This is a genomic window from Ruegeria sp. BC6, from assembly GCF_056539185.1.
In genome coordinates this window covers 1-56979 of record NZ_JBQFUM010000004.1, presented here as the reverse complement: position 1 = coordinate 56979, position 56979 = coordinate 1, and the positions used below count along the sequence as shown (strand labels likewise).

At 63.1% G+C, this 56979-nt stretch carries 52 protein-coding genes and 1 pseudogene (1 of these 53 only partly in view); 24 read left to right on the top strand and 29 right to left on the bottom strand.

Annotation, left to right across the window (positions count from 1 at the left end; translation table 11 throughout):
* From ACR0MM_RS12985 to nadC, 7 genes are all read left to right on the top strand, one after another.
* Positions 1-50: the 3' portion of an ABC transporter permease subunit gene (locus ACR0MM_RS12985; protein ID WP_093963282.1), read on the top strand. 832 nt of this gene lie to the left of the window's left edge; only the last 50 of its 882 coding nucleotides appear in the window; its start codon lies beyond the left edge, outside the window; its stop codon occupies positions 48-50.
* Between the two features lie 36 nt (positions 51-86).
* Positions 87-971, top strand: coding sequence for an ABC transporter permease subunit (locus ACR0MM_RS12980; RefSeq protein ID WP_170341801.1), 885 nt, complete (start codon positions 87-89; stop codon positions 969-971).
* 10 nt (positions 972-981) lie between these two features.
* Positions 982-2022: an ABC transporter ATP-binding protein gene (locus tag ACR0MM_RS12975; protein ID WP_170365752.1), complete on the top strand. Its 1041-nt coding sequence runs from the start codon at positions 982-984 to the stop codon at positions 2020-2022.
* Positions 2022-3032, top strand: coding sequence for an endonuclease/exonuclease/phosphatase family protein (locus tag ACR0MM_RS12970; RefSeq protein ID WP_480696936.1), 1011 nt, complete (start codon positions 2022-2024; stop codon positions 3030-3032). The genes ACR0MM_RS12975 and ACR0MM_RS12970 overlap by 1 nt, the downstream gene beginning before the upstream one ends.
* 143 nt (positions 3033-3175) lie before the next feature.
* Positions 3176-4228 (top strand): quinolinate synthase NadA, encoded by a 1053-nt coding sequence (nadA, locus tag ACR0MM_RS12965; RefSeq protein WP_480696565.1) that lies wholly within the window; start codon positions 3176-3178, stop codon positions 4226-4228.
* An 8-nt stretch (positions 4229-4236) separates the two neighbouring features.
* Positions 4237-5829: an L-aspartate oxidase gene (locus ACR0MM_RS12960; RefSeq protein ID WP_480696563.1), complete on the top strand. Its 1593-nt coding sequence runs from the start codon at positions 4237-4239 to the stop codon at positions 5827-5829.
* Positions 5802-6650: a carboxylating nicotinate-nucleotide diphosphorylase gene (nadC, locus tag ACR0MM_RS12955; RefSeq protein WP_480696561.1), complete on the top strand. Its 849-nt coding sequence runs from the start codon at positions 5802-5804 to the stop codon at positions 6648-6650. Before ACR0MM_RS12960 ends, nadC begins: the two co-directional genes overlap by 28 nt.
* 7 nt (positions 6651-6657) lie before the next feature.
* Here nadC and ACR0MM_RS12950 read toward each other — a convergent pair whose 3' ends face one another.
* From ACR0MM_RS12950 to ACR0MM_RS12870, 17 genes are all read right to left on the bottom strand, one after another.
* Complete coding sequence (locus ACR0MM_RS12950; protein WP_480696559.1) at positions 6658-7476, bottom strand: M90 family metallopeptidase; 819 nt, start codon at positions 7474-7476, stop codon at positions 6658-6660.
* Positions 7477-7517: 41 nt separating this feature from the next.
* Positions 7518-9362: an amidohydrolase gene (locus ACR0MM_RS12945; RefSeq protein WP_480696557.1), complete on the bottom strand. Its 1845-nt coding sequence runs from the start codon at positions 9360-9362 to the stop codon at positions 7518-7520.
* Positions 9363-9458: 96 nt separating this feature from the next.
* Positions 9459-10190, bottom strand: coding sequence for an amino acid ABC transporter ATP-binding protein (locus ACR0MM_RS12940; RefSeq protein WP_480696555.1), 732 nt, complete (start codon positions 10188-10190; stop codon positions 9459-9461).
* Complete coding sequence (locus tag ACR0MM_RS12935; RefSeq protein ID WP_170541513.1) at positions 10190-11023, bottom strand: amino acid ABC transporter permease; 834 nt, start codon at positions 11021-11023, stop codon at positions 10190-10192. Before ACR0MM_RS12935 ends, ACR0MM_RS12940 begins: the two co-directional genes overlap by 1 nt.
* A gap of 1 nt (position 11024) precedes the next feature.
* Positions 11025-11840, bottom strand: a complete 816-nt coding sequence (locus ACR0MM_RS12930; RefSeq protein ID WP_170421190.1) for an ABC transporter substrate-binding protein — start codon at positions 11838-11840, stop codon at positions 11025-11027.
* A 105-nt stretch (positions 11841-11945) separates the two neighbouring features.
* Positions 11946-13361, bottom strand: a complete 1416-nt coding sequence (locus tag ACR0MM_RS12925) for an FAD-binding oxidoreductase (RefSeq protein WP_170541518.1) — start codon at positions 13359-13361, stop codon at positions 11946-11948.
* A gap of 105 nt (positions 13362-13466) precedes the next feature.
* The gene (locus ACR0MM_RS12920) at positions 13467-13724 is read right to left on the bottom strand and encodes a DUF4242 domain-containing protein (RefSeq protein WP_093963294.1); all 258 of its coding nucleotides are present in this window, start codon (positions 13722-13724) and stop codon (positions 13467-13469) included.
* Positions 13725-13754: 30 nt separating this feature from the next.
* On the bottom strand, positions 13755-17315 hold the full coding sequence (locus tag ACR0MM_RS12915; protein WP_480696553.1) for an AAA family ATPase: 3561 nt from the start codon (positions 17313-17315) through the stop codon (positions 13755-13757).
* An 88-nt stretch (positions 17316-17403) separates the two neighbouring features.
* On the bottom strand, positions 17404-19140 hold the full coding sequence (locus ACR0MM_RS12910) for a SulP family inorganic anion transporter (RefSeq protein ID WP_170367461.1): 1737 nt from the start codon (positions 19138-19140) through the stop codon (positions 17404-17406).
* Between the two features lie 65 nt (positions 19141-19205).
* Entirely contained in the window at positions 19206-20888 is a 1683-nt protein-coding gene (locus ACR0MM_RS12905) for a bifunctional protein tyrosine phosphatase family protein/NAD(P)/FAD-dependent oxidoreductase (protein WP_480634248.1), read from the bottom strand.
* Between the two features lie 15 nt (positions 20889-20903).
* Complete coding sequence (locus ACR0MM_RS12900; RefSeq protein WP_170367462.1) at positions 20904-21788, bottom strand: MBL fold metallo-hydrolase; 885 nt, start codon at positions 21786-21788, stop codon at positions 20904-20906.
* 85 nt (positions 21789-21873) lie between these two features.
* Positions 21874-22311 (bottom strand): DUF6691 family protein, encoded by a 438-nt coding sequence (locus tag ACR0MM_RS12895; protein ID WP_170341628.1) that lies wholly within the window; start codon positions 22309-22311, stop codon positions 21874-21876.
* A gap of 4 nt (positions 22312-22315) precedes the next feature.
* Positions 22316-22747, bottom strand: a complete 432-nt coding sequence (locus tag ACR0MM_RS12890) for a YeeE/YedE family protein (RefSeq protein WP_170341626.1) — start codon at positions 22745-22747, stop codon at positions 22316-22318.
* A gap of 1 nt (position 22748) precedes the next feature.
* Entirely contained in the window at positions 22749-22964 is a 216-nt protein-coding gene (locus ACR0MM_RS12885; RefSeq protein WP_170341624.1) for a YgaP family membrane protein, read from the bottom strand.
* A gap of 96 nt (positions 22965-23060) precedes the next feature.
* Complete coding sequence (locus ACR0MM_RS12880) at positions 23061-23726, bottom strand: Crp/Fnr family transcriptional regulator (RefSeq protein WP_170341623.1); 666 nt, start codon at positions 23724-23726, stop codon at positions 23061-23063.
* Positions 23727-23903: 177 nt separating this feature from the next.
* Positions 23904-24290 carry a Cu(I)-responsive transcriptional regulator gene (cueR, locus tag ACR0MM_RS12875; RefSeq protein WP_093963300.1) on the bottom strand — a complete coding sequence of 129 codons (387 nt, stop codon included), beginning with the start codon at positions 24288-24290 and terminating at the stop codon, positions 23904-23906.
* Positions 24291-24303: 13 nt separating this feature from the next.
* The gene (locus ACR0MM_RS12870) at positions 24304-26814 is read right to left on the bottom strand and encodes a heavy metal translocating P-type ATPase (protein ID WP_480696550.1); all 2511 of its coding nucleotides are present in this window, start codon (positions 26812-26814) and stop codon (positions 24304-24306) included.
* Between the two features lie 249 nt (positions 26815-27063).
* On the opposite strand from ACR0MM_RS12870, the gene ACR0MM_RS12865 reads away from it, so the two are divergent.
* A complete protein-coding gene (locus tag ACR0MM_RS12865) occupies positions 27064-27336 on the top strand; it encodes a hypothetical protein (RefSeq protein ID WP_480696548.1) in 273 nt (90 codons plus the stop codon).
* A 4-nt stretch (positions 27337-27340) separates the two neighbouring features.
* On the opposite strand, the gene ACR0MM_RS12860 is transcribed toward ACR0MM_RS12865, so the two are convergent.
* Positions 27341-28003, bottom strand: a complete 663-nt coding sequence (locus ACR0MM_RS12860; protein WP_093963303.1) for a L,D-transpeptidase — start codon at positions 28001-28003, stop codon at positions 27341-27343.
* Between the two features lie 303 nt (positions 28004-28306).
* Between ACR0MM_RS12860 and ACR0MM_RS12855 the strand changes: the two genes are divergently transcribed.
* The 6 genes from ACR0MM_RS12855 (at position 28307) to phoB (ending at position 34328) form a co-directional block, all read left to right on the top strand.
* Positions 28307-29344, top strand: coding sequence for a substrate-binding domain-containing protein (locus tag ACR0MM_RS12855; RefSeq protein WP_093963304.1), 1038 nt, complete (start codon positions 28307-28309; stop codon positions 29342-29344).
* A gap of 66 nt (positions 29345-29410) precedes the next feature.
* A complete protein-coding gene (gene pstC / locus ACR0MM_RS12850) occupies positions 29411-30787 on the top strand; it encodes a phosphate ABC transporter permease subunit PstC (RefSeq protein ID WP_244952436.1) in 1377 nt (458 codons plus the stop codon).
* A gap of 11 nt (positions 30788-30798) precedes the next feature.
* Entirely contained in the window at positions 30799-32103 is a 1305-nt protein-coding gene (gene pstA, locus ACR0MM_RS12845) for a phosphate ABC transporter permease PstA (RefSeq protein ID WP_170341613.1), read from the top strand.
* 19 nt (positions 32104-32122) lie between these two features.
* Complete coding sequence (pstB, locus tag ACR0MM_RS12840) at positions 32123-32920, top strand: phosphate ABC transporter ATP-binding protein PstB (RefSeq protein WP_170341609.1); 798 nt, start codon at positions 32123-32125, stop codon at positions 32918-32920.
* Positions 32917-33645: a phosphate signaling complex protein PhoU gene (gene phoU, locus ACR0MM_RS12835; protein WP_254433987.1), complete on the top strand. Its 729-nt coding sequence runs from the start codon at positions 32917-32919 to the stop codon at positions 33643-33645. The genes pstB and phoU overlap by 4 nt, the downstream gene beginning before the upstream one ends.
* Positions 33645-34328, top strand: coding sequence for a phosphate regulon transcriptional regulator PhoB (gene phoB, locus ACR0MM_RS12830; protein ID WP_093963307.1), 684 nt, complete (start codon positions 33645-33647; stop codon positions 34326-34328). The genes phoU and phoB overlap by 1 nt, the downstream gene beginning before the upstream one ends.
* Here phoB and ACR0MM_RS12825 read toward each other — a convergent pair.
* The 3 genes from ACR0MM_RS12825 to ACR0MM_RS12815 form a co-directional block, all read right to left on the bottom strand.
* Entirely contained in the window at positions 34313-35596 is a 1284-nt protein-coding gene (locus ACR0MM_RS12825) for an O-antigen ligase domain-containing protein (protein WP_480696545.1), read from the bottom strand. The genes phoB and ACR0MM_RS12825 overlap by 16 nt on opposite strands.
* On the bottom strand, positions 35593-37074 hold the full coding sequence (locus ACR0MM_RS12820; RefSeq protein ID WP_480696543.1) for a GumC family protein: 1482 nt from the start codon (positions 37072-37074) through the stop codon (positions 35593-35595). The genes ACR0MM_RS12825 and ACR0MM_RS12820 overlap by 4 nt, the downstream gene beginning before the upstream one ends.
* 115 nt (positions 37075-37189) lie before the next feature.
* On the bottom strand, positions 37190-37804 hold the full coding sequence (locus ACR0MM_RS12815; protein ID WP_170372612.1) for a response regulator transcription factor: 615 nt from the start codon (positions 37802-37804) through the stop codon (positions 37190-37192).
* 253 nt (positions 37805-38057) lie between these two features.
* Here ACR0MM_RS12815 and ACR0MM_RS12810 point away from each other — a divergent pair, with 253 nt between their 5' ends.
* From ACR0MM_RS12810 to ACR0MM_RS12795, 4 genes are all read left to right on the top strand, one after another.
* The gene (locus tag ACR0MM_RS12810) at positions 38058-39431 is read left to right on the top strand and encodes a sugar transferase (protein WP_480696541.1); all 1374 of its coding nucleotides are present in this window, start codon (positions 38058-38060) and stop codon (positions 39429-39431) included.
* Positions 39432-39452: 21 nt separating this feature from the next.
* The gene (locus ACR0MM_RS12805) at positions 39453-40340 is read left to right on the top strand and encodes a UTP--glucose-1-phosphate uridylyltransferase (RefSeq protein WP_480696539.1); all 888 of its coding nucleotides are present in this window, start codon (positions 39453-39455) and stop codon (positions 40338-40340) included.
* Between the two features lie 100 nt (positions 40341-40440).
* A complete protein-coding gene (locus tag ACR0MM_RS12800) occupies positions 40441-40941 on the top strand; it encodes a putative pterin-binding protein (RefSeq protein WP_480696537.1) in 501 nt (166 codons plus the stop codon).
* A 49-nt stretch (positions 40942-40990) separates the two neighbouring features.
* A complete protein-coding gene (locus tag ACR0MM_RS12795) occupies positions 40991-43561 on the top strand; it encodes a hybrid sensor histidine kinase/response regulator (protein WP_480696535.1) in 2571 nt (856 codons plus the stop codon).
* Here the strand turns inward: ACR0MM_RS12795 and ACR0MM_RS12790 are convergent.
* Positions 43551-44780, bottom strand: coding sequence for a polysaccharide biosynthesis/export family protein (locus tag ACR0MM_RS12790; RefSeq protein ID WP_480696533.1), 1230 nt, complete (start codon positions 44778-44780; stop codon positions 43551-43553). The genes ACR0MM_RS12795 and ACR0MM_RS12790 overlap by 11 nt on opposite strands.
* 195 nt (positions 44781-44975) lie before the next feature.
* Here ACR0MM_RS12790 and ACR0MM_RS12785 point away from each other — a divergent pair, with 195 nt between their 5' ends.
* Genes ACR0MM_RS12785 through ACR0MM_RS12770 form a run of 4 tightly spaced genes read left to right on the top strand, consistent with a single transcriptional unit; the run spans position 44976 to position 49136 of the window.
* Positions 44976-46214, top strand: coding sequence for an oligosaccharide flippase family protein (locus ACR0MM_RS12785; RefSeq protein WP_480696531.1), 1239 nt, complete (start codon positions 44976-44978; stop codon positions 46212-46214).
* Entirely contained in the window at positions 46211-47131 is a 921-nt protein-coding gene (locus tag ACR0MM_RS12780) for a glycosyltransferase family 2 protein (protein WP_480696529.1), read from the top strand. Before ACR0MM_RS12785 ends, ACR0MM_RS12780 begins: the two co-directional genes overlap by 4 nt.
* Positions 47132-47151: 20 nt before the next feature.
* Positions 47152-48138: a glycosyltransferase family 2 protein gene (locus ACR0MM_RS12775; protein ID WP_480696527.1), complete on the top strand. Its 987-nt coding sequence runs from the start codon at positions 47152-47154 to the stop codon at positions 48136-48138.
* A 14-nt stretch (positions 48139-48152) separates the two neighbouring features.
* The gene (locus ACR0MM_RS12770; protein WP_480696525.1) at positions 48153-49136 is read left to right on the top strand and encodes a glycosyltransferase family 4 protein; all 984 of its coding nucleotides are present in this window, start codon (positions 48153-48155) and stop codon (positions 49134-49136) included.
* Positions 49137-49153: 17 nt separating this feature from the next.
* Here the strand turns inward: ACR0MM_RS12770 and ACR0MM_RS12765 are convergent, their stop codons facing one another.
* The 6 genes from ACR0MM_RS12765 to ACR0MM_RS12740 all read right to left on the bottom strand — a co-directional run bounded on the left by ACR0MM_RS12765 (position 49154) and on the right by ACR0MM_RS12740 (position 55024).
* Positions 49154-49576 carry a GNAT family N-acetyltransferase gene (locus ACR0MM_RS12765; RefSeq protein ID WP_170529897.1) on the bottom strand — a complete coding sequence of 141 codons (423 nt, stop codon included), beginning with the start codon at positions 49574-49576 and terminating at the stop codon, positions 49154-49156.
* A 44-nt stretch (positions 49577-49620) separates the two neighbouring features.
* On the bottom strand, positions 49621-50898 hold the full coding sequence (locus tag ACR0MM_RS12760; RefSeq protein ID WP_480696523.1) for an amylo-alpha-1,6-glucosidase: 1278 nt from the start codon (positions 50896-50898) through the stop codon (positions 49621-49623).
* Between the two features lie 10 nt (positions 50899-50908).
* Positions 50909-51949: an ABC transporter ATP-binding protein gene (locus tag ACR0MM_RS12755; RefSeq protein ID WP_170391516.1), complete on the bottom strand. Its 1041-nt coding sequence runs from the start codon at positions 51947-51949 to the stop codon at positions 50909-50911.
* A 21-nt stretch (positions 51950-51970) separates the two neighbouring features.
* Positions 51971-52810 carry a carbohydrate ABC transporter permease gene (locus tag ACR0MM_RS12750; RefSeq protein ID WP_170341552.1) on the bottom strand — a complete coding sequence of 280 codons (840 nt, stop codon included), beginning with the start codon at positions 52808-52810 and terminating at the stop codon, positions 51971-51973.
* Positions 52807-53652: a carbohydrate ABC transporter permease gene (locus ACR0MM_RS12745; RefSeq protein ID WP_005976918.1), complete on the bottom strand. Its 846-nt coding sequence runs from the start codon at positions 53650-53652 to the stop codon at positions 52807-52809. The genes ACR0MM_RS12750 and ACR0MM_RS12745 overlap by 4 nt, the downstream gene beginning before the upstream one ends.
* A gap of 103 nt (positions 53653-53755) precedes the next feature.
* Positions 53756-55024: an ABC transporter substrate-binding protein gene (locus ACR0MM_RS12740; protein WP_480696520.1), complete on the bottom strand. Its 1269-nt coding sequence runs from the start codon at positions 55022-55024 to the stop codon at positions 53756-53758.
* 246 nt (positions 55025-55270) lie between these two features.
* Between ACR0MM_RS12740 and ACR0MM_RS12735 the strand changes: the two genes are divergently transcribed.
* Positions 55271-56284, top strand: coding sequence for a LacI family DNA-binding transcriptional regulator (locus ACR0MM_RS12735; RefSeq protein ID WP_170435748.1), 1014 nt, complete (start codon positions 55271-55273; stop codon positions 56282-56284).
* Between the two features lie 4 nt (positions 56285-56288).
* Here the strand turns inward: ACR0MM_RS12735 and ACR0MM_RS12730 are convergent, their stop codons facing one another.
* Positions 56289-56654 (bottom strand): winged helix-turn-helix transcriptional regulator, encoded by a 366-nt coding sequence (locus ACR0MM_RS12730; RefSeq protein WP_170359492.1) that lies wholly within the window; start codon positions 56652-56654, stop codon positions 56289-56291.
* A 128-nt stretch (positions 56655-56782) separates the two neighbouring features.
* Here ACR0MM_RS12730 and ACR0MM_RS12725 point away from each other — a divergent pair.
* Positions 56783-56979: pseudogene (locus ACR0MM_RS12725) on the top strand (NAD(P)H-dependent oxidoreductase); the annotation flags it as partial.

The following is a 56979-nucleotide window of genomic DNA, read 5'->3' as shown; positions in this document are numbered from 1 at the left end:
TGACGGTGTTCCAGTTCCGGCTGGTCGAGCGCCGCATCCACTACACGTAAGGAGGGCAGACAATGACCGAAGCACATACCCCTGCGATGGCGTCCGCCACTTCACCCACCCAAACACGAAAGCGCGGCATCCGACTGTCCACGATCCTTGATCACACGATCCTGATCGTCGGATCGTTGTTCATGATGCTGCCGCTGCTGATGATCTTCCAGATGACGACCGTTCCGGATGTCGAGGTCATCAAGACCGGACCCAGCCTGACGATCGGGGACGAACTTGGCCCCAACTTCCAGAAGGCAATGTTCGAGGCCTCGGGCTTTTCCGGCCAGAACACGGGCATGAACATGCTCAAAAACTCGTTCATCCTGGGCATCGGTTTTGCCCTCGGCAAGATCATCATCGGCATGATGGCGGCCTATGCGATCGTCTATTTCCGGCTGCGCTTCGCCACGCTGGCTTTCTGGGTGATCTTCACCACGTTGTTGCTGCCGCTGGAGGTGCGCATTCTGCCCTCGTACGAAGTGGTGCAGAAGCTGGGGATGCTGAACACCTATCAGGGCCTCATCATCCCGCTGATCGCCTCGGCCACCGCCACGTTCTTCTTCAGGCAGTTCTTCCGCTCGGTTCCAGAAGAGTTGGTCGAGGCCGCGCGGATCGACGGCGCCGGCCCGGTGAAATTCTTCATCGACATCCTGGTGCCGCTGTCGCGTACGATGATTGCGGCGATGTTCATCATCATGTTCGTGTTCGGGTGGAACCAGTATTTGTGGCCCACGATGATCACCACCGAAGAGGACATGTTCACCCTGGTGCGCGGGATCAAGCAGATCACGCAGGTGCTGGAGGGCAACCGCATTCCCGAATACGGCCGGGCCAACCTGCTGGCGATAATCGCCATCATCCCCCCGGTCATGGTCGTCATCTTTTTCCAAAGCTGGTTCGTCAAGGGCCTGACGGAATCCGACAAGTAAGGCAGAATCAATGGCTCAGGTATCCCTGAAGAACATCCGAAAAATCTATCCCAACGGCGCCGAGGCGCTGACCCCGTCCAGTTTCGACATCGGTGATGGCGAATTCGTGGTTCTTGTCGGCCCGTCGGGCTGCGGCAAGTCCACTCTGCTGCGCATGGTGGCCGGCCTGGAAGAAATCACCGAAGGCGAACTGACGATCAATGGCCGCGTCATGAATGACGTTGACCCGGCCGATCGCGACATCGCCATGGTGTTCCAGAACTATGCGCTGTACCCGCATATGACCGTGCGCAAGAACATCGCCTATGGTCTGAAAAATCGAAAGACGCCCAAGGACGAAATCGAGCGCAAGGTGGCCGAAGCCGCTTCGATGCTGAACCTGAACGAGTTTCTGGATCGCAAGCCCTCGCAGCTGTCGGGCGGTCAGCGCCAGCGGGTCGCCATGGGGCGGGCCATCGTCCGCGACCCGGCGCTATTCCTGTTCGACGAGCCGCTGTCGAACCTCGATGCCAAGCTGCGCAACCAGATGCGGATCGAGATCAAGGCGCTGCAGCGGCGTCTGGGGGTGACCTCGATCTACGTCACCCATGACCAGGTCGAGGCGATGACCATGGCCGACCGCATCATCGTGATGAACGCGGGCCGGATCGAACAGATCGGCACCCCGGCCGAGATCTATCACCGCCCGGCCTCGACCTTCGTGGCCAGCTTCATGGGCGCTCCGCCGATGAACCTGATCGGCGCACGTCTGGAGGGCGGCCGCGTGATGATCAACGGCGACACGGTGCTTGCCACGGCCGAAGGGTCTGGCGCGGTGACTGTAGGTGTGCGACCCGAAGATGTACTGATCGGGGCGGAGGGCTCGATCGCCTTTCACGTCGACATCATCGAAGAGCTTGGCGCGCACCGCCTGTTGCACGGGCGTCTGGCAGATCAGGAGTTCACGATCCACGTGGGCAAGGATGTCGAAGCCGCGCCCGGAGAAACGCGGATCTCACTCAAGCCCGACGCGATCAGCCTGTTCCACCCGGAAACCGGAAAAGCCCTGTGATCACGAACATCGTGTCGTCTTTGCCGCCGGTCTCGGATGATGTCCGAGACCGCATATTGGCGGCGCCGCGAACGGCCGAGGCGCACCGCGCCCTGATGGCGCAGACACCGGCGATGAACGCGGTGCAACTGGGCGGAAACGCAACCCGGGACGTTCTGGGTGCACGTTTCTCGGCTGCGGCTTGGAATGTGGAACGCTGCCTGTTCCCCGAAGAAAGCGCAGCCCACCTGGCGGCTGTGACCCCGGACATCGTTCTGCTGTCCGAGGTGGACCACGGTATGTCCCGCACCGGTCAACGTCACACGACGGCAGAAATGGCCGACAAGCTGGGTATGGCCTACGCCTTTGGAGTTGAGTTCCACGAACTGGATCTGGGCGGTCCGACCGAGCGGGCCTTTTGCAAGGATGATTTCAACACCCTCGGGTGGCACGGGAACGCGATTCTGTCCTCGGTTCCGTTCAAACGCGTGGCTATGATCCGTCTTGACGACCATGGCCACTGGTTTGCGGCCGAGTCCGGGGCGTCGGATCCGCAACAACCGCGGCTGGGTGGCCGAATGGCGATTGCAGCAGAAGTCGCGACCGAGAACGGGCCTGTATGCGTGGTCTCCACCCATCTGGAAAGCAATGCTGCGGCGGCGCATCGCCATATGCAGTTTCAGCTTCTGCTGGATGCGCTCGATGAGTTTGCGCCCGGGGTGCCGGTGCTGATCGGTGGCGATCTGAATACCGGCAACCACCTGCCACCGGATTTCGACTGGCGCCGGGAAACCCTGTTTGCTTTGGCGGAGCAGCGCGGCTTTTCCTGGGAGTTCACGACCGAAGGCCACACCACCCGGCCCAGCCTGATCACGCCGCACCCGGACCGGGTGATGAAGCTGGACTGGTTCGCCGGCAAGGGGCTGATCTGCCGCGACCGGGGTCTGCTTTCGTCGCTGACCGCTGACGCCAAGCCGCTCTCGGATCATGACTGTGTCTGGTGCACGGTTGAGGTGCCTGACGCCGGGTGACTCCGGCCTGTCCGCGATATTTGGTCACGTGGCCCAACGTCCCGATGAATTTCGGGGCGTTTTTTCGCGGTTCGACTGTGGAAAACGGTTTGGAAACCCCATAAGAACGAGGCCACCTATTCAACAGGCGGAAAACCAGTCCAGTGTTTGACCTCCCCGCGCAGCGCGCGCATCTTGCCGAGAAATTCGATCTGACTCCGTCGCCCGAGCTGGCCGCCAGCCTGAGCGACATCTACGACCGCATGTCGCGTGTCGTCACGCCAGCGGATTGGGCGATCTACGCGCCCTATGTCAAGGCGATCAACGAACTGAAAGCCGAACGCAACGCGGTGATCCTGGGCCACAATTACATGACGCCCGAGATCTATCACGGCATTTCCGATTTCGTCGGCGACAGCTTGCAACTGGCCATCAAGGCGACCGAGGTCGAGGCCGACGTGATCGTGCAATGCGGCGTACATTTTATGGCCGAGACCTCGAAGATCCTCAGCCCGGAAAAGACGGTTCTGATGCCAGACATGGAGGCCGGCTGTTCGCTGGCCGAGTCGATCACTGCCGAAGGCATCGCCGAGATGCGCCGCCGCTATCCCGGCGCGCCGGTCGTGTCCTATGTGAACACCACGGCCGAGGTGAAGGCGGCATCCGACATCTGCTGCACCTCGTCCAACGCGGCGCAGATCGTGGCGGCGATGGACAGCGACACGGTCATCATGACCCCCGACCAGTACCTGGCGCAGAATGTGGCGCGCGACGTGCCGCAGAAGAACGTGGTCTGGTGGGAAGGCTCGTGCATCGTGCACGAACAGTATACGGCGCAGGACCTGCGCGAGTTCCGCGAATGGAACCCGGGCACCCGCCTGATCGCGCATCCTGAATGCCCGCCCGACGTGGTGGCCGAGGCCGATTTCTCGGGGTCTACCAGCGGCATCATCAAATACGTCACCGACGAACAGCCCGAAAAGGCGATGCTGATCACCGAGTGTTCGATGGCGTCGAACATCGCCGACGCGCTGCCGCAGGTCGATTTCGTCGGCCCCTGCAACATGTGCCCCTACATGAAGAAGATCACGCTGGAAAAGGTGCTGTATGCGCTGGACACCATGACCGGTCAGGTCGAGGTTGACCCCGACGTGGCGGAAAAAGCGCGCCTTTCGGTTCAGCGGATGATCGACCTGTCGCGCAAGCTGGGAATTTGATCGGGGCGATGCAGACGGTCTCGACCCCTCGGGTGGTCATCATCGGCGGCGGGCTGGCCGCGGTCTATACCGCGCTCAAGCTCGACCCGCACCCGGTGGTGATGATCTCGCCCGAGCCGCTGGGCTCGGGTGCCAGTTCGGCCTGGGCACAGGGCGGGGTGGCGGCCGCGATGGACCCGTCCGACAGCCCCGAAGCCCATGCCCGCGACACGATGCGCGCCGGTGCAGGGTCGGTCCTGCAGGAAGTGGCCGAGTTCGTCACCCGCGCGGCGCGGGATCACATTCTGGACCTTTCCGATCTGGGCACTGGGTTCGACCGGGACGCCGATGGCGGGTTCATCCAGTCGCAGGAGGCCGCCCATTCGGTGGCCCGCGTGGTGCGTGTCAAAGGCGACCAGGCCGGTGCCGAGATCATGCGCGCCCTGATCGCCGAGCTGCGGCGGCGTGCTTCGGTCCAGGTGATCGAAGGGGCGCTGGCGGTGGGGCTGGAAAGCGACGGGGCCAAGGTCTCGGGCGTATATCTGGCGCCGACCGATGCGCCGGGGGCCGAACCGGTGCTGCTGCGCGGGGCGGCGCATGTATTGGCCACGGGCGGGTCGGCGGGGCTCTATGCCCGCACCACCAACCCGGCACGGATCCGCGGGCAGGGGATCGGCATGGCCGCGCGGGCCGGAGCTCGGATCGCCGATGCCGAGTTCATTCAGTTTCACCCCACCGCGATCGACGTGGGCGAAGACCCGATGCCGCTGGCCACCGAGGCCCTGCGCGGCGAGGGCGCCGTACTGATCAACCGCCACGACGAACGGTTCATGCAAGGCATCCACCCCGATGCCGAGCTGGCCCCACGTGATGTCGTGGCGCGCGCCGTCTATCTGGAAACCAAGGCCGGCAACCGGCCCGCGCTGGATACGCGCGCAGCGATCGGCGCGGCGATCCGCAGTCAGTTTCCGGCGGTGACCGAGGCCTGCCTGCGCAACGGTGTCGACCCCGTGACCCAACCGATCCCGGTGGCGGCGGCGGCGCATTACCACATGGGCGGCGTGGCCACCGACCTGAACGGCCGCAGTTCGCTGGCCGGGCTCTGGGCCTGTGGCGAAGCGGCCTCGACCGGGTTGCACGGGGCGAACCGGCTGGCCTCGAACGGTCTGCTTGAGGCGCTGGTCTTTGCCCGCGCCTGCGCCCGTGACATTGCGGGCACCCTGACGGTGGCCGACGCGCCCGAGGTGCGGCTGCGCCTGCCATCGGGCGGCACCGAGCCCGACCCCCAAGCCGTAGCCGAACTGCGCCAAGTCATGACCGATGGCGTGGGCGTGGTCCGCGACGCCGACGGGCTGCGCCGCGCCTTGGGCCGGATCGCCGAGTTGGAGTCGCTGCACGGGCAGTCGCACCTGTTCCGCAACATGACCGCAACCGCCACGCTGATCGCGGCAGCAGCGCTGATGCGCACCGAAAGCCGCGGCGCGCACTATCGGTCGGATTGTCCGGATACGGCCGAAAGGCCGGGGCGGCGGTCTGATCTGACATTGGACGAGGCCGTGGCGCTGCGGTCGAAAATCTTCAAGGAAACCGCAACATGCATCATGCCACTGTCCCCGACCTGATCCTCGAACCGATGGTCCGCGCCGCGCTGACCGAGGATCTGGGCACGTGTGGCGACATCACCACCCGCACCGTGATCCCGGCGGGCGTGACCTATGCCGCGCGGCTGAACGCGCGCGAGGATGCGGTTGTGTCGGGCATGCAGGTGGCGGCCCTGGCGTTCCGGCTTGTGGATCCGACGCTGAAGATCACGCCGCTTGTGGCCGACGGGGACCGTTGCACCAAGGGCCAGACCCTCATGGAGATCACCGGCAGCGCGGCCTCGATCCTGTCTGGCGAACGCGTGGCGCTGAACTTTGCCGGTCGTCTGACCGGGGTGGCGACCCTGACCGCCAGGCTGGTGGCGCAGACCGCCGGGACCAGGGCGCGCATCACCTGCACCCGCAAGACCACGCCGGGCCTGCGGATCGTCGAGAAACTGGCCGTGTTGCATGGCGGCGGGTTCAACCACCGCCATTCGCTGTCCGACGCGATCCTGATCAAGGACAACCACATCGCCGCCGCCGGCGGCGTGCGAGCGGTGCTGGGGGCGGTCAAGGCGCGTGCTTCGCACATGATGAAGGTTGAGATCGAAGTGGACCGACTGGACCAGCTGGCCGAGGTTCTGGAAACCGGCGGCGCCGATGTGGTGCTGCTGGACAACATGACACCGGACATGCTGGCCGAGGCCGTGGCGATGGTGGGCGGACATCTGGTGACCGAGGCGTCAGGCAATGTCACCGTGGCCACGGTGGCCGAGATCGCGGCCACCGGGGTCGACTACATCTCGTCCGGGGCGCTGACCCATTCCTATCGGACAGTCGATCTGGGTCTGGATTTCTGATCACGGATCAGGACGGTTTCGGCCATTCGATTGGATCCAGCCGGAAGTATTTGGACAGCTGTCCGTAGAACTCGGGCGCGGTATCCCTAAGGGCCTCGGGACGTTCAAAGAACAGCTCGACAGTGACGGCAAAGAACTCCTCGTGTCCGGTGGCGCCATAGGGGTCGATCACCGTGCGCCGGCCCGTCTCGACCGCGTGCAGATGCGCGTCATACGCGGCCAGAAAAACACGCTCCCACTCGGCATAGCTTTGACCCTTGGCCAGTACGGGCACACCGTTGGTGCCTCCGGACAGATCATCCAACTGATGCGCGAATTCATGAAACACGACGTTGTGTCCGTCATGATCGTTTGCCGCGCCCTGCCGGCTGTGCGCCCAGGACAGGATCACCGGCCCCCGATCCCAGCTTTCGCCGGTACGGATGATCTCTTGTTCGGTCACGACATAGCCACTGTGCCGCTGTTGGCGGGACTTGAAGGCGTTTGGGTAGATCAGGACCGTCGTCAGATTGTCGTACCATTGGTCCGAGTTGACGACCAGAAGGCAGGCCTGTGCGGCAATCGACAGACGCATATCGTCCGTGACCTCCAGACCGTCGCAGCCGATGAAATCGACCTGATTCAGGAACAGGTTGATCTTGCCTTCCAAAGTGGCACGCAGCTTGGCAGGCAGCCGCTCGAGGATCGGTACCATCGCATGGATGGTCCGCCGCTCGTCATCGCTCAGCGGTGTTTGCAGCAGCGCGGCCCTGGCCCTGGACTTCGACCAGAAATACCAGGCCACCAGACCGGCGATTGTCGCAACAAGGGTCAGAAAAAGCACCATGTGGCGACGGTATCTCTATTGCCCCACCTCGGAAAGCGGATTCACTCGGTCGAGGGCTGCGTGAAGTGTGCCAGCCAAGGCCGTTCGACATCCATGCCCTGATACAGTGCATGCAGCAGCAGATGTGCCGTCACCGGATCAGGGGCAAGGGGGCGTCGGTCCAGTCGCCCCTCCTTGACCGCCGTATCGGCGTCGAAGATCACCGCATCCTCTTTGATGGTGGTCACCACACGAAGCTGGGCAAGCGTTTCGGGGTCAACCGCGGTCGGGTCATCCGAAAGGATCACGAAATCGGCCAGTTTGCCCACCTCGATCGATCCCTTCTGGTCTTCCTCGAAATGCTGCCATGCCGGCCAGATCGTCATCGCCTTGAGCGCCGTCATCACATCGACCCGTTGATGCGGGCCCAGGATGTCGCCAGATCGGGTGCGCCGGGTGACCGTCGCGGCCAGAACCCGCATGCTGTCGGGAAACGCCACGGGCGCGTCGTGATGCGTACCGAACATCATGCCGCGTTCTGTCACCCAGCCGGTGGGCGAGATGTTGTCGGCATTGACCGGCCCGACCGTGTGGTCGCGGTGCCAATCGCCCCAGTAGAAGGTGTGCATCGGAAACAGCGAGGGGAACACGCCCAATCGTTTGAGGCTGGCCACCTGATCCTCGCGCAGGAACTGACCGTGCACCAGAACCGGCCGGTTGCCCGGATCGCCATAGGTCAGCTGCGCCTCGTCGATGGCAGCGATCAGCATGTCCGTGGCCCCCTCGCCATTGGAATGGGTCAGGATTTGATGGCCGTTCTCGAAACACCAGTTCACCGCATCCTGCAACTGTTCGCGCGTGATGGCGGCGTATCCGGCATAGCCGGGCGGGTAATCCCCGACCGGATCGTAGTAGGGCCGATCCCGCAACGCGGTAAACCCTTGCGGCGAACCGTCGATTGTCAGCTTGCACCCGCCGACTCGCACCCCGTCGGCATAGGTGCGCGAGGCGTCCGACTCGATGAAGTCGCGCGATTCCAGAACGTCGGGAAAGGCCACGACGTCGATGGGAAGGTCGCCGTCCGCGGCCACCCGGCGCAGGGCTTGAACCGCCGCGCCCGAGGTGCGCCCCTCTTGCGCGGTGGTGTAGCCAAAGCGCGCCCACATCCGGCTGCCGGCGCGCGCGAAAGTCTGCAGCCCGTCTTCGCCGACACTGCCAAGCAGGGGCACCAAGGCGCCGAAAAATGCGTATTCCTCCAACACGCCGTTCGGCTCGCCGGCCTCGTCCTTTCGGATCACACCTCCGGGCGGGTTCTCGGTTTCTGCGGTGATCCCGGCCAGTTCAAGTGCCTTGGAATTGCCCACCCCCAGATGGCCCGATTGGTGGATGATCATGATCGGAACGTCGCGCGATACCGCGTCCAGTTCGGAACGGGTAGGGTGGCGCAGTTCGGCCAGTTGTGCGTTGTCATAGCCAAAGCCGATGATCATCCCCATCGCTTTGACCGTGTCACCATTGGCCTCGGTCCACGCGGACAACGCCGCCTGCAGGCTGGCAATGTCGGTGACCTTGCCATCCGGTGGGGCCAGCAGGTTCGCCGACAAGGCTTGCAAACCGCCCATGACCACGTGGCCGTGGCTGTCGACAAAACCGGGCAGCATTGCGCGCCCGTCCAGATCAAAGATCGTCGTGTCGTCGCCCTGGTGGCTGCGCATCTCGGCCAGTTCACCTACCGCGATGATCCGCCCATCCTTGACCGCGACCGCCTGTACCGTGGGCCTGGCGTCATCGATCGTCAGTATCGGACCGCCGGTATAGATCGTGTCCGCGATCTGTTGGGCCAAAGCCATGTTGCCGAGGGTCAGACCGGCAGCAACGCTCACGGCAGACAGGGACAAAAGACGCATTCCGAACCTCCAGCAGCATATGGCAATGCGCTGGAGTCTAGCACGAAGTTGGCGTCCGGCCCGTGCAATGTTGAATTGCTGATCCGACGTCGGCGTTTACTTGAGCGCGCGCGCCAGGAATTGCCGTGTGGCGTCCTGCTGCGGGTGGTCGAACAGCTGCTCGGGCGGGCCTTCCTCGACGATGCGGCCGTTCTGCAGGAAACACACCTTGTCGGCGGCCAGCCGGGCAAAGCCCATCTCGTGGGTGGCCATCACCATCGTCATGCCCTGCTGTTTGAGCATCAGCAGCACGTCCAGAACCTCGCCCACCAATTGCGGGTCCAGAGCCGAGGTGATCTCGTCGAACAGCATAACCTCGGGCTGCATGGCCAATGCCCGCACGATGGCGACGCGCTGCTGCTGTCCGCCCGACAGTTGGTCGGGATAGTTGTGCATCCGGTCGGCCAGCCCGAAGCGTTCGAACATCTCTTCGATCTGGGGCAGCAGCTCGGCCCGCGTGCGGCCGCGCACGCGGCGCGGCGCCAGCATCACGTTGTCCAGCGCCGTCATGTGCGGGAACAGGTTGAAGCTCTGGAACACGATGCCGATGCGCGCGCGCACCGATTGCGGATCCAGACCCGGCGCCGAAATGTCGACCCCGTCCAGCAGAATCTCGCCATCCTCGATCGGTTCGAGCAGGTTGATACAGCGCAGAACGGTGGATTTGCCCGCCCCCGAAGCGCCGATCAGGCAGACCATCTGCCCCTCGTCAACGGTCAGGTCGATGCCGTCGCAGACGGTGCGGTCGCCAAAGCGTTTGACGACGTTGCGCAGGTTCAGTTTCGACATCAACGCCGCTCCCTCATCTGCTTGGCCATAAGGTGGTCGGCATAGCGCGTCGCCGGGATGGTGACGATCAGGAAGATGATCGCCGCGCCCACGTAAGGCGTGAAATTGGCCAGCAGCGACTTGAACACGCCAGCCTGGCGGAAGATCTCGACCGGGCCGATGAAGCTGAGAAGCGACACGTCCTTTTGCAGCGCAATCAGCATGTTCATCTGCGAGGGCACCACGTTGCGGACGGCCTGCGGCAGCACCACGTCGCGCATAACCTGGCCTTCGGTCAGGCCCAGCGACAGGGCGGCGGCGCGCTGGCTGTGATGCACGCTATCGATGCCCGAGCGGAAAATCTCGGCCACATAGGCCGAGTAGGTCAGGATCAGCGCCAGCGACCCCCAGATATAGGGCGAGTTCCACGGCCGGGTCAGGCCCAACCCGGGAATGCCGAAGCCGATCAGATAGACGGTCAGGATCACCGGCACGCCACGGAAGATGTCGGTGAAGGCCGCGCCGAAGACGCGCAACGGGAACAGCGCGGGTGATTTGGTGTCGCGGGCCAGCGCGATCAGCAGCCCCAGCACAGCGATCGCCGGTGCCGACCAGGCAAAGATCATCACGTTGATCTTGAAGGCCTCGAGCAGCTTCGGGAAGGTCTTGACCAGAACCTCGCCGTTGAAAAAGCTCTGCTGGACCTTGGCCCAGCCCGGCGCCAGCGGTACCAGCACGATCAGCGCCACGACGACCAAAACGGTGCTGGTCGCGGCGATCCGGATCGACCGCCGCCGCTGCTGCGCCTCAAAAAGTTCGCGGCGGGTCGGGCCCGCCGTTCTGTTTCGTGTCATATCACTTGATCAGCGGAACGCCCGTCGTGTCCTGCAGCCATTTGGCCTCGATCTCGGCCAGCTTGCCGCTTTCGGTCAGCGCGGCGATGGCCGCATCCACGCAGGATTTCAGCGGATTGCCTTCCTCCATCAACATGCCGAACTGGTCGGGGTTGTCGCCTTGATCGGCAGGGAACTGGCCGATCACCTTCGACCCTTCGATCATCACCGCGCTCAGGAACAGGGCGGTAGGCAGGTCGAACAGCGCGGCGTCGATCTGGTTCGCGGTCATGGCCGCGTTCACATCGGCATTGTCGCCATAGAGCAGCGGGTCGGCATCCGGCTGGATCACGCTGGCCAGTTTCGGCACGGCGGTGGTCGACCCGACCGCGCCCCATTGCAGGCCCTTCAGCGCCTCGAGCGTGGGCGGGGTATCAACGGCGTTTGCGCTGACCAGAACCGCCATCGGTGCGGTGTAGTAGGGGGCCGAGAAATCAACGACCTGATCGCGTTCGGGCGTGATCGAGTATTGCTGGATGTTCACGTCGAAATTCTTTGCGCCGGGCTGGATCGCCTCGTCAAAGGACGACCGGACCCAGACCACGTCATCCGCGGCAAAGCCCATCTCCTCGGCCACGGCATAGGCGACGGCGGCTTCAAAGCCCTGGCCGGATTCGGGCGCGTCATCCATCACCCACGGGTAATAGGCCGGGTTTCCGGTGGCCACGGTGAACTTGCCCTCGGTCAGGGTCTTGCCCGCGGCGCAGTGCCCGTCCGCAAGGGCCGAAGTTGCGGTGAACGCAAGGGTTGCGGCCGCGATCGAAAGCATCTTGGACATGGATCTGGGTCTCCTGTTGGGAATGTCGGGCCCACGGTAGTGTTGCCCGCCGACCCTGTCCAGTTGGTCGCGGTCTATGCCAGACACTGCAAGAAGTTCAAGTCGTCACGCAGGCGGAATGTTGTGGTTCACCCGGAACAGGTTGCCGGGATCGTACCGCCCCTTGATGCGCGACAGCTGCGTGGCATTGGCCCCGTAGGCGCCGGACAGGTGATCGGCCTCGTCTGCTGGCATGAAATTGACATAGGCACTGCCGGTTGCATGCGGCGTCATGCGGTCATAGAGCGCGCGTGCCCAGGCGATGCAAGTGTCATCCTTGGCCGGATCTTCCCAACGGGCGTGCACGTTCATGATGAAATGGGCCGAGCGTTGGGGATAGGCTGTCGCCGCAGCCTCGACCCGGGCCATCGCACCGCCGACATGGGCAATGAACACCTCGCAGGACGGGTCCGGAAGGGTCGAGATACTGTCCAGAAGCCCTGCGATTGCATCCGTGGGCAGGGCATCAAAATCGTGACTTTTCCAATAGTTTCGCGCGCCGGGGGTCAGCAGGGGGTCAAAAGCGGCTTGCCAGTCGACGAAGGCGTGCGGCGAGATCACGTCCACGATCGGGTCCCCGAGGGCGCGCAGCGGCTCCATCGCGGCTTTGCCGTTTTCGATGGGCCCGGCATAGCAGGCGGCAAAGATCAGCACCTCGCGCCCGTGCCAGTCTTCGGGAAGGAAGGGCAGGGGAGGGGCCTTGCGCATCACCGTCCAGACCGTCAGCTCGTCAGGCGCAGTGTCAGCGATCCGCGCGTATTCGGGCAGCAGGGCGGGGCCCTGCTCGATCGGATGCACCACAAGGCCGGACAGCACCTGCGGCCCCAGCGGGTGCAGGCGGAACTCGAACGAGGTGACCACGCCGAAATTGCCGCCACCGCCGCGAATGGCCCAGAACAGGTCCGGGTGGCTGCTTTCCGATGAGGTCACGATCGAGCCATCGGCCAGCACCACCTCGGCCGAGATCAGGTTGTCGATGGTCATGCCGAACTTGCGCGTTGTCCAGCCAAAGCCGCCGCCCAGTGTCAGCCCGGCGGTCCCGGTGGTCGAGTTGATGCCCGTCGGAACCACCAACCCGTGCGCCTGCGTCTCTCGGTCCACGTCACCCAGAACCGCACCCGGCGCCACACGCGCGGTGCGCGCCTTCGGGTCGACATGCACCGATTTCATCCGCGACAGGTCCAGCATCACCGCATCATCGGCCACGGCATGTCCGGCGATTTGGTGCCCGCCCGAGCGGACGGACATGATCAGCCCCGCTTCGCGCACGAAATTCACGGCCTTTTGCACATCGCTGGCCCCGAGCGCCCGGATCACAAAGCCGGGTTTGCGGTCGACGATGCTGTTCCAGGTGGTGCGGGCACTATCGTATTCGGGGCTGCCGGGAAGAAAGACGGATCCACGCAGCGACGCGTCCAAAGCGTCCAGCGCGTCTTGGTCCACGGATTTGGTGCTGCCGTTCAGCGTTATCAGGTCAAACATGATCAGTCCTCCAGATCAGGTGGACAGGTTTCCTGCGGTGCTGCCTCGGGCAATGGGTTGCGCGCCCCATTCGAGCGAAGGGCGCGCAATGCAAATTTGGTCGTGTCAGGCGAAGATACCGGGATCGATCCGATCAACTGGCGTGATGACGTCAGCCGGAATGTTCAGACGCTTGGCCGCCTTGCGCAGGCTTTCCGCGTCCGGCGCCTCGTACAGGCAGTAGGTTTTTCGCTTGTCCGCGCTCAGGAACGAGAAAATCCACTCGATCCCTTCTTCGTCGTTGATTTCCTTGATCTTTACCTTGTCATCGTCGCCAAGCTCAAGCTGTTCGGCGAAGTTCCGTTCGATGATGTACCTTGGCATTATGCACCCCCCTGCGCATGTGCTCGGAGTCTAAGACGCGGATCCTTCAAGTTTTAACCTAAGGGAAACCATACCCAATTCCCGGGCAGTTGCCAACGCTTCGGCCTCAAGCGACAGGGCCGAGCGCAGATCCTGAGCGCGACCGCGACGGCGAAGAGCCCAAGCGCGCGCGGCTTTGCTGTGGGCGATCCACGGCGGTGCGGCCATCGCTGTGTCCACTTGGATCGCGGTTTCGAACAGTTCGTCGGCGGTGTCCCAATCACCCAACACGGCGGCCAGTGCTCCCAGCCGCCGGGCCGCGGATCCGGTGCAGACGGTTGTCGCGCCGGCCGTGATCGTCAGGTCCCGGTAGGGCAGCAGCTTGTCGATCAGCGTTTGGGCATGGTGTGTGTTCTCGACCGCGACGCAGATATCCGCTAGATAGGACAGGGTGGTCGAGTACATCGCGTCCTGAGGCAGGTCAAAACCGGTGTCCGCGATCTCATTGAGAATACGCTCGGCGGGCTCGCGAAACCCCAGTTCGGCGGCTATCAGGCCGAATCCGGGTTTCCAGCTGGTTTCGCCGGGACTGTCGGACATGAGCCGTTTGATCACAGGGGCCACTTCATGCAACCGGGCCTGCTCGCGCCGGATGGTGAACATCTGAACGCCGTAGACACCCTCGACATGGGCGCCGTGTGTCTGCCGCCCGATTTTGACGGCTTCGCTCGCATAGGTCTCGGCGCGTTCGAAATTGCCATCCAGGATGGCCACCATTGCACGGGCATGGATCTGGACCCAGTACAGCTGTCGGTGGTTGTCCTTGTCCGAAATCTCGGTCAGCAGTTTCAACGAGGTGTCGACCAACTGGCGGTCCGCCATCTCGGCACCGACAAACAGGCTGAGGGTACGGTCGCGACCCTGATCGATGTTTCCAAGCTTTTCCGCAACTTCGTGCATGGATTCGAGGTTCTTGCGCCAGTTCAGCCGATCTTCGCCCTGGCGCGCCACGAAAGGAGCGCCGAAGCGGGTCATCATGACGGCGAACCGGGATTTGTGATCCCCCAGCCGGGCGGCCAGTTCCATGCATTGCTGGCCATATTTGGTGCCCTCGGCAAAGTCGCCGATGAACATGTAGGCGCGGGCGATCTGGGCCATCAGACGACACCGCCGAACCTCATCTGTCGGCGGCAGGCTGTCCAATGCCTCGAGGCACAGGCTGATCGCCTGGCCGTGCCTTTGGCCGGCCATCATGCATGAATCGGCGAAGTGATGTGCCGCGTCGGCAGCAAGGTCCGTCCGGCCTGAGTGCCGGGCGGCGTCCGAAGCCTCCTTCAGTTTGGCGATGCCTTCCGGCAACCTGCCTGCGCTGTCGTAGCTGCGCCCAAGCAGAAGGTTCCCAACGATCGTCTGAGGACTTTTTTCGTCGCCCAGTTTTTGCGCGGCCTTCAGGGTTTCCGTCGCATTGGCCAGGGCTTCCTGGCTGGCCGACCGTGACAGGGCCATTTCTGTCGCCGCGCGCCACCGGTCATAGGCGGCAGCCCAGTCTTCGGCCTCGGTCAGGTGCCGGGCGGCCAACTCGGGGCGTCGTTCAATCTCGGCCGACCGCAACTGCATCAGCGCGTGGGCGACATTGGCGTGTTGGGCCTTGCGTGTGCTGCTGAGCATGGACTGATAGGCGGTGTCCCTGATCAACGCATGGCGGAATACATAGTGCCCTTTGTGGTGCCCGCTTTCAAAGACCAGACCAGCGCGACACAGCTCAGCCAAACAAGTGTCGAGCTCTGGCGGGGCTTCCGGCATCGACGCGGCAAGCAGAGCCGGTTCGAACTCGCGCCCGATAACCGACGCCGCAAGAGCCGTTTGTTTGGCGTCGGGCGATACGGCGTCCAACCGGGCCATCAACGCTCCGCTCAGGGACGAGGGCACATTCACACCGACCCCGCCGGTTTCGTGTATGGCGCGTGTCAGTTCCTCGACAAAAAGCGGCACGCCGTCGGTTTTTTCGACAATCAGGTCGACCAATTCCGGATCCGGATCGCGTCCCGAGATACGTTGCACCAGATGGGCGACCTGCTCGGCATCAAGTCGCCCCAGATGCAGGGTTTGGACATGGCTGTCCCCTTCGGTCTTCTGCATTTCCCAGCCGGGGCGATGCGTGATCACGATCAGAAGGGGAAGGTCGACGCACAACGCTTTGAAACGGTCCAGCAACGCGTGGGTCGAGGCGTCGATCCAATGGGCATCCTCGACAAACAGGATGACCGGACGTTGGACGGCCCGGGCCTTTACCGTGGTGATCAGCGCTTGGATCGTCAGGTCTCGCTGTTCCTGGGGCGACAGTTGCAGGACCTGCTGGGCCAAGGTGCTGCGCGGGGCGACCAAGGCGGCGAAGGCAGGAAGAACTAGGTCCAGATCCAGTCCTTGCCGCTGGGCCAGCATGTCGTGAACACTCTCCTGCACCCTGTCGTCGTCAAAATCCGGGTCGACGCCCGCATCCTGCGAAATCCGTTCGGCAACCGGGTGAAACGGGCTGCTGGTGAGATAGGGAGAGCAGTTCAGTCTGATGATGTCGGCCTGATGGACCACGCTTTCGTCCTGCAGAAACTCCTCGATCAGGCGCGACTTGCCGATTCCCGCTTCACCTGACAGCAGGACCACTTCGCCTTTGCCGTCCTGCGCGTGTTTCCAGGATTGCAGAAGGATGCCCTTTTCAAAACTGCGGCCGATCAGGAACCCGTGGGCACCATCCCCGCGAACCGCGTGAAACCGGCTTTCGGCGCTGCGTTCAGCCACGACCTGAACCAGGTCGTGCGCGGCATCGAAGCCTTTCAGGGGCACGCTGCCCAAGGATGAAACCTCGAACACGCCATCCAGTGACCCTGTCAGGTCTGTACGGGGCATGACGACGGCGTTTGCCGGGGCTTTTTCCTGCAACCTGGCGGCCAAGTTCAGCACCGGTCCGGTCATGGCGCCTTCTTCGAACGAGTTTTCACCGATTGCGTCACCGACAACCACGTCGCCGCTGGCGATGCCGATACGCACGGCAAGCGGGGTTCCGTCGGGCGTCGTCATCTGCCGGACCCTTCGCACGGCTTCGAGGCCAGCTTTGACGGCCCGAATGGCGTGATCCTCATAGGCGCGGGGCCACCCGAAAAAGACCAACAGCCCGTCGCCAAGGTATTTTGCGACATATCCTCCATACCGGCTGACGGCACCTGCAACGGAATCCTGGTATCGCTGCAACAGGATCCGCATGTCTTCGGGGTCGATCCGGTTGGTCAATTCGGTCGAGCCGACGAGATCGGCAAAAAAGACCGTCAGATGGCGCCGCTCGGCCGGAGCGCGCGACGGTTGCCCATCCGTGTCGGGCCGTATTTCGGCTGCGGCTGCTGCGATGTCAGATGTTGGCTGCTCGGGCGTTTGTTCATCAGACAGGACGCGGGCGGCAGCCAGAATAACCTTGCGGTGTCCGAGGCTGACTCCAAGCTCTCGGAGATCGTCATTGGTCAGCAGAGGCAATACACGTGCATCAACGTCATTTTCCGCAAAGGTCTCTGCGTATTGGCCCAGACCAAGATCGTTCAGCCATGTTTTGACCGTGAACCCCATTGACGGATCATGCGTGGTTGCAATTCGTCAATCAAGCGTGAGGAATAAACTTTACATAATCATGATTACGCGGCTCAGGGATCAGAACTCATTCCGCGGCCCACGTGATCCGGTCAGGCGCGGTCAGTCTTTGCCAAGCGTCATATTGCGACAGGAACACCTGCCCGTTCAATTCATCGAGGAAATGCGACTGCTTCAGGCGGTCCATGACCGGGCCTTTGACCTCACTCAGGTGCAGCCCGACACCCATGTCGCGCAGGCGGTGGTTGATCGCCTCAAGGCTTTCGAGCGCCGAGAAGTCGACCTCGTTCACCGCCGAGAACATCAGTACCACGTTGCGGATCTCGCAACCCTCGGTCACGCGCGACTGGATCAGATCCTCGAGGAAGCGGGCATTCACGAAATACAGGCTTTCATCCACCCGCAACGTGACCAGCGTGGGGTCGGTCTGGACCTTGTGGCGCAGGATGTTGCGGAAGTGTTGAGTGCCCGGCACCAGCCCCAGTTCGGCCACATGTGGACGTGAAGTCTTATAAAGATGCAGAAGGATCGAGATTGCCACGCCGCTGGCAACACCTGCTTCGACGCCGGCCATCAGGGTCAGGACGATTGTAGCGGCGACGGCGGTGAAATCGGCCCGTGAATAGCCCCAGGTCTTTTTGAGGATTGAAAAATCCACCAGGCTAAGCACCGCCACGATGATCGTCGCGGCCAGCGTCGCCTTGGGCAAGAAATAGACAAGCGGGGTCAGGAAGAGTGCGGCAACCGCCAGCCCAACGGCGGTGAAGGCACCGGCCGCCGGGGTCTCGGCGCCCGCGTCGAAGTTCACCACCGAGCGCGAGAATCCGCCGGTGACCGGAAAGCCCCCGGTGAAGGCGGCGCCCAGATTGGCCGCGCCCAGGCCGATCAGTTCCTGGTCGGGATCGACGCGCTGACGTTTCTTGGCCGCCAGCGTCTGCGCGACCGAGATGCTTTCGACGAAGCCGATGATCGAGATCAGGATGGCGGGCACCAGCAGCGCGCCGATCAGGTCCGAGGACAGCCCCGGCAGGGTCAGCGGAGGCAGGCTTTGGGGCACCTCGCCCACGATCTTGACGCCGCGCGCGTCCAGCCCGAAGGCCCAGACCGCCATCGTGGTTGCCACTACCGCCACCACAGGCCCGGCCTTGGTCAGCACATCGGCCAAAAGCGGCGGTACGCCCATGCGCCGCAGCGCGGGTTTGAGGTTCTTGCGCACCCAGAACAGGAAAGCCGTGGCCAGTGCGCCGATCAACACCGTAATCCCGCTGGTCTGGTCCAGATGCGCCAAGATAGAGCCCAGCATCTCGGGCAGGGTATGGCCATGCGCGCTGACCCCCAAGATGTGTTTCAACTGGCTGGTGGCGATCAGAATGCCCGAGGCGGTGATGAAACCCGCGATCACCGGATGAGACAGGAAGTTGGCCAGAAAGCCCAGCCGGAACACACCCAGCAACACCAGGAACCCGCCCGACAGAAAGGCCAGTGTCAGCGCCGCCACCGCATAGCCGGCGGTGCCCTGTTCAGCCACCTGCCCCACGGCGGATGCGGTCAGCAGCGACACCACCGCCACCGGACCCACCGCCAGCGCCCGGCTGGTGCCGAAGATCGCATAGAGGATGATCGGCACGATCGAGGCATAGATACCCGCCTCGGGCGGCAGCCCCGCCAGCAGCGCATAGGCCAGCGATTGTGGGATCAGCATGATCGTCACGATCACCGCGGCGATCAGGTCATTGGACAGCGCCGCCCGGTCATACCGGCGGCCCCAATCCAGAATTGGCAAGTATCGCAACAGGTTGTGCATCGGTTCCACGTTCAAGAGGGCACAGGGCGGGTGTTGGATGGCGCAGGGCAAGAAGCCCTAGCGACCTATTCGGCCGCCACGTTCAGCGGCTCGGGCTTGGCCATCCATTCCTTGCCCTTCAGCATCGCCGACCAATAGACCGGCGGCAGCAGCTTTTCCTTGAGGACCCAGGCCGCGCGGCTGGGTTTGGTGCCGTCGATCAGGAACTTAGGGAAGCTGGGCTTCAGGACACCGCCATAGCCGAACTCGGCCAGCACGATCTTGCCGCGTTCCACCGTCAGCGGGCACGAGCCGTAACCGTCATAGGCCGCCACCGGGCCGCGGCCCTCGATATCGGCCACGATGTTGTCGGCCACCACCGGCGCCTGCTTGCGGGCAGCGGCCGCGGTTTTCGCGTTCGGCGCGTTCATCACGTCGCCCAGCGACCAGATGTTGTCAAAGCTCTTGTGGCGCAGCGTGGACTGATCCACATCGACCCAACCCGCCGCATCTGCCAGCGGCGATACCCGGATGAAGTCCGGCGCCACCTGCGGCGGGCAGACATGCATTATGTCGAACTCGACCGTCACCTGCTCGGGCTGCTCGTCGTGCTTGGCGACCTTGAACGTGGCGGTTTTCGCCGCCCCGTCCACCGCCACCAGATTGTGGAAGAAGTTCAGCGTGGCGTCGTATTTCCTGACATACTCCATCAGCGCCGGGACATAGTCCTTGACCCCGAACAGCACCCCGCCCGCATTCATGAACTGGATGTCGATATCCTTCAGAACCCCGCGTCGGACCCACGCATCGCCCGACAGATACATCGCCTTTTGCGGCGCGCCCGCACATTTGATCGGCATCGGCGGCTGGGTGAACAGCGCCCGTCCCACCTTCAGCCCTTCGACCAACTGCCAGGTATAGGGCGCCAGGTCATAGCGATAGTTCGAGGTCACGCTGTTGCGGCCCAGCGTTTCCTCCAGCCCTTCGACCGCACCCCAGTCCAGCTTGAGCCCCGGAGTCACCACCAGACGGTCGTATTTGACCACTCGGCAACCATCCAGAATGACGGCGTTGTTCTGTGGCTCGAACGCGGCCACGGCGGCCTTGATCCATTTGACCCCGCGCGGGATCAGCGCGCCCATGGTCTTGGCCGTCTGTTCCGGCGTGAACACGCCGCCGCCCACCAGGGTCCAGCCGGGTTGATAATAGTGCACGTCGGACGGGTCGATGATGGCAATCGACAGGTCGGATTTACGCGCATGCAGGCTGGCGGCGGTGGCGATGCCCCCTGCCCCGCCGCCCACGATCACCACGTCAAAGGACGCGTCGCCGGTGTCGGTGGGCGTCTTGCCGCCATTGGCGATGCGGCGGGCCACGCCGCTCATGTCATATCCGGCAGCCTTGGTTGAGGTCAGGATGTCAGGCAAGGCTCGGCCCTGCGCGGCCTCGTGCAGCGACCAAAGCGTGGCCGAGCGCGTGCCCGTCCGGCAATAGGCCAGGATCGGACCTGGCAGTTCGGTCAGGGCTTGACCGAAGGCCTGCGCGTCCTCATCCCGAACCAGGCCAGTCTGGACGGGAACGTACCGGGCTTCGATGCCAAGCTTTTCTGCAGCGGCCTCGATTTCCTCGAATGTCGGTTGGTCGGACCCTTCACCGTCGGGGCGATTGCAGATGATGGCGCGGAAGCCCGCGGCCTTGATCGCCGGGATATCGGCAAGCGTTACCTGTGGCGACACCGAGAGTGCGCCCGAAATCTTTCGGATTTCCATTGTTGTCTCCTGCGGTCAGATCTTGTTGACCGGAACCTTGAGCATCTGGTTGCCGTCCTTGTCGGTCGGGATGTCACCCGCCCGGATATTGACCTGGATCGACGGGATGATCAGGGTCGGCATCGCCAGCGTCGCGTCACGCTCGGTGCGCATCTTGATGAACTCGTCCCGCGACTTGCCGCCGCCCACATGAATGTTGTGCGCCTTTTCCTCGGCCACCGTGGTTTCCCAGCGGATGTCGCGACCGTTGGGACCGTAATCGTGGCACATGAACAGGCGGGTTTTGTCCGGCAGGCTCAGCACCTTCTGGATCGAGTCGTAAAGGGTTCCTGCATCTCCGCCCGGAAAGTCGGCTCGGGCCGAACCGCCATCGGGCATGAACAGCGTGTCACCCACAAAGGCCGCATCGCCCATCACATGCACCATGCAGGCTGGTGTATGGCCCGGTGTGTGCATGGTGAAGGCGGTCATGTTGCCGATGTTGTAGGTCATGCCGTCGGTGAACAGTGCATCAAACTGACTTCCGTCGCGCTGGAACTCGGTGCCCTCGTTGAAGATCTTGCCGAAGACTTCCTGCACGATCTTGATGTTCTCGCCGATGCCGATCTTGCCGCCCAGCTTCTGCTGGATGTAGGGCGCCGCCGACAGGTGGTCGGCATGGGCGTGGGTCTCGATGATCCACTCCAGTTTCAGGCCCTGTTTTTCGATCTCGGCGATCAGCAGGTCGGCATGTTCGAAGGTGATCCGTCCAGCGGCATAGTCGATGTCCATCACGCTGTCGATGATCGCGCAGGCGTTGGATGTCGGGTCCGAAACGATGTAGCTGATCGTCGCCGTGGCCTCGTCGTAGAAGCCCTGAACCTTGGGTTTGACGCTCAGATCCACCGGATATGCGGAAATTGGTGTCGCGATTGCGTCAGCCATTTTCTGGTTGTGGGTGTCGATTGCCTTTTGGTCGGTCATAATCGTGCCTCCTCTCTGACGCTCAGGCCTTGGCCGAACGTGTAATCAATGGTTGCCCTTGCAGAATGCGCGCCAGGGCCAGCCCGGCGGCGACCGCGCCCAGAAACAGCAGAACCTCCCACCGTCCGGTGCCCAGGGCCGGAATTGCCGCGCCCGGGCAGAATCCTGCGATGCCCCAGCCCACGCCAAACAAGGCTGAGCCGCCGACAAGCTTCATGTCGATGTGCTTTGCGCCCGGAATCTGGAACCGGTCCGCAAAAAGCGGCGCGGCGCGTCGCCATATCAGGCGATAGCCGATGAATGTCACCACCAGCGCACCGCCCATAACGAAGGCGAGGCTGGGGTCCCAGGTTCCGGCCAGATCGAAGAAGTTCAACACCTTGGCCGGGTTCATCATGCCCGAGATCGCGATGCCTGTGCCGAAGACAAGGCCGGTCAGGAACGTATGGAACAGTTTCATTGCCTCACCCTCCGAATACGTGGCGGATCACGAAAACCGTGATGGCGGCAGTTACCATGAAGGTCGGAACGGCAACCAGGGACCGGGTCGACAACCGCGACAGGCCGCATACGCCGTGACCCGAGGTGCACCCCGAGCCGAGGCTGGCGCCCAGACCGACGATGACGCCGCCGACCACGATCATCAGCGGGCTGATCGGTACCTCGATAGCCGGCATGGAGCCGGTCAGCACGTAGATCAGACCCGGCGCAACGATCATTCCGGCAACAAGCGCCAGCCGCCAGGAAAACTCGGACCCGCTGTCAGGAAAGACCAGACCGGACATGATCCCGGTGGCACCCATGATGCGGCCGAGGCCCAACATCAACAACACTGCGCCCAAGCCTATCAGCAGGCCGCCGCCAAAGGATGCAAAAGGCGTGAATACGGTTTCCATATTATCTGGTCCTGCAGGTTTTGATGCCCAAAAGCGTGTACACCGGGCAGAATTTCATGGTCGCGGTCAACAGCATGATGATGCCAATGATCACAGCGCCATATTTGAACAGTGGTGCGGCGAACAGGGCCAGCCCGCTGAAGACTGCAAGGTACAGCAGGACCAACCCAAGAGCCGCGCGCAGCGTGCGGTCGATCGTTCCGACGTTGTTGGTCATATCGCCCTCCACATTCAGGTTTCTGAATGGCATATATGACGCCAGGAGCGTCTCTTCAGTGACAATGTCACGAATGCCGAAAAGATTCCCGAAAAATCAGGTGCTGTGGGCCAAAGCCTGCAAAGCCGTTGTGTCGGTGAGCGTAATCTTGCCCCGGGATTGCGAAACCAACTCGCGTTTCTGGAAGTCGTGCAGCACCCGCGAGACAACCTCACGCGCGGTTCCCAGTTCGCTGGCCAGTTGTTGGTGTGTCGCTTGCACCTCGTTCGCGGAATCGGCCAATGCAAGCAGACGTTCCGCCAGCCGGACATCGATCCGGCCGAAGGCGACGTCATCGACCACGCGCAGAAGGTCGATCAATCGGCGGGAATAGGCCTGGAACACGAAATCGCGAAACGCGTCCTCTTCCGCGGCAAGGCGGTCGAAGGCAGGCTTGGGCAGGACGATCGCGGTGACATCTGTTTCAGCAATGCCTTCGGCGTTATAGGCCTCTTCGGCCAGCATGCATGCCGTGGTCAGCACGCAGCTTTCGCCGGCTTCGACCCGATACAAGACGATTTCGCGCCCCGTATCCGAGCTTTGTGAAACGCGGATCCGGCCTTCGTACAGAAACATGAGGCTGTCCGGCACATTGTCGGGCCCGAACACCTGGGCCCCGTTCGGGAACTTCACGATCCGCGCGGCCGCGCGCAACCGGGCGCGTACCGCATCGGGCAGGTGGCTGGTTCCGTGGAACCGCTGGGTCCAGTCAGTGATTGTCATGTGGCTGCTTGCATGGGTGGCCCAAAGCCCTCGTAGATCATTACGGTTCTGCCGTCTTTCGCCCGGCCTAGACGATACGTTCGTAACAACGCGTCCTGTGCACCTGCCGCATGGCCTAGGACAGAACCGTGGTCGCGATCAAGGGAAAGCGCCCGAAGGTGCCTCGGGTCTATCCTGTCAGTCGCGACCCAGATCCTTGAGGATCGGACAATCCGGGCGGTCATCTCCGGCGCATTCCTGGATCAGGTGCGACAGTGTTTCGCGCATGGCTTTCAAACCTTCGATCTTGGCATCGATCTCTTCGAGGTTCTGTTTGGCGATCCGCTTGACGTCCGCGCTGGCGCGGTGCTTGTCCTCGTACAGCGCCAGAAGCGAGCGGCAGTCTTCGATGGTGAACCCCAGCGACCGCGCGCGCCCGATGAACGCCAGCTTGTGCAGTTCTTTCTCGTCGAAATGGCGGTATCCATTGGTCGAGCGTCTGGGTTTGATGAAACCGATATCCTCATAATACCGGATGGTCTTGGCCGGCAAACCCGAGCGTTCGGCGACGTCCCCGATGTTCATGGCGGCTCCTTTCCTATTCGGCGGGTGTGGGTGCGTGTGCAATGGTCTGCGGTTTGCGGTCGGATCCGCTCGGCGGCCGGGCCGCCTTGACCCAACGCAGCCGCAATGCGTTTGACAAGACGAACGTGCTGGACAGCGCCATGGCGCCAGCCGCCAAAACCGGGGACAGCAAGGGTCCGCCAAAGGGATAGAGAACTCCCGCGGCCACCGGGATCAGCAGCGTGTTGTAGCCAAAGGCCCAGAACAGGTTCTGCCGGATATTGCGCATGGTGCGCTGGCTGATGTCGAAGGCGTTGACCACGCCGATCAGATCGCCCGACATCAGCACCACGTCTGCGGCCTCGATCGCAACGTCGGTCCCGGTGCCGATGGCAATACCGACATCCGCGGCCGCCAGCGCCGGAGCATCGTTGATCCCATCGCCGACAAAGGCCAACTTGCCGCCGTTCACACGCAGGTTTTTCAGCGCAGCCACTTTGCCTTCGGGCAGGACTTCAGCGACGACTGTGTCGATCCCAAGCTGTGCGGCGATGGCGTCGGCCGTCGCCCTGTTGTCGCCAGTGATCATCGCCACTTTGAGCCCCAGCGCGTGCAAGGCTTCGATGGCCTCCGGTGTGCTGGGCTTGATCGGGTCGGCCACCGCGATTGCGGCGGCAGCGGTTCCGTCGATTGCGGCGTAGAGCGGTGTTCTGCCTTTGGCGGCCAGCGACGCGCCGTGATCTGACAGCGCACTGATGTCGATGCCTTCGCGCTCCATCAGACGATCGGCACCGATGAGGATGCTGTGCCCTTCGACAGCCGCTTGAACCCCATAGCCGGTGATCGACTTGAAATCCTCGGGCTTCGGCAGATTCAGGCCGCGTGTCTCGGCCGCGCGCACGATGGCGGTGGCGATCGGATGTTCCGAAGTGGCCTCGACGGCTGCGACCAGGCGCAGGACGGCGTCCTCATCCAGCCCTTGGGCAACCACAAGATCAGTCAGTTCCGGGCGGCCTTCCGTCAGGGTGCCGGTCTTGTCCACCGCTATAACAGTGGTTTCCTGCAACATCTGCAGCGCGTCGCCCTTGCGGAACAGAACGCCCATTTCCGCAGCGCGCCCCGTGCCCACCATGATCGATGTCGGCGTAGCCAGACCCATTGCGCAGGGGCAGGCAATGATAAGCACCGCGACCCCGGCAACCAGAGCCATGCTGAGTGCCGGGTCCGGTCCGAACAGCAACCAAACAAGGACTGTCACGACCGCCACCGCGATCACCGCGGGAACAAACCAAAGGGTGATACGGTCAACCAAGCCCTGAATGGGCAGCTTCGCGCCCTGAGCCTGTTCGACCATCTGAATGATCTGCGCCAGCATCGTATCCGCTCCGATCTTTTCGGCACGGACGGTCAACGCTCCGGTACCGTTCACGGTGCCGCCTACGACGGTTGCGTCAGAGGATTTCTCGACCGGAACGGGCTCACCCGTGATCATGCTTTCGTCAACATACGAACTGCCGCTCAGCACCGAGCCATCGACCGGGATTTTTTCGCCGGGCCGCACGTGAACCAGATCGCCCACTGCGATCTGATCAATAGGCAGTTCGACGATGCGGTTCTCCCGTTCGACCCGCGCGGTTTTGGCCTGCAGGCCGACCAGCTTGCGGATCGCCTCGCCGGTTCGGCCTTTGGCGCGTGCTTCAAGAAAGCGGCCCAGCAGGATCAGAACCACGATGACCGCGGCCGCCTCGTAATAGACATTGGCCGTGCCGGTCGGAAGGATTTCGGGCGCAAAGGTCGAGATCAGCGAGAACCAATAAGCCGCCGACGTGCCCAAAGCGACCAGCGAATTCATGTCTGGCGCACCCTTGGCAAGTGCTGGAAAGCCCTTGGTGTAGAATTGAAGACCGGGCCCGAACAGGACCAGTGTCGTCAAGACGAACTGAATGTAGTGGCTGGCTTGCAGACCGATGGTGCTTGCAATCAGATGATGCATGCCGGGAATGACATGCGCGCCCATTTCAAGGATGAAAACCGGCAAGGCCAAGAGCGCCGCAAACCCCGTTCGCAGTGCCAGTTTGCGGATTTCGTCAGCTTTGCGATCCTGCGCCGCTGCCTGAGCCGAGTTGCGCGGCGTCGCCGGGTACCCGGCCGCGTTGGCCAGTGCAGCAATCGCTTCGGGTGTCGTGGCGCCCGCTGCAAACTGGACGGTCGCGCTTTCCGAGGCGAGGTTGACCGACGCCGCCAGCACGCCCTGCCCGGCAAGCAAAGCCTTCTCGACCCGGCCGACGCATGAAGCACAGCTCATGCCCTGGATGTTGAGCGTGACGGCCTCGGTTACGGCTGGATAGCCCGCCGCCTCCATCGCCTGTGCGATGGATTTGACATCAGCCGGAGCATGGAAATCCACCTGGACGCTCTCATTCGCCAGGTTTACTGCAGCCAAGTCGACGCCCGGAACCGCGCTGAGCGCACGCTCAACCCGGGCCACGCAAGACGCGCAACTCATCCCCTGAACCTGAAATTTGGCATGTGAAATATTGGCCATGTCGTCACCACGATTATCCGGTCGACCCTGTACATAAGGGTTCCAGCAAGTGGAAGGTCAAGGCCCTCTGCGGAATATCCCTGCACACCAAGCAAACCATCCCGTCAGGGCAAGAGCAGTTTGCGGCTGTGCTCCGTCGGCAACAGGGCAACGATGGATGGCGACGGATCCTTGGTGAATTGAAGCGGGATCGCTTGGATGCGAGGGTATCACGCAAAGAGAATCACTTGGGAATCGGAAAGGTGCGGCATGACAACGAGGAAAGCATTGATTGGGCTGTGCGCGCTGTCCCTGATTGCCGCCTGTACCGAGACAGCGTCGATGTCCGGCGACAAAGCCCCCGGTGATCTTGCCAAAGTGCCCGAAGGCGTGGTCGAGATCGCCGCGCCGGGGCAGGACCTGACCGCCGTTCGGATCATGCCCGAAGACGGTTGTTACTGGTATCGTTACGTGGGTCCGGTCGAAACGACATACCTACCGCTGAGAACCGCCGATGGCCGCCCGATCTGCGCCCGGGCGTGACGGATCAGCTGCTGGCAGTCGCAAATCTTTCGGGTGGGTATAGATGTGCCGTCGCACCCGGCTGCACCCGGTCATACAGGCCTATGATATGGGCCATGACCATGCGCACACAGCCTGAGCTTGCCCGCCCGCCGATAGAACGGGAATAGGGTGTTCCGTGGATCCGCAGATATGTGTCGCGATTGCCCTGAAACAGGTAGAAAGCGCGTGCGCCCAAGGGGTTGTTGGGTCCGCCGGGCATTCCGTCGGCAAACTGCGCATAGTCCTGCGGATCACGTTTGATCATGTCCGCGGTCGGGGTCCAACGCGGCCATTTGGCCTTGCGCCGGATCGTGTAGGTCCCGGGTTCGTAGAGATTGCCACGGGCGATCGCCACGCCGTATCGCATCGCGGTTCCGCCCTCTTCGATGAAATACAGGTAGCGCGCGACCGCATCCACGTGAATGTCACCGGGCACCAGCGACCGGTTGGTTTCGACCCGTTGCGGCAGAAACCGGGGATTCAGCCCCCAAGGGTTCGAGGTGGCCGGGTCATAGTTGGCCGGCGTCACCTGCCTGTCCCAAGCCGCCCATTGAGATGCGGTCGACGCTTCGGCCGATGTCGCGCCAAGAATCGGTTGCGAGAAAACAGCAAGCGAAGTCGCAACAAAATGTCTTCTGGTCAGCATGTCTGCACCTCCAGTCGCCTTGCCGTGGCAGCAAGAAAAAAGATCGGACTAAACGATTCCCTGAAACAGACCCCGAGTCCATTCACTTGTTCGTTGGACGCAAAACCTTGTCGCAACTGGTGTTTTGAGGTCGTGCACAAACGGTTGCCGAAAGCCGCGTATCTGGATCAGACGAATTTTTGAACCGCCCCGGGTGGGTTGTCATAAAACTGTTACGAAAGCGTTACATAAGCTTCGCACGCCCGGACTACTGCACTCAACAAGGCCGCAGGGGGCGGCCAAAGCTGATTCTCAGGAGTGACCATGACCACCATCAAACTGACCGCTTCGGTTCTGGCAATCACCGCGATCGCCGCGTCCGCTGCCTCGGCGCGCGACGCCATCCGTATCGTCGGATCGTCGACCGTATTCCCGTACACCCAAGCCGTGGCCGAGCAGTTCGCCAACAACACGGGCGCTGCTTCGCCCATCGTCGAATCGACCGGTACCGGCGGCGGCATGAAAATCTTCTGCGAAGGCATCGGCGAAAACACTGCCGACATCACCGGCGCATCGCGTGCCATGAAGGCCTCGGAATACGAGCTGTGCCAAAAGAACGGCGTGACCGACATCTCTGAAGCTCTGATCGGTTTCGACGGCCTGTCGATCGCCATCTCGCGCAGCAATGAACAGGATTGGGACCTGTCGCTGGCCGACATCTACATGGCTCTCGGCGCCCAGGTGCCGGTTGATGGCGAGTGGAAGGACAACCCGTACAAGACCTGGAACGAAATCAACCCCGACCTGCCGGCCGTGGAAATCCTGGCTTATGGACCGCCGCCGACCTCGGGCACCCGCGACGCGTTCGTCGAGCTGGCCATGCATGAAGGCTGCAAAGAGCTGGACTTCGTCAAGAGCGGTGACTTCGACAAGAAATGGGTCAAGGAAAACTGCTCGCGCATGCGCACCGACGGACCCTTCGTCGAAGCGGGCGAGAATGACAACCTGATCGTTCAGCGCCTCGAGGCGGACCCGAACGCCGTAGGCATCTTCGGCTACTCGTTCCTGTACGAGAACCTGGACAAGCTGAAGCCGGTCACGATCGAAGGCGTCGAGCCGAATGCCGATACCATCGCCGACAAATCCTATCCGGTGTCCCGCCCGCTGTACTTCTATGTGAAGAACGCGCATCGCGGCGTGATCCCGAACCTGGACGAGTTCCTGGAAGAATACATGTCGGATGATGCTTTGGCATCCGACGGCTACCTGGCCGAACGTGGTCTGGTTGGCCTGTCCGACGAGCGCCGTGAAGAGCTGCAGGACGCAATCCTGGACGGCCAGAACATGGAACCCAAGTCGTAAGATTTGCAATTCATAGGGCTGTCCGGCCGCGAAACCGGGCAGCCCATTTTTGTGCCTGGGGGGCAGATGACTACTTTCGTGTTTGCGGCGCTGTTGGGCGTCAGTATCCTTGGATATTTGCTGAACAGACGGGCTGCGGCCGGTCTGCGCGCAGATGGGACGTCCCTGCACTCCCTGCCCGGCTATCACGGGTTGTTTTCTTTTCTGTCCACGCTGGTTCCAGTCTTTGTGCTGATCGTACTTTGGCTGATCCTGCAGGGGCCGGTGATCGACCATGTGGTCATGTCGGGCCTGCCTGCCGGCAGCCTTGACGGATTGGACACTGGCGGGCGTCAATTGGTGCTGGCCGAGATCAAGTCGATCTCGCGCGGTCAGATTTTCGGCGAGCCGGAACAGTGGAAGATGGACGCGGCCCAGCGGTATCTTGAACTGCATCAGATGTCGGGATGGGTTCTGCTGTCGATCGTTGTCATTCTGTCACTGGCCATCGTGGCATTTGCCCGGTCGCGTGTCGGCGTCGAATTCCGCGCCCGCCACAGTGTGGAACGCATCGTTTCCGGCCTGATGATCTTCTGTTCGACCGTCGCCATCTTTACGACCGTCGGCATCATTGCCGCGCTGCTGTTCGAATCCATCCGCTTTTTCGAGATGGTGCCGATCACCGAGTTCTTCTTCGGCCTGAACTGGGAACCGCAGATTCCTCTGCGCGAGGACCAGATTGCGGCCGAAGGTGCCTTTGGCTGGCTTCCGGTCATCCTCGGCACCATCGTCATCACCGTGGTCGCGCTGTTCCTCGCGGTTCCGGTGGGCCTGTTGTCGGCCATCTACCTGAACGAATTCGCACCCGACCGCCTGCGGGCGGTGGCCAAGCCGGTTCTGGAGATCTTGGCCGGCGTGCCGACCGTGGTCTATGGCTTTTTCGCGATCCTGGTCGTGGCCCCGGCCATGCGCAGTTTCGGAGCCTCGCTGGGCATTCCCGTGTCACCCAACACGGCGCTGGCCGCAGGCAGCGTGATGGGCATCATGCTGATCCCGTTCATCTCGTCCTTTACCGACGACGCCCTGTCAGCCGTGCCGAAATCTCTGCGCGACGGAGCGCTGGCACTGGGGGCGACACGGGCCGAGACGGTTCTGAACGTGCTGTTCCCCGCCGCCATTCCCGGCATCGTCGGTGGCATCCTGTTGGCCGTCAGCCGCGCGATCGGGGAAACCATGATCGTGGTGATGGCGGCGGGCCTGATCGCCTCGCTGACCATCAACCCGCTGGACAGCGTGACCACGGTGACCGTGCAGATCGTCACGCTTCTGATCGGCGACACCTCGTTCGACAACCCCAAGACGCTGGCGGCCTTTGCCTTGGGCATGATGCTGTTCGTTGTCACCCTGATCATCAACGTCTTCGCGCTGCGCATCGTGCGCAAGTACCGCGAAGCCTATGACTGAGGCCAAGAATCATGGCTGACCTGACCGCAGGACAAAACAATTCGCCCAAAGGCGGAGACACCGCCGACGCCGTGCGCGCCAGCTTGGCCCGCCGCAACCGCAAGCAGAAGATACTGCAGGGCCTTGGCCTGGGCGCCATCGGATTTGCATTTCTGATGCTGTTCATCCTGGTGGCCTCGCTTGTATCATCCGGATACCAGGCGTTCACCCAGACCAAGATCACGCTCGAGGTCTATGTCGACCCCGAGGAGATCGAGCCCGAAAAGCTGCCGCGGGGCGGTTTCAAGGACGTGCTGCAAGCCTCGCTGTCCGAGTTGCTGCCCGAGGTGGACACCAGCGATCGGGCTACCCGCAAGGCCCTGTCGGGCATTCTGTCCAACGGAGCGCAGTTTGATCTGCGCGACCGGGTGGTGGCTGACCCAGCGCTGATCGGGCAGACCATCACGATGACCGTGCCGGTATCTGACCCGTATGACCAGCTTAACAAGGGCACCATCGACCGCGACACGCCCGAGCAGAACCGCCGGTTGAACGATGCCGAGATCGCGTGGTTCGATCAGCTCAAGGCCGAAGGCGTGATCAGCAAGCCGCTGAACACCGGCCTGGTCACCAATGCCGACAGCCGGTTCCCCGAATTGGCGGGCCTGAAGGGCGCGCTGATCGGGTCGTTCTGGGCGCTGTTCGTGTGTTTCGTGATTTCCTTTCCGCTGGGCATCGGCGCGGCGATCTACCTTGAGGAATTCGCGCCCAAGAACAAGGTCAGTGACTTCATCGAGGTCAACATCAACAACCTGGCCGCGGTGCCGTCGGTCGTTTTCGGCCTGTTGGCGCTGGCGGTGTTCATCGGCTGGTTCGGGCTACCGCGCTCGGCCCCGTTCGTGGGTGGCATGACGCTGGCGCTGATGACCATGCCGACGATCATCATCGCCACCCGCGCGGCGCTGAAGGCCGTGCCGCCCTCGATCCGCGAGGCGGCCTTGGGCATCGGTGCGTCCAAGCACCAGGTGGTGTTCGGTCATGTGCTGCCGCTGGCGATGCCCGGCATCCTGACCGGTACGATCATCGGGCTGGCGCAGGCCTTGGGGGAAACTGCTCCGTTGCTGCTGATCGGGATGAACGCGTTCATCACCTCGGCCCCGGCTGGCCCGTTCGACAGTGCCACCGCCCTACCCACGCAGATCTTCATCTGGGCCGACAGCCCCGAGCGCGGCTTCGTCAGCCGGACCTCGGCCGCGATCCTGGTGCTGCTGGGGTTCCTGGTCACAATGAATGCAATCGCGATCTATCTTCGCAACAAATTCGAGCGCAGCTGGTAAGCGCAAAGGGGTCATCATGATGAACGACATGAGCAAGATCGAGCCGAGTGCCGCCGTCGACGCCATCAAGATTCAGGCGAAGGGCGTCCAGGTCTTTTATGGCGACAACCAGGCAATCAAGGACGTATCGGTAGACATTCTCGACAAAACGGTAACCGCTTTCATCGGCCCGTCCGGATGCGGCAAGTCCACGTTCCTGCGCTGCCTGAACCGGATGAACGACACGATTGACGTCTGCCGGGTCGAAGGTGACATCCGGATCGACAACGAAGACATCTACGACAAACGGATCGACCCGGTGCAGCTGCGTGCCAAGGTGGGTATGGTGTTCCAGAAGCCGAACCCGTTCCCCAAGTCGATCTACGACAACGTAGCCTATGGTCCCCGGATCCACGGACTGGCCAGAACAAAAGCCGATCTGGATGAGATCGTTGAGAAATCCCTGCGCCGTGGCGCCATCTGGGATGAGGTGAAGGATCGCCTGCACGAGCCCGGCACCGGCTTGTCCGGCGGTCAGCAGCAGCGCCTTTGCATTGCGCGCGCGGTTGCCACTGAACCCGAGGTCCTGTTGATGGACGAGCCGTGCTCGGCTTTGGATCCAATCGCAACCGCCCAGGTCGAGGAACTGATTGACGAGTTGAAGCTGAACTTCTCGGTGGTGATCGTCACGCACTCGATGCAGCAGGCGGCTCGGGTCAGCCAGAAAACGGCGTTCTTCCACCTCGGCAGCTTGGTGGAATACGGGGACACGGGGCACATCTTCACCAATCCCGAAGACCCGCGCACGGAATCCTACATCACCGGGAGAATCGGATGACCCAGGACGCCATGAAGGACAAGCACATCGTCCGATCTTTTGATCAGGAACTCGAGTCTGTTCAGGCGCATCTGATGCGCATGGGTGGGTTGGTCGAGAACTGCCTGTCGGACGCGATCCGGGCACTGTGCGACAAGGATGTCGAACTCGCCGCGCGCACCGTCAAGGCCGATCGCGCCATCGACGAGTTGGAAGAGATGGTCAAGAACGACAGCGCCAACATCATCGCGCGGCGCGCGCCTACGGCCATCGACCTGCGCGTGGTCCTGGCGACCTTCACCATCGCCAACCAGCTCGAGCGCAGTGGGGACCATGCAAAAAACATCGCCAAGCGTGCCGTGACCCTGGCGGACTCGGCGAGTTTGGACGAAGTCAAATCGGCCATAGCGCGTCAGGCCCAGCTGGTGCAGAGCATGATTGCGGATGCCCTGGATTGCTTCATCCAGCGGGACGCGGACAAGGCCCAGGCCATCCGTGAACGTGACGCTGATGTGGATGCGATGTACAATAACGTGTTTCGCGCTCTGCTGACCCATATGATGGAGAACCCGGGCAATATCACCCCGGGCATGCATCTGCATTTCGTGGCCAAAAACCTCGAGCGGATCGGTGATCATGCTACCGGGATCGCGGAGCAGACCATCTACCTTGTCAGTGGGCAGTTGCCTGATGATGACCGACCGCGCCTCGACAAGACACCGACGGAAACCACCGAGGTCCTGTGATGCCAACGCCATCGATCCTTGTCGTCGAAGATGAGCCCGCACAGCGCGAGATCATCTGCTACAACCTCGAGGCCGAAGGCTTTGACGTGCGCCAGGCCGAAACCGGTGACGAGGCGCTGCTGCAGATCAAGGAAGTGCCGCCCGATCTGATCCTGCTGGACTGGATGCTGCCCGGCGTTTCCGGGATCGAGATTTGCCGCCAGCTGAAGATGACCGCGGCGACCCGTGCCATTCCGGTGATCATGCTCTCGGCAAAATCCGAAGAGGTCGACAAGGTGCGCGGGCTGGAGACAGGTGCCGACGACTATGTCACCAAGCCCTATTCAGTGATCGAGCTGATGGCCCGAGTCAAATCCCAGTTCCGCCGGACCCGCCCCGCAGCCGTGGGCGAGCGGTTGGAATACGATGACATCGTCCTGGATGCCGAAACGCACCGCGTGACCCGCGCGGGCGAGGACATCAAGCTGGGTCCGACCGAGTTTCGGCTGCTGTCGACCTTCATGGAAAAGCCAGGCCGGGTCTGGAGTCGCGAACAATTGCTCGACCGGGTCTGGGGGCGCGACATCTATGTGGATACCCGGACCGTCGACGTGCATATCGGGCGTTTGCGTAAAGCTTTGACGGTGCGTGGGGGGGATGACCCGATCCGCACCGTGCGCGGGGCCGGTTACGCGCTCGGCTGAGCACCGGTCCCTGTCATTTCGCGCAGGTGGCACCCCAGCATCAGCAGCGCAGGCCAGAGCAGATAGGCCTCGATCTCGATATTTTCGCCGAAGGTCAGCAGCAGCAGGGTCATCAGCAGGCCCAGCGGCAAGCGTCCGCGCGCCGAGCGGACCGCGTCGGTGATCACCACGCCGAAATGCACGGCGAAGGGGACAATAAAAGCCACGAAGCCGGTGATGCCCTTGACGAACAGAAGCCCGTACCAAGTGTGGTGGCTTCCGATGGGCATGTACTCGACCAAATGCGCACCGGGCTGAACCGTTCCGTGACCAAATAGCACCGCGTCGGATTGCCAGCGCTCATAGGCGATGCGTTGAAGGGTTTCGCGCACGCGGGTGCTGTCGGCGCGGGCCGATTTGAAATTCTGCAGCGCCTGGTTGCCCAGATCGATCACGGCGGCCCCCCACGCCGCGGACGCCGTCGCCACGGCCGACACCAGAAACCATCCGATGCTGCGCGCCACCAGCGGCAAAAGGCGCGGCCCCAGCGTGCAGGCCACCAGCCCGACCAGCCCCATGCGGGATTTCGACGCCAGGATCATGAGAATACCCGCGCTCAGACCGACGGCCATCCATCCCCGGTGCCGTTCTTCGAGCGCGAACAGGACCATGCATACCCCCAGCAAGGCGGCAAATGGTGACCACGGCGCGAAGAACTGCCACCGGGGCGTCCAACTGGCCGGGTCGATTGTGTAGAGATAGACCGAGAAATACTCGGGGCCCGGCCCACCGACCGCCTTGAGCGGTGAGGTGAAGATCTGGCTGGGCAGGCCCAGATAAGGCGCAGCCAACAGCGGGGGCGCAAGGCACAAGGTCCACAGTCCCAGCTTGCACTGGCCCCGCACCAGAACCTCGCGCCGGATCGGCAGCACGGCCCCGGCCAGAATGAACAATGGAATAAGCGCCCAGCCCTTGGCCCAGCCGATCGAGGACTTGATGGTCTTGCCCAGCCCCAGCCCCCAATCCAGATGGCCGGCCCACAATGCAAACAGCATCAACAACATGCCGGCCATCCACAGCCAAGCCAGCGCCGGAACCGGCCCCGTGGCCCGCAGCTCCGGACGAATCGCCGGCCCCAGATACAAGGCCAGCGCCGCCAACCCCGCCAGGGACCATCCCAGTACCGGCCCGACGACATAGAGCGCGCCGATGGCATAGAACGGCCATGTCCAGACCAGCGCGCGCCAGACAAGCCGCTCGGCCGGGTTCTGCGGCGCGGCCTGGCTCATGCCTTGTTCTCGCCTGCGTCTTTCAACAGCCGCGAGATCAGCGGGTTGCGGACCCATGCCAGCGTCAGCCCGATCAGAAGCATCAACGTGGCGGCAATCCCTGCCGCGATCGACAGCTTCTTGTTGGGTGAAGACGGCCGTTCCGGCAGCGACGGATTTTCCAGCACCTGGATCAGCGGGTACGAGGCATAGACATCTGTCTTTTTTGATTCTGACCGGGCGATGGCCGAGGCAAAGACGGCTTCGGCCACGGCAAAATCCCTTTGAAGGTCTTCAAGTTCGGCCGCCACCGGCGCCAGCGCGGACAGGCGCGCAGTTTCGGCCGCGACCTGTGCGGCGAGGGTTATTACATGCTTCTCCTGCCCCGCGCGCAAGGCGTTTTCGCGGACAAGCTCGCTCAGCAACTGCGCACGCTCTCCCTCGGGGGCGCGGTCCAGACCCGAGAGCTGCTCGACCGACAGGCCGGTCACCTCGGCCGCGCGTTGGACGGCAACCTTCCGTGCGCCTTCATATTCGTCCCGCGCTGCGCGATAGACCGGATGGCGCGGCCCGTAATTGGCATCGGCCTGCGCCAGCTTGGCCGCGCCGGCCGAAACATCCTTGAGCAATGACATGTATTGCGCGTCGGCGTACAGCTTCAGCGTGACCGCGGCGGCATCCGGCGGCAGATCAAGCGCGACCTCAAGCGCCGCGACCCGCTCGGCCTGCCGGGCCAGCGTGCTTTCCTCGGCCCGCAGCGTTTGGCGCGCGCGGTCATTCGCGGCCACCTGCTCACGGTATTGGGCGGCCGAGAGCAGCCCACTCTGCCGCTGCAACTGCTCGATCGCAGCGCGGGTTTCACGAACCGAGCGCTGATAGTCGTCGATTGCGCCGCTGTTGCTGGCCTCGCGCGTGGCGATCTCGTCCGCGCGCAAGGCGTCAATCTCGGCAAAGAACGCAGCGACAAGGGCATCGCCGTGGCGTTGCGCGTCCCCCGGGCTGGCGGCCTCCATTTCGATATGGATCAGGCTGGTCTGGTCCACCAGACGGATGCGCGGCTTGCCGAACGAATCGCGCTCGGCCCCGACTGCGCGCGCCGCCGCATCCAGAATGCGATCGGCCGACAACAGCCGCTTGTAGGTTTCGGTGGGGCTGATCGACCCGTTTGCAAAGGCCGAATTGGCGTAGGACGAGGCCTGGCCGATATTGGCCAGATTGACCGAGGCCGACGCACCCGACCCCGGCAGGATCAACGAGGCGTGGGATGCGTATTTGACCGGCGCGGTTGCCAGATACCCGCTGATCGGGGCCCAGATGCAGCTGGATCCCAGAAGAAACAACGCAACGTATCGCGGCAGCCGTCCCGCATCGGTCAGCCGCCCGCCCTTGAGAACGCGGCGCCATCCCAGCGACCGGATGTCCGTGCGGCTGATGCGCGCCCAGTCCCAAGGGCGGTTTGGCGCAAGCGTTTGTTGGTTGTCGGAAATCTGGTTCGGCATATCAAATCCTCTCTTACAGGATTGATATACGGATGCGGCTTGGGCTGTCCGCTGCGCAAGGGGTTAGGCCGGGGCGGGTTGGGACAGGCCCCCTATCCGAAAGGATGGGCGCGGGTCAGAACAAGCCCGCCTCGCGCGCGGCCATCGCGGCTTGGGTGCGGTTGCTGACACCCACTTTGCGGTACAGCGTCTTCACATGCAGCTTGATCGTCGGCTCGGACAGGTCCAGATCGCGGGCGATCTCCTTGTTCGACTTGCCCTCGGTCAGACCTTTGAGGACCTGGCGCTCGCGCTCGGTCAGTTTCTTGGCCATCGGGTGCGCGTCGTTCGGCTGCTCGGCGCTCATGAAACCGACGGGCAGATATTGCTCGCCCATGGCCATGAAACGGATGGCGTTTACCAGAGACTTGGCCGGCAAAGTCTTGGGCACGAACCCGGCTGCCCCCAGCTCGAGTGCACGTTCAGCCAGATCGCGCGAGGCATCGCCGGTGAACAGCGCCACATGTCGCGCGCTATCCATGCCAATGCAGGTTTCCAACCCGCTCAGCCCGTTCATGCCGGGCATGTTCAGATCCAGCAGAACCAGATCAAACGGACCCTCGGATTCGATCTTTGCCTTTGCGGTCGCAAAATCCGGCGCGGTGGTGGGCTCGATCCCGCCTGCGGCCTCGATGAAGGCGACGAGCGTGTCCAGAACCAGTTCGTGATCGTCGGCGATAAGAACTTTCATCAATGAACTCCATGTGCCTCCACCCAGACCTGAAAAGGTTAATAAACCATTGATGATTGGCGGTGAAGCCTACCGAACGGACAGGCAGATACCCGATCGGATAGGAGCAGCTGGTCGGATGTCCACGCGGTGCCGCATCCGGGCCGTGTCAGTCAGCCGATTTCTCCGCGCGCTCTCCCGATGCTCGTCTGTTGCGGTGCCGGCACAACGGGCAGGTTCAGAGCAACAGTTCAGTTCATGTTCGGAGAGTTCCATGCACTTTCAAGCCGCTCACGCCCTTTTCGACGGCGCACACACCACGCTCGGCACCGCGCTGCCGATCACCGAAATCCTCGGGCAGCCGGTGGTGAATGCAGAATCCGGGCCGGTCATCACCACGCTTTTGGATGGTCACCGCCGGACCGTCTTTTTCCTGAACGCCCATTGCGCAAATGTCCGGGCAAAGAATGACCAATACCGAGCAGCTCTGACGCAAGCCGACCTCGTCCTGCCCGACGGGATCGGGGTCGAGCTTGCCGCCGTCATGCAGGGCGAACACCTGGCCGAGAACCTGAACGGAACCGACTTTGTCCCGCGCCTGGTCCGGCGCGCGGCCAAGCTGGGGCAGTCGGTCTATCTGCTGGGCGGAACGCCCGGCACCGCACAGGCCGCGGCAGCGCGCCTGCAAGACATGGCGCCCGGCCTGAGGATTGCCGGTTGCCGCGACGGGTTTGCTGGCATCGAACGGACGGACGAAGCCCTGGACGAGATCAACCAATCCGGCGCAGATATCCTGCTGGTGGCCATCGGCGTTCCGCTGCAAGAACTGTGGATTACGCGGCACCGCGCACGGCTGAACCCGAACCTGGTGCTGGGTGTCGGCGCGTTGTTCGACTTTCTGGCGGGCAACGTCCGGCGGGCGCCTGGGGTCGTTCGGCGGGTCCGGATGGAATGGGGGTGGCGGTTGGCGATGGAGCCACGCCGCATGGCCCGCCGCTATCTGATCGGAAATTTCGAATTTCTGGGACGGTGCGTCGCCCGGGCTCTTGGCGGGCTGACGCCCAGCCGCAGTCTTGACCTGACCGTTGCGCTGGCGGCCATGACGGTTCTGGCCCTTCCAATGCTGGCAATTGCCGCGCTTGTCCGGTTGGACAGCCGCGGCCCGGCCCTGTTCCGGCAGACGCGAGTGGGCAGGAACGGGGTTCCCTTCACCGTCTACAAGTTCCGCTCGATGACCACCGACGCCGAAGCACTACGGGCCAGCCTGCTGGCGCAGTCCGACCGCGCAGGCGTGTGCTTCAAGGCACGTCAAGATCCGCGTGTGACACGGGTGGGCAAGCTTCTGCGCCGCTTCTCGCTGGATGAGCTGCCGCAGATCCTCAACGTCCTCAAGGGCGACATGTCGATCGTCGGACCGCGCCCTGCCCTGCCTGAGGAGGTCGCCAAATACCCGCCGCGCGCGCTTGAACGCCTGGCCGTCCGCCCCGGGATCACCGGCCTGTGGCAGGTGTCGGGCCGGGCCGCCATCGACTTTGACCGGATGATCGATCTGGACACGGCCTATGTGCGGTCCCGCTCGGCCCTTCTGGATCTGATGCTGATTGCCATGACCGTGCGGGCCGTCGTGTCCGGCCGCGGCGCCTACTGAGAATACCCAAGGAGAATTGATATGACCAAGATTCGCAAAGCCGTCTTTCCCGTCGCTGGGCTGGGCACAAGGTTTCTGCCCGCGACCAAGACCGTGGCCAAGGAAATGCTGCCCCTGATCGACCGCCCGCTGATCCAATATGCCGTCGACGAGGCGCGCGCGGCCGGGATTGAAGAGTTCATCTTCATCACGTCACCCGAGAAAACCGCGCTCGAGGCCTATTTTGGGCGGAATACGGCGCTTGAACGCAAATTGAAGGATGGTGGCAAGACCGAGCTTTTGAACAACCTGCGCTGCGCCGATCTGGAGGATGGCAAATACTGCTTTGTCCGGCAGGACGCGCCCCGTGGATTGGGCCATGCCGTGTCGCTGGCGCGCGAGTGTGTGGGCAATGAGCCGTTTGCGGTGATCCTTCCCGATGACGTCATCAGCGCCCGACGCCCGGCCCTGTCACAGATGGTCCAAAGCTATTGTGACCAAAGCGGCCACATGGTTGCGACCCAATCCGTGCCGTCCGACAGGATCGGGTCCTACGGGGTGGTCGATATCGCCCTGCAGGCCGGGCCTGTGCAAAAGCTGCGCGGCCTGGTCGAAAAGCCCAGCCCCGAGCAGGCGCCGTCGAACTACGGCATCGTCGGGCGGTATATCCTGCAGCCGTCGATCTTTGATCGTCTGGCCGGCCAGGCACCGGGTGCGGGAAATGAAATCCAGCTGACCGACGCCATCGCTGCCGATATCGAAACAGCTGGCTGCTCGGGCTACGCCTTCGCGGGTGAACGCTTCGACTGCGGCTCGGTCGCCGGATATCTTGAGGCCACCGCGGTCTTTGCTCTGCAGCGGTCGGAGCTGCGCGAAGGGTTTGAGCGGATCGTGGCACAGCGCATGGGCCACCTGCGCCCGGCCGCTTAACGGCGGGCACCTATCCGTTCGGATAGGTGCTTATCCCGATTCCCGTCTGTTGCCCGGTCACGCTTTCTGATCTTGTGCAGTTGGACAGTAGGAGAATGACATGCGGATTTTACTTGCAGCCCTGGCAATGATTCTGACCCTGGGCCAGGCACAGGCCCAGGATCTGGCCGAACCCACCGGAGAGGTGGTTCTGACGATCACCGGCAACCTGACCCAGCCCGGAGCAGAGGATGGTGCGCGGTTCGACATGGACATGTTGAAATCCTTGCCCGCGCGGACTCTTGCGACCTCGACGATCTGGACCGAAGGTGAGAACACGTTTGTCGGCGTGCCTTTGTCTGTGGTGCTAAAGGCAGTCGGTGCAGATGGCAGCATGATCCGCGCCACGGCGATCAACGACTATGCGGTTGAAATCCCCGTGGACTCGGTCACCGAAAGCGACCCGATCGTAGCCTACGAGATGGACGGCGCCGAGATGTCGCGCCGGCAGAAAGGCCCGCTGTGGATCGTCTACCCCTATGACAGCGACCCGAAATACCAGACCGAGGTGACCTATTCGCGCAGCATCTGGCAACTCGATCGCCTCGAGGTCGTTAAATAGCTTGCAACCGGAATGAGTGCAGTAATGAGTAAAGCGCAGTGAACAATCGATGAGGCTCGGATTGGGCGATACCGATACGCAGGTTTTGCGCCGCCGATGGGTCTTCGGGCTCATCGGCTTCGGCGTTTTGTTGGGTCTGGTCGCGGTGGCGTGGTTGTCGGCGCAGGTGTTTACCGATTTCAACGACCGGCGAGCGGCGCCTTCGGACAATGTCCAATGGACGCTGTCGCAGGTCGAGGTCGACTATCTGTCCTACCTGAACGCTCTGGAAACCGCGTCGGCGGCGCAGGACGCGCAAAATGGCACGTTGGATCTGGTGCGCCGGCGGTTCGATCTGTTTTACAGCCGTGTCGATACGCTGGCCCAATCCCGTGTGTTCCAGCCGTTGCGCCAGGATGACCGGTTCCGCCTGCCGTTGGAGCGGGTGACCCGGCACCTGAACGCCGCAATCCCCTTGATCGACGCGCCGGATGCCGAGCTGTCCGAACAACTGGACGATCTGAAACGCGCGGCCCTTGAGATCGGTCCGCATGTCCGCACGTTGGCCGTTTCCGGCATCTCGTATTTTGCCACCGAGTCAGACCAGCAGCGCACCCAGACCGCGGCAAACCTGCTGCGATTGGCGATTCTGTCGGGGGCCTTGCTTCTGACCCTGGGCGCCGTCAGCGCCTATCTTCTGGTGGTCAACCGGCGCGCCACGCGCCGCGGCCGGGCCCTGCGGCAGGCGAATGAACGGATGAACACGATCCTCTCCACCTCGTTGGACGGGGTGATCGTGGTCGATGCCAAGGGCGACGTGATCGAGTTCAACCCAGCCGCCGAGGCAATATTCGGCTATGCGGCGGATCAGGCTCGGGGGCGCTCGATCGGTGACCTGATCGTGCCGCCGCATCTGCGTGAGGCACATCGCGCCGGCATGGTGCGCATGCAGTCTGGTGGAGAACGTCATGTCGTCGGCAAAGGCCGTGTCCAGTTGGAGGCGATGCGCGCGGATGGCGAGCAGTTCCCGGTCGAACTGGCGCTGCAGTCGGCCCGGGCGGGCGATCAGGAAATCGTCATCGGCTTTGTCCGCGACATCTCGCAGCAGGCGGCGGCGCAGCAGGAACTGATCCATGCCCGCGACCAGGCCCTTGCCGGCGAAAAGGCCAAGGCCGATTTCCTGACCGTGATGAGCCACGAGATCCGCACGCCGCTGAACGGGCTGCTGGGCAACCTCACGCTGTTGAAAAACACCCGCACGACCCGGGAACAGGCACGGTTTGTCGAGAACATGGAAATCTCGGGCCAGATCCTCCTGAGCCACGTCGACACCGTTCTGGACATCGCCCGGTTCGAGGCCGGGAAACTGTCGGTGGCGTTGCAGCCCTCGAACCTGAACGATATCCTGCAAGAGATTGTGGACGGTCAAAGCGGCAACGCTGCCTCGCGGGGGAATTCCATCTCTTGGCAATGGGTGGGCGATGCGCGCCCCTGCGTCGCCGCCGATGCTCAAAGATTGCGGCAGATTCTTCTGAACCTTGTGGGCAATGCCATCAAGTTCACCGAAAACGGTCGGATCTCGATCGAGGTCGAAGTAACCGAGCCTTGCCCCGCTGCAGGCGTCAACATCTTTGAATTCCGCATCATCGACACGGGCATCGGTATCAGCCCGGATGAGGTCGACGTCATCTTTGATGATTTTCACACCAGCGATCCAAGCATCGGTCGGGCCACCGGCGGTACCGGTCTGGGCCTGGGCATCGCACGTCGGTTTGCTGAGGCCATGGGCGGCGAGATCGGCGTTGAAAGCACGCCCGGCGCGGGCAGCGTGTTCTGGGTTCGTCTGCCGCTGCAGGACGCGGAATTGGACGCCAACGTAGACAGTGACCAGCCAAAGGTTCAGCACGCCCAGCCGTTGGACGTGCTGGTGGTTGAAGACAACGAGATCAACCGCGAAGTGATCTGCAACATGCTGAAACTGGACGGTCACCGGGTGACGGTTGCCGAGAACGGCCAACTCGGCGTGGACGCAGCGGCAGCGCATCGGTTCGACGTGATCCTGATGGATATCAGCATGCCGGTCATGGACGGCCCGACGGCCACGCGCCACATCCGCAGCGGGGGCGGGCCTTCGGCGGAGATACCGATCATTGCCGTTTCGGCCAACGTGCTGCCTGATGCGGTCGACGCGTTCCGCGCCGCCGGTATGACGGCCTTTGTCGGCAAGCCGATTGCCCTGGATGCCTTGCGCAAGGCCTTGTCGGTGGTCACCAACCCCGGAGCTTCGACCCGGTCCGAGGACGAAACGGATCATATCGGAGATCTGCGCGCCAGCCTCGGCGCCGACGTCTTTGACCGGTTGCTTGGCAAGTACCTGTCCGAAGGGGATGCCGTCGTCGCTCAGCTTGCCGGACTGGACGGGGTTGAAGCCGATCTGGACCAGGTCGCGCAGGAGTGTCACAGGCTAGCGGGAAGTGCGGCGACCTTTGGTGCGATGGGGTTCCGTGATGCGCTGATTGCGATCGAGATGGCCGCAAAGTCCGCAGACCATCAGCAGGTCGCCGACCTGTTGACCGGTCTGCCCGAGGTTTGGGAGCGGGCAAAGGCTGCCCTGCCCGCCCCCAGCGCGATCAAGGAATGAGCAGCGCGGCGGCCCCGACGATGCCCAGCGACCGGGCGATTTCGGTCACTCCGGTGACCTTGCTGTCGTAACAGGCCACGGCATCACCCGGCAGAACATAGGGATCGAAGTCGTCGCGATCTCCGCGCCGCAGCAGCTTTTCGATATTGCGCTCGATGACGACCGAGGACCCGGTTACGGGGTTGCGCGTGAACAGTACAGCACTGCGGTTGGCGTTCGTGGTTTTCGACCCGCCGACGCAGTTGCTGTCAACCACGGCCTGCAGGAAACGGGTGCCATAGGGCACTTCACGCACGTCGCGTCCGATGGCGGATTCTGCATTGCCCGCAGCGGGTTGGGTCAGGTTCGACATAAACAGTGTCACGCCAGGCGGGCTGATCGGGCTGGGGCGCATCAGCGCGTCCTGAAAGCACCCGCGGCTGTTGACCACGATCTGGTCGCCGGTCAACAGCATGATGTCGGTCGGGTCCGATCCTTCGAACACACCACGCAGATCCATGCGATAGATGCGCCCTTGACGGTGCAGCTCGACGGCTGACAGGTCGGCATCCGGCCGCACCCCGCCCGCGGCCCGCAGTGCCACCGACAGGTTGCGCCCCTCGGTCGAGGCCCCCAGCGCGCCCTGGCGCCGACGGTCCAGGGAATCGCCCGGAACACCGCCGATCTCGACCGAGTGCGGCTCGAACACCGCGCCGCGCACACCCACTGTCACCGAGGCGAAATCGCTGACCCGCACGGTCACGCGGGGTTCGGCGTCATAGAACTGGGCCGCAACCAGAACGCGGGCCACCTCTTGTTCGACCTGCTCGGTGGTGCGGCCCTGGGAGCGCACGGGCGGCAGGTAGGGTAGCTTGAGGTCTCCGTCACGCGAAACGACATAAGCGTCGCTCAGCAGGTCGTCCCCTTCGATGGTGATCTGGACCATGTCGTTGCGTGACAGTTTCTCGCCCAGCAAGGGGCTGAGTGCCGGTTGCGACCATTTCGCATAGGCATTCGCGCCCTGATCGCCGGCCTGCGGCATGCAGCTCTGGCCGTTCATCGCCGCGGCCTGCAGCAATTGCGTATCGCCCCGCCGACGTCCGGGTTCGCGATATTGCGCCTGATAGCTTTCGCCGCGCGATACGGCTTCGATGTTGCGCGGAGTCTGCATGCTGCTGCACCCCAGCAGGGTCGAGGCGCTGACGGCCGTAATAAGGAAGGTCTTGAAATTCATGGTCATTTTCATCTCCTGATCTGTCACAGAAGATAAACCGCGCCGCGCGCCCTGCGTCAGTCCGGCATCGGGATGGCGGTTTGTCCCATTCGGATAGGTCCCTCTCCGAACGGTCCCCTGCCCCGTCCGACCGCGTCCGGGACACAGGCCTTGGCCACCCGTACAACAGAACCAACAACTGTTTTTCGGGACTAAGGCGTCATGACGCACAGCTTTGCACAATCCGGTTTTCTGCGGCACCTGTTGGCCTACACCGCGTCCGAAGTGGCGGCCAAGGCCTCGCGCCTGGTCGTCGTGGTGGCTGTTGCCCGCACCCTCAGCCCCGAAGCGATCGGTCTGGCCGCAGCGGCTCTGGCGGCGGGCGACATCCTCAAGGCGCTGACCGAGAACGGGGTGAACCAGCGTATCATTCAGGCCCCGCCCGAGGAGTTGGCACAGCGGTGCAACACGGCGCACCGCATCTTCTGGGTCTGGTGCTCGGGGCTGTGCCTGCTGCAACTGGCGGTCGCGGCGGCGCTGTTCATCATGGGCCACACCATGCTGGCGATGCTGCTGGCGGTGCTGGCCGGGGAATACCTGTTCATGCCGGCGGGCCTGGTTCAGGCCGCACTGGCAATGCGCGAGGGCAAGCTGCAGCAGACCGCCGCGATCGCCGGCGGGCAAGTCGTGGGGGCCAACGCCCTGACGGCGCTGCTGGCGGTGGTCTGGGCTTCGCCCCTGGCGCTGGTCCTTCCGCGCCTGCTGACTGCACCTGTCTGGCTGGTGCTGATGCGCCGCCTGCGTCGGTGGTCGCCTGATCGTCAGGCCGGGTTTGCAGCCTTGAAACCTTTCGTGGTCTACGGCTGGGCCGTTCTGGGCGTCGAGCTGGTCAAGGTTCTGCGCCTGCAGGCAGACAAGCTGGTGGTGGGGGCCATGATGGGCGCCGAGGCGCTTGGCATTTATTTCATGGCTTTCAATGCGGGGCTTGGGCTGGCCACTTCGTTCACGCAAGCCTTCTCGGTCGTTCTGTTCCCGCATCTGTGCGCGGCCAAGGACAAGCACGGGGCGCTGCGCCACGGGCTGGGCCTGTCGCTGCTGATCCTGACGCCGCTGGTTCTGCTTCAGGCGGCTTTGGCCCCGGTCTATGTGCCGCTGTTGCTGGGACAGGGCTGGGTCGAGATCGCCCCGGCGGTATCGGTTCTGTGCCTTGCAGCCCTGCCGACGGTGATCTGGTCGGCGGTCGCCGGGTGGCTGCGGTCGGAAAACCGCCCCGTCACGGAATTGCGGGTCAGCACGGTTCTGGCCGTGGGCCTGATCGCCAACACGACCCTGATGGCGTCGCTGGGCCTGATGCCCGTCGCCGTCGGGTATGTCTGCACCTGCAGCGCCATCATGCTGGCCGCATCCTGGGCGCTGCTGCCGCGGGGTTCTGCAATCACTCAGGAGGCCCGCGCCCAATGACCCGGTTTTCCATCATCGTTCCCTTCCACAATGACGTGGCAACCATTGCCGCCACCCTGAATAGCCTGCTGGGGCAGAGCTTTGCGGATTTCGAACTCATCTGCGTGGGCGACAAGCCCTCGCGCCAGACGACCGAAGTTGTCCGGCAATTTTGCGCGCGCGACGCCCGGGTGCGGGTTGAGGCCAACCCCAATCGCGGCCCCAGCTCTGCGCGCAACCATGGTGCAACTGTGGCCACCGGCGACATCCTCGCGTTCTGCGACGCGGATGACCTGTGGGTCACCGACAAGCTGGCCCAACTGGACCGGTTGTTTGCAGATACCAGCATTGATGCGGCCTTTGGCCAGATCGGTTTCTTTTCCGAAACCCCCGGCGATTGTCCGACGCGCTCAACGGTTCCCACCGATCCCCTGACCATTCCTGACCTGCTGGCGGAAAACGCGGTGTGCACGATGTCGAACCTTGCAGTGCGCCGCCAGGTGTTCGCTGCTGTCGGCGGGCTGAACCCGGCTGCGGTCCACAACGAAGATCTCGAGCTGCTGATCCGCTTGGCGGGCGAAGGCCACGTGATCATCGGGGTTGACCGCCTGCAGGTCTGGTACCGGACCAGCGGCAGCGGTCTGTCTTCGGACCTCGAGGCGATGCGGGCCGGGCGCGCTCGGGCGGTTGCAACGGCGGCCCGCTACGGCGTTGCGCCGTCGCCCGCGTCCGAGGCGATCTATTTGCGGTACCTGGCCCGGCGCGCGCTGCGTCTGGGCGCGGAACCGTCGATGGCCCGCGCCTATGCCCGCGCCGGACTGGCGCTGAGCGCGCGCAGCTTTCTCAACCCAATCCGCCGCGGTGTACCCACTGCACTTGGCGCGGCACTGGCCCCCGCCCTGCCCCGCCCGATCCGTCAAGCGCTGTTTGCCCGCTGATCCCAACCAGGAGACCCAAAATGCCCCAGGCATCCATCATCGTTCCCGCCTACAACACCGCCGCGACCCTGGCGGAGACTCTGGCCTCGCTTCTGTCGCAGACCCATGATGATTTCGAAATCATCATCGTGGATGACGGCTCGCAGGACGAAACCCCCGCCATTGCCTGCGCCCATGCGACCGACCCAAAAGTGCGGGTGATCCGGCAGGAAAACCGCGGCCTCGCTGGGGCGCGCAATACCGGCATCGCGGCCGCGCGGGGAGATTTCGTCGGCTTTTGCGACGCCGACGATTTGTGGCTGCCCGAAAAGCTGGCCACCCATGTACGCCACCTGCAGGCCGAACCCGACGTTGCGATCAGCTATTCCGGCAGTGCCATGATTGACGAGGGTGGTCGGCTGATGCGCGTCCGCCAGTCGCCACGCCTGCGGGACGTGACGGCGGCACATGTCCTGAAACGCAACCCGATCGGCAATGGATCGGCAGCGGTGATGCGCAAATCGGCCTTGCTGGATCTGGCCTACCGTCCGGCGTTCGAGACCAAGCGCGACTGGGTCTTCGACGAAACCTTTCGCCAGTCCGAGGACATCGAATGCTGGCTGCGGCTGATGTTGACGACGGATTGGCAGATCGCAGGCGTGCCGGGGTTACTGACCCGCTACCGGATCCATGCGACCGGCCTGTCGGCGGCCTTGGACCGGCAGTTGCAAGCGTGGGAGAGGATGGCCGACAAGCTGCGTCCGCTGAACCCCGAATTTTTTGCCCGGCACGAGGCGGCGGCGCGTGCCTACCAGCTGCGTTATCTTGCGCGCCGCGCGGTCAGCAATCTGGATGCGCACAAGGCTTGGGAGCTTGCGCAGCGGTCGGTTTCAACCAGCGCCCGGCCCCTGATCGAAGAACCCGCCAAAACGTTGACCACCATCATCGCGGCCGCAGCCCTGCGCGCGGTCGGGCCAGCGCCTGTTGTTCAAGCCGGTCGCCTCATGCGCCGCCAGACTTCCATCTGAACCGAGGTTTCCAAATGTCCAAGATCACCGTTCTTCACCTTGTTGATGACACCACGGCCGGTGGGGTCATGCGTATGCTCGACCATCTTGCGCAGCTGCCCGAACTGGCCGACGAAGTCCACCAGAAGGTTCGCCCGGTCAAGCGGACCGCCTTCAGCTGGGGCAGTTTCGACGCCGATGTCATCGTGTGCCACATCGCCCCCGGCTGGCGTTGCCTGCCGGCCTTCTCGGCCTTGCGGGCAATGCATCCCACCACGCGGCTGGTGCATGTCGAACACAGCTATACCCGGTCTTTCACCGCCTTGAACGTGCCGCACAAGCGGCGGTTCTTTGCGATGCTGCGCGTGACCTATTCGTTGTTCGATCAGGTCATCGCCGTCAGCAAGGCGCAGGCCGGCTGGATGGCCGAACGTCGGTTGGCCCCGGCATCCAAACTGAGCGTGATCTCGCCGCAGGTTGACCTGAGCGCAGTTGCGCGCGCAGCCGGGCCGGTCGAGGCGGCCCGGGTCATCGGTGCGATCGGACGGCTCGAGCCGCAGAAAGGCTTCGATCTGCTGATCGAAGGATTTCGCATGTGCCCCAACCCCGATGCACGGCTTGTGATCTTTGGCGAAGGCAGCCAGCGCGACCGCCTTGCAGCCTTGGCCGCAGGCGACCGACGGATCGAGTTTCGGGGCCACGCCGACGACCCGGCCGAAGCCTATCGGGTCGTGGACGTGGTGGCGATGCCCTCGCGATGGGAGGCCTACGGGCTGGTCGCGGATGAGGCGCGCGCGGCGCGGCGTCCGGTCATCGTCAGCATGGTCGACGGTCTGCGTGACCGGATCGGGGCAAGCGGCGTGATCCCGTGCGGGTCCGATCCCAAGGCGTGGCGCAAATCGATCGAGGCGATTCTGGCGGGTACGCCTCCGGTGGTTCCCGTCCTGGCGCCCAAGGCTGACAGATCCCGCTATGCACAGCGGTGGCAGCAGGTGTTCGACCCGGCCAAACGGTTGTGAGGGCGGCGTGGCCACGGCTACGGCAAAGGGCGCCACAAGAACCAGCGGCAATGTCCGGGCGGGTTTTGCGTGTGCGTGTTGGCCAGGCGACCAAAGGGCTCGAAGCCCGAAGCCTGATAGAACCGTGTGGCGGCCGGGTTGGATGTGTCCAGCCACGCAGAATGACACCCGCGTCGGCGCGCCTCGTCAAAGGCGTGGTCCAGCAACTGCCGACCCAAACCGCGGCGTCGATGGGCCGGGTCGATCCACAAGGTCTTGATCAGCAGCCACCCATAGGAGGTGGCGCCATGCAGGCCGCCAACCCGGCCCTCGCCGTCCTGCGCAATCAGCGTGATGCTGTCATTGACCCCTTGGGGCGCAGTGGCCCGCAATTCCGCAAGAAGGGCTTGCTCGACCCAGTCCGCTTGCCCGGGGGCGGAAACAATGGACGGTCCCGCCATCGGTCAGTCCGGTATCCATTGGGCGGGGACCGGTGCAGCGCCGTTCATGCCGGGGTGGTTTCCGCGTTCAGGATCTCGATCACCATCGCGGCCGTCCAGGTAAAGCTGCTGCCGCCGCAGGGTTCGGCAGTGACTGGATCGTAATACTCGGCAAAGCCGCTTTGCTCGATCAGGCGCAGGCTGTCGTCGACGATCCGCTGCACGATCCGGGTCTGGCCCGCGCGTTTCAGACCATCGGCGATCATGTAGTTCACGATCAGCCAGACCGGCCCGCGCCAGTACCTTAGTCCGTCGAATTCAGGGGCCGCCGGGTCGTGGCTGGGCACCAGATACGGGACTGCGGCTCCGATGGCGTCCAACCGCTGGGCGATGGCCTGCGCGCGGTGCTCGGGGATGGGACAGAACGCCGCCAACAAGCCGCCGATCGAGGGGCTGTCGATCAGCGCCCCGGTGGCCCGATCAAAGCACAGATATTGCCCGCGGGTCTCGCTCCACAGGGCGTCCATCGCCGCGATGCCCGCCTGCGCAAAGGCGCGCGAAGCGCTGGCGATCTCGGCCTCGCCCAAGTCGTCGGCCAGCGCAGCAAGGTCAAGGCACGAGCGGATCAGGATCGCGTTGAATCCCGGGTCCACGACCCGGAACGGCGAGGCGTCATGTAGCTTGGAATTGTCCCAGCCAAGGCCGCGGAAATGTTGCACCAGCCAGATATAGCGGCGGTATTCTTCATCGGTCGGCCTGTGCGCCGGGTTGGCATGGGCCACGTCGCGACGCTGGAACGGGGCCACGCCCTCGGTCGGGACCCGGGCCAGCGCTGCGTCCCAATCGACCGAGTTGTCGCGCCCCGATTCCCACGGGTGGATGATGGCGACCAGACCGGTGCCCTGCGGGTCGCGGTTGGTATAGAACCATTGGTGCCAGGCGTGGATCTTGGGCAGCAGGGCGCGGGCCTGCGCATCGGCCAGCGCCCGGTTTTTGGCCCGCGCATGGATCCGCCGCACGGCGAACCCGGCCACCGCCGGCTGCGTGATGCCCGAGGTGGGAACCGCGCGGCCCGTGGCCCAGACATCCGGCCCTGGGAAATAGCCGTCATTCATCTCGTGGAAGATGATATGCGGCACCATGCCATCATCCCACTGATGCCGGAACAAGGTCTCGATCTCGCGCCAGGCGCGGGCCTCGTCGAAATGCGAGAACCCAAGGGCGCTGAGCGCGCTGTCCCAGTTCCACTGGAACGGATAGAGGCCGTGGGTGGGCACCGTGTAGTCGCCCCGGTCATTTCGGGCCAGAACGGCGCGGGCCTGTTCGATCAGATCCTGTTTCATTGCGCGCTCCTCAGGCCACGGCCAGGGTTGTTTCGGGGTCGAACCAGCGCACCCGGTCGGGCTGCGGGGCCAGGGTCAGGGTGTCGCCGCGGCGGACGGTCAGATCGCTGTCCAGAACCGCGCGGAACAAGGCGCCATCCACGCTGCAGGTGACCAGAAGGTGCGCGCCCAACGGTTCGACCACCTTGACCGTGGCGGCCAGGCCCGTGTCGGCCGGGCGCAGATCCTCGGGGCGGATGGCGAAATGCAGCGGCGTGGTTCGGGACGGCCCGTCGAGGATCTGGCCCGCGACGGTCCATTTGCCGTCTCCGGACGGGGTGGCGGGCAGGAAGTTCATCGGCGGATTGCCGATGAATCCGGCCACGAACTCGGCCGCCGGGTTGCGGTAGACCTCGATCGGCGAGGCCGCCTGAACGATCTTGCCCTGATGCATCACGCTGATCCGGTCGGCCATGCTCATGGCTTCGACCTGGTCGTGGGTGACATAGATGGCGGTGGTGTTGCTTTCGGCCAGAACGCCTTTGAGCTCGGCCCGCATCTCCATCCGCAGCAGCGCGTCCAGGTTCGACAGGGGCTCGTCCATCAGGATCACGTCGGGCTCCATCGCCAGGGCGCGGGCCACGGCGACGCGCTGGCGCTGACCGCCGGACAGCTCGCCCGAATAGCGCCCCAGCAGCTGGTCGATATGCATCAGACCCGCCGTGCGCTCGACCCGGCGCTTGACCTCGTCATTGGGCAGTTTCTGCATCCGCAGGCCGAACCCGATGTTCTCGAACACGGTCAGATGCGGGAACACGGCATAGTTCTGGAACACCATGGCGATGCCCCGATCCTTGGGCGGCAGGTGGTCCACTCGGCGCCCGCCGATCCAGACCTCGCCCTCGGTCGCGGTCTCCAGCCCGGCGATGATCCGCAGCAGCGTGGTCTTGCCGCAGCCCGAGGCCCCTAGCAGAACCATGAATTCCTGGTCCTGGATGGTCAGGTTGATGTCGTGCAGCGCCTGATAGCTGCCAAAGCGTTTCGCGACATTCTTGATTTGAATTTCTGCCATTATTCCAACTCCTTGGGGCCGTCAGCGGTTGGCGATGCCCCACATGGCGAACAGGTATTTGCGCACGGCGAAGATGAAGATCAGTGCCGGAACGACAAGGATGAAACCGCCCGCGAATTTCAGATGCAGCGGCGAGGTGTCGAGGTTCTGCAGCAAAAAGGCCGTCAGGGTCCGGTTCTCGATCGTCAGGACGGCGGCGGCGAACACCTCGTTCCACGAGATCACGAAGGCGAAGATGGCCGAGGCCGTGATCCCCGGCAGGATCAGTGGCAGCACCACCTTGGTGAAGGCGGTCAGCCGGGTGCAGCCCAGCGTCCAGGCGGCCTCTTCCAGTTCCAGCGGGATGCCGGAAAACAGCGAGAACGTGATCAGCACCGCAAACGGGATGGCCAGCGTGGTGTGCACCAGCGACAGGCCGAATACCGTGTCATCCAGCCCGGTCTGGATGAACATCACCGCCAAGGGCAGTGCCAGCAGCGGCAGCGGAAAGGCGCGGGTCAGCAGGATCAGCAGGCGGAACGCCTCTTTCCCGCGAAAGTCGAACCGCGACAGGGCATAGCCTGCCGGCGCGCCGATCAGGATCGACATGATCATCGTCAGACCCGCCACCAGGATCGAGTTCTTGAGCGCGGTCAGGATGCCCGCGAAGCCCGCAAAGAACCCCAGGCTCCCCAGGTCGAATTCGGGGATGAAGGGCTTGGGAAAGCTGTTCACCGTTTCCGGCGAAGACAGCGTGTTGATCAGCAGGAAATACAGCGGCACCAGCACCCAGGCGCACAGTAGCACCACCGCGGCGATGTAGACATAGCGTCCGGCCCGACGCGTATCGGGCGCGGCGACATCGGTCGTGACGGTCGTCATATCGTGGCTCCTTTCGGGACACGCAGGGCGCGCAGGATGATCAGGGTGAACCCGATCGAGATGGCGAGGATGATCAGCGCCATCGCCGCCGCTGCGCCGCTGTCAAGCAGGTCGAACTGATAGGCGTAGGTTTCGCTCATGAGGACGGGGAAAAGGGTGCCGCCCAGGGCCAGCACCACGGCGAAGACCTCGAAGGCCAGGATCACGCGCAGCACCAGTGCCGTCTGCAGCGACGGGCGCAGCAGCGGCAGCGTGATGCGGGTGAAGCGTTTCCAGGGCGAGGCGCCAAAGACCTCGGCCGCCTCGTAATATTCCTTGGGGATCAGGCCGATCCCGGCGACCAGGATCACCAGCATGATCGCCGTGGCGCGCCAGATCTCGGCCAGGGCGATGGCCAGGAACACCACGCCGGGGTGCTGATAGCTGAGGAAATTCACCGGCCGGTCCACTACGCCCAGCCCAGAAAGCATGGAGTTCAGGAAGCCCGACTGTTCGAAGATCGCCAGCCAGATGATGCCCGCGGCCAGATCCGAGATACCCAGTGGGATGGTCCAGACATACAGCACCAGGTCGCGCCCTCGCTGCATCTTGTTGACCATCGTGGCCATCAGCAGCGCCAGCGCCAGTTGCACCGGAACCACCGCCGCCGCCAGCAGCAGCGTATTCTGCAGCGAGATCGGGAATTTCCAGTACCCTACCACCTGCCGGAAATTGTCCAGCGTGAATCCGTCGCCGGTACTGAAGGCCTGTTTGGCGACCAGGACGAAAGGATACAGAAAGAACAGGCACAGAAACGCCGTCACAGGCAGGATCAGCACATAGGGCAACACTCGAGCGTTCATCAGATCGCTCCTTTCCTTGCGGAAGTTCCGGTGGTTTCGGGCAAAGAGTTCGGGGGGGACACCGGGCCTGCGTCAAGCCCGGTGTCAGGATCGGGTCAGACCCTTATTCGACGGGGCACGGACCGTCCGAAGGTGCATCCGGAGCCCAGCAGGGCGCGCCGGTCTCCTGCATGATCGCCTGCAACGCGCCTTTCTGATCGTCCAGCACGGTACGGATGTCCTGACCGCCCAGTACGATCCGCTCGAACGCATCTGTATAGACGCGGTTGAAGTCACCGCCCTTGTCGCCCAGTCCCGCGGGCAGCAGCCCGGGGTTGGCATCGGCCGAGCCACTCATCTTGGCGACCGCGTCGCCTGCGGCTTTTACGGCTGGCGGCAGGTCGTCGGGCAGGTCAACCGCGACGACCGGGAAGAAGTTCGTCGCGCGCAGCGTGGCGATCTGGGTTTCCGGCTTCATCATGTAGGCAACCAGAGCTTTGGACGCTTCCATGTCCGGTGCGGTTTTGGGGATCGCAACCCCAGCCAGAACCGGCATGAAGCCGCGCCCGGTCGGGCCCGCCGGGGCCGGGAAGGCCACGAAGTCATCAGGCCGCTCGTTGAAGGCCTGCGCCAGACGCGAGGTGTGGTCGAAAACGATCCAGGCGTCGCCCGACAACAGCTGTTCCTGCATGAACGAGAAGTTGGTCGAGGCCGGGTTGGTATGCGTCCACAGCTCGCGGAATTTTTCCCACGCGGTCACGGCATCGTCGCTGGCAAAGGTCCGCACCACGCCGTTCGTATAGGACGGATACAGATAGCCCTGGAAGAAGCGGTGCTTCAGGCCCTTGGGCCCGGCCGGAAAGCCGAATTTCGGCTCGCCCGCTGCCTCATGGGCGTTGGCGGCCCATTCGATCAGCTGGTCATAGGTCAATGCATTGATGTCTGCGCCTTCGGGCAGGTACTGCAGCGCTTCTTTGTTGGCCGCCATGATATAGCTGGCCTGCATCCAGGGAATGTATTGCAGGCTGCCTGCTCCCAGCGTCGCCAGTTCGTTGAACGTGTCCGAGGCCGAGGCGATGCCCAGATCATCCAGGTCGACCAGGTCATCGGGGTTCATGGCCGAGAAATCACCATGCAGCGCGCCCAGAACGCCGATCGTGCCCGAGCCGGCCTGCAATTCGGCTTGAAGACGCGTCAGCCAGGGGCCGCCGTCATTGGGCTGGTAATCCACGCCACCCTCGAAGCCTGAAAGAACCTGTTCGCGCATGGCCTGCGCCTCTTCGACCGGCTTGGCCTGTGTCGACCAGAACAGAACCTCGGCCTGCGCCACGTTTGTGACCAGGGCCAGAACAAGGCCGGATGCGGCACCGACCAGCTTGGATTGAATTGACATGGACTCCTCCCAGAGTTTCGATTGGGCCTTTTGCCCGTTCTGCCCGGTGAGGTCGGTTTTCTGTGCTTGTCGTGCGACGACTCACCCTAGGCGATGTCAATAGCATGGTATAACGATATATCTAGCGTCAACGAATATTTTCCAATCGGCTGGCCCGAACTTTAGAAAATTGTGGGAATTGCTCGTTGCAATGCCTCAGTGAGTTGGGCATTTTGATGATGCAACGATATATCAGAAGTCCGAGCAATGCCCGCCAAACCCACCCTCGCCAGTGTCGCCAAAGCCGCCGGAGTCTCGATCCCGACGGTAAGCCAGGTGATGCGCGGCACCGGGCGGATTTCCGAGCAGACCCGCAAGAAAGTGCTGCAAGCAGCCGAGGCCTTGCACTATGTCACGGACTCGCGCGCGGCGTCGATGCGATCAGGCGAGAACCGGGAGATCGGGTTCGTTCTGAACCAGTTCGCAAACCCGTTCAACGCCGAAGTGGTCAGCGGCGCGGTCGAGTTGCTGGAGGCCGAGGGGTATTTGGTTTCGATCCTGGACACGCGCGACGACGCGGACCGGCAGGGCAAGCAATTGCGGGATTTCATTCGCAACGGACGCGGCGGCCTGCTGTGGGTGCCTGCGCTGGAGACCACGGCAGAAACCCTTCAACTCTTGCGCACGCATGGTTTGCCCACGGTGACCTTTCTGCGCCATGTCAGCCCTGATTTTGATCATGTGGGCATCAGAAATGCCGAAGCGACCGCGACCGCGACCAATCACCTGGCGGAACTGGGGCACAGGCACATCGCATTCTTCGGCGGCATCGGCATGAACCCCGTTCGAAAGCAGCGCATAGCCGGGTATGAGCGTACGCTGCAGGACTTGTCTTTGGGGCCGCCGATCATCTGGCCCTCACCTGACACCAAGCGTGCGGGTATGCAGGAGATGCTGAAATTGCACGACGCCCATCCTGAGGTCACGGCGGTGGTCTGCAATGGCGACATGGTCGCTTTGGGGGCGTGTTTCGGCCTGATGCGGGCTGGGTTGCAGCCGGGGCGGGATGTTTCGATTGTTGGATTTGACGATACCGAGGATGCCTCGGTCGCAATTCCCGCGCTCAGTACCATGGCGGTTTCGCCAAAGCGGTTGGGCCGCAAGCTCGCACGTACTCTGCTGGACAGGATAAAAGACCCTGACATGCCGGTAGTCGTGTCCGAAGTTTCAGCCCGGTTCATCGCACGGGAAACCACGGGACCGCTGCAGAAGGACCGCTGACGAGTCAGGCGCGCGTATCCGGCAAGGTCTCACTCCACTTCCGCAGCTCGTCCAGAAAACCCAGCGCGGTGCGTCCACGGTCGGTCACGGAGTACTGCACCGAAACCGGTGAGGTTTCGAGCACTTGGCGGTGCACCAGGCCCTGTTGCTCCAATTGGCGCAAGCGTTCGGCGATCATCTTTTTGCTGGCGCCACCGATCATCCGGGCCAAGTCATTGAATCGTACCGGCTCGTCTTTGAGATGCCACAGGATCGACCCGGTCCACTTGCCACCAATGATCCGCATGCCGCGCTCGATGGGGCATGGTTCGCTGCACGCATCCACTGCTTGCCGCTTGCCTTGGTCGTCCTGTTCGATACGGGCACGCATCACCTTCTCCAGTCCAGTCACAGGTTACAAAAAGTAAACTGGTTGCAATTCATCACTACTGTTCTCAAGTTCGGTTTCACCCCGACCGAAGTCAAGGGGCAAGCAGTTTCAAAACCAAGGATATGGACATGAGCAAGATCCTGATCGTGAACGGTACGCAGCCTTATGAATTCGCACCTGGCCGCCTGAATGCGTCGCTGGTGCAACGGGCGCAGGACGCGCTGACCGGCATGGGCCACGAGGTGCGCGTGACCACGGTTGCCGAAGGATACGACATCAATGCCGAGATCGACGCCCATGTCTGGGCGGATGTGGTCATCATGCA

Excerpts from the sequence above, each read along its gene's own strand:
- ACR0MM_RS12980 (WP_170341801.1), top strand. The coding sequence starts at position 87 with ATGGCGTCCGCCACTTCACCCACCCAAACACGAAAGCGCGGCATCCGA.
- ACR0MM_RS12975 (WP_170365752.1), top strand. The coding sequence starts at position 982 with ATGGCTCAGGTATCCCTGAAGAACATCCGAAAAATCTATCCCAACGGC.
- ACR0MM_RS12960 (WP_480696563.1), top strand. The coding sequence starts at position 4,237 with ATGCAGACGGTCTCGACCCCTCGGGTGGTCATCATCGGCGGCGGGCTG.
- nadC (WP_480696561.1), top strand. The coding sequence starts at position 5,802 with ATGCATCATGCCACTGTCCCCGACCTGATCCTCGAACCGATGGTCCGC.
- ACR0MM_RS12950 (WP_480696559.1), bottom strand. The coding sequence starts at position 7,476 with ATGGTGCTTTTTCTGACCCTTGTTGCGACAATCGCCGGTCTGGTGGCC.
- ACR0MM_RS12945 (WP_480696557.1), bottom strand. The coding sequence starts at position 9,362 with ATGCGTCTTTTGTCCCTGTCTGCCGTGAGCGTTGCTGCCGGTCTGACC.
- ACR0MM_RS12940 (WP_480696555.1), bottom strand. The coding sequence starts at position 10,190 with ATGTCGAAACTGAACCTGCGCAACGTCGTCAAACGCTTTGGCGACCGC.
- ACR0MM_RS12935 (WP_170541513.1), bottom strand. The coding sequence starts at position 11,023 with ATGACACGAAACAGAACGGCGGGCCCGACCCGCCGCGAACTTTTTGAG.
- ACR0MM_RS12930 (WP_170421190.1), bottom strand. The coding sequence starts at position 11,840 with ATGTCCAAGATGCTTTCGATCGCGGCCGCAACCCTTGCGTTCACCGCA.
- ACR0MM_RS12925 (WP_170541518.1), bottom strand. The coding sequence starts at position 13,361 with ATGTTTGACCTGATAACGCTGAACGGCAGCACCAAATCCGTGGACCAA.
- ACR0MM_RS12920 (WP_093963294.1), bottom strand. The coding sequence starts at position 13,724 with ATGCCAAGGTACATCATCGAACGGAACTTCGCCGAACAGCTTGAGCTT.
- ACR0MM_RS12915 (WP_480696553.1), bottom strand. The coding sequence starts at position 17,315 with ATGGGGTTCACGGTCAAAACATGGCTGAACGATCTTGGTCTGGGCCAA.
- ACR0MM_RS12910 (WP_170367461.1), bottom strand. The coding sequence starts at position 19,140 with ATGCACAACCTGTTGCGATACTTGCCAATTCTGGATTGGGGCCGCCGG.
- ACR0MM_RS12905 (WP_480634248.1), bottom strand. The coding sequence starts at position 20,888 with ATGGAAATCCGAAAGATTTCGGGCGCACTCTCGGTGTCGCCACAGGTA.
- ACR0MM_RS12895 (WP_170341628.1), bottom strand. The coding sequence starts at position 22,311 with ATGAAACTGTTCCATACGTTCCTGACCGGCCTTGTCTTCGGCACAGGC.
- ACR0MM_RS12890 (WP_170341626.1), bottom strand. The coding sequence starts at position 22,747 with ATGGAAACCGTATTCACGCCTTTTGCATCCTTTGGCGGCGGCCTGCTG.
- ACR0MM_RS12885 (WP_170341624.1), bottom strand. The coding sequence starts at position 22,964 with ATGACCAACAACGTCGGAACGATCGACCGCACGCTGCGCGCGGCTCTT.
- ACR0MM_RS12880 (WP_170341623.1), bottom strand. The coding sequence starts at position 23,726 with ATGACAATCACTGACTGGACCCAGCGGTTCCACGGAACCAGCCACCTG.
- cueR (WP_093963300.1), bottom strand. The coding sequence starts at position 24,290 with ATGAACATCGGGGACGTCGCCGAACGCTCGGGTTTGCCGGCCAAGACC.
- ACR0MM_RS12870 (WP_480696550.1), bottom strand. The coding sequence starts at position 26,814 with ATGGCCAATATTTCACATGCCAAATTTCAGGTTCAGGGGATGAGTTGC.
- ACR0MM_RS12865 (WP_480696548.1), top strand. The coding sequence starts at position 27,064 with ATGACAACGAGGAAAGCATTGATTGGGCTGTGCGCGCTGTCCCTGATT.
- ACR0MM_RS12860 (WP_093963303.1), bottom strand. The coding sequence starts at position 28,003 with ATGCTGACCAGAAGACATTTTGTTGCGACTTCGCTTGCTGTTTTCTCG.
- ACR0MM_RS12855 (WP_093963304.1), top strand. The coding sequence starts at position 28,307 with ATGACCACCATCAAACTGACCGCTTCGGTTCTGGCAATCACCGCGATC.
- pstC (WP_244952436.1), top strand. The coding sequence starts at position 29,411 with ATGACTACTTTCGTGTTTGCGGCGCTGTTGGGCGTCAGTATCCTTGGA.
- pstA (WP_170341613.1), top strand. The coding sequence starts at position 30,799 with ATGGCTGACCTGACCGCAGGACAAAACAATTCGCCCAAAGGCGGAGAC.
- pstB (WP_170341609.1), top strand. The coding sequence starts at position 32,123 with ATGAACGACATGAGCAAGATCGAGCCGAGTGCCGCCGTCGACGCCATC.
- phoU (WP_254433987.1), top strand. The coding sequence starts at position 32,917 with ATGACCCAGGACGCCATGAAGGACAAGCACATCGTCCGATCTTTTGAT.
- phoB (WP_093963307.1), top strand. The coding sequence starts at position 33,645 with ATGCCAACGCCATCGATCCTTGTCGTCGAAGATGAGCCCGCACAGCGC.
- ACR0MM_RS12825 (WP_480696545.1), bottom strand. The coding sequence starts at position 35,596 with ATGAGCCAGGCCGCGCCGCAGAACCCGGCCGAGCGGCTTGTCTGGCGC.
- ACR0MM_RS12820 (WP_480696543.1), bottom strand. The coding sequence starts at position 37,074 with ATGCCGAACCAGATTTCCGACAACCAACAAACGCTTGCGCCAAACCGC.
- ACR0MM_RS12815 (WP_170372612.1), bottom strand. The coding sequence starts at position 37,804 with ATGAAAGTTCTTATCGCCGACGATCACGAACTGGTTCTGGACACGCTC.
- ACR0MM_RS12810 (WP_480696541.1), top strand. The coding sequence starts at position 38,058 with ATGCACTTTCAAGCCGCTCACGCCCTTTTCGACGGCGCACACACCACG.
- ACR0MM_RS12805 (WP_480696539.1), top strand. The coding sequence starts at position 39,453 with ATGACCAAGATTCGCAAAGCCGTCTTTCCCGTCGCTGGGCTGGGCACA.
- ACR0MM_RS12800 (WP_480696537.1), top strand. The coding sequence starts at position 40,441 with ATGCGGATTTTACTTGCAGCCCTGGCAATGATTCTGACCCTGGGCCAG.
- ACR0MM_RS12795 (WP_480696535.1), top strand. The coding sequence starts at position 40,991 with ATGAGGCTCGGATTGGGCGATACCGATACGCAGGTTTTGCGCCGCCGA.
- ACR0MM_RS12790 (WP_480696533.1), bottom strand. The coding sequence starts at position 44,780 with ATGACCATGAATTTCAAGACCTTCCTTATTACGGCCGTCAGCGCCTCG.
- ACR0MM_RS12785 (WP_480696531.1), top strand. The coding sequence starts at position 44,976 with ATGACGCACAGCTTTGCACAATCCGGTTTTCTGCGGCACCTGTTGGCC.
- ACR0MM_RS12780 (WP_480696529.1), top strand. The coding sequence starts at position 46,211 with ATGACCCGGTTTTCCATCATCGTTCCCTTCCACAATGACGTGGCAACC.
- ACR0MM_RS12775 (WP_480696527.1), top strand. The coding sequence starts at position 47,152 with ATGCCCCAGGCATCCATCATCGTTCCCGCCTACAACACCGCCGCGACC.
- ACR0MM_RS12770 (WP_480696525.1), top strand. The coding sequence starts at position 48,153 with ATGTCCAAGATCACCGTTCTTCACCTTGTTGATGACACCACGGCCGGT.
- ACR0MM_RS12765 (WP_170529897.1), bottom strand. The coding sequence starts at position 49,576 with ATGGCGGGACCGTCCATTGTTTCCGCCCCCGGGCAAGCGGACTGGGTC.
- ACR0MM_RS12760 (WP_480696523.1), bottom strand. The coding sequence starts at position 50,898 with ATGAAACAGGATCTGATCGAACAGGCCCGCGCCGTTCTGGCCCGAAAT.
- ACR0MM_RS12755 (WP_170391516.1), bottom strand. The coding sequence starts at position 51,949 with ATGGCAGAAATTCAAATCAAGAATGTCGCGAAACGCTTTGGCAGCTAT.
- ACR0MM_RS12750 (WP_170341552.1), bottom strand. The coding sequence starts at position 52,810 with ATGACGACCGTCACGACCGATGTCGCCGCGCCCGATACGCGTCGGGCC.
- ACR0MM_RS12745 (WP_005976918.1), bottom strand. The coding sequence starts at position 53,652 with ATGAACGCTCGAGTGTTGCCCTATGTGCTGATCCTGCCTGTGACGGCG.
- ACR0MM_RS12740 (WP_480696520.1), bottom strand. The coding sequence starts at position 55,024 with ATGTCAATTCAATCCAAGCTGGTCGGTGCCGCATCCGGCCTTGTTCTG.
- ACR0MM_RS12735 (WP_170435748.1), top strand. The coding sequence starts at position 55,271 with ATGCCCGCCAAACCCACCCTCGCCAGTGTCGCCAAAGCCGCCGGAGTC.
- ACR0MM_RS12730 (WP_170359492.1), bottom strand. The coding sequence starts at position 56,654 with ATGCGTGCCCGTATCGAACAGGACGACCAAGGCAAGCGGCAAGCAGTG.